Source organism: Kribbella sp. NPDC104218 (genome assembly GCF_055584105.1).
In genome coordinates this window covers 460,760-516,569 of record NZ_JBVJMQ010000002.1, presented here as the reverse complement: position 1 = coordinate 516,569, position 55,810 = coordinate 460,760, and the positions used below count along the sequence as shown (strand labels likewise).

The window sequence follows — 55,810 nt, the reverse complement described above, 5'->3', positions numbered from 1 at the left end:
CTGGAATCCGCTCCTGGTCGCACCTTAAGGCCCGGAGCCGACACGCGGTGGCGACACGGAGGCACACTCGTGCCACGTCGCGGCCCGTGCGGTGGCGGACCATGCTCCCCGCCCCTTCAACGGTCCCCGGGGCCGTCGAGTTACAGATCGGCGCCGGGTCAGCGGCCCTTCATCGCCTGCCGGGCGCCCTTGAGGCTGGTCGGGACCGGCCCCTTCGGCATCGGGACCTGCGGGCGGACGGCGTCCAGCGCCTTCAGCCGCTGCAGCAGGTCGGTGATCTCCGAGGGCTGCAGCGCCTGCGGCAGCTTCATCACGTGCTTGGTCAGCTTGCGGATGTCGATCTCGTCCTCGCCCTGACCGGCGACCAGCGTGATCACCGGCGCGCCGCCGGCCACCCGGGTGTGCTTCTTGCCCTCGGCGGCCAGCAGGTTCTTGACGCGGCTCGGCTGGCCCTCGCCGACCAGGACGATGCCCGGCCGGCCGACGACGCGGTGCACGATGTCGGCGTTCTTGGTGACGGCGACCGCGGGCGTCACGTTCCAGCCGCGGCGCAGCGTCTGCAGCGCGGACGCCGCCGCCCCGGCCTGGCCCTCGATCTGGCTGTACGCCGCCTTCTCGACCTTGCGGCCGAAGACGATCGTGGCGGCCAGGAAGCCGAGCGCCACGCCGAGCGGGATCCAGACCAGCAGCGGACCGACGAAGATCCCGGCCGCGACGAACACGGCCACGATGCCGAGGAAGATCCCGGCGAGCACCAGCCCGACCGTCGGGTCGGACTTCTTGGTCAGCTGGTACGCCGACCGGATCTGCTTGAGCCGGCTGGTCTTCTCGGCGGGCGCGTCGTTCTTGGCCATCTCTACCTTTGTCCTGTTATGCCTGGGAAGCGTTCATACGTGACTCGACGGCCTGACGGTACAGCCGCCCGGCCCGGTAGGACGACCGTACCAGCGGACCGGACATCACACCGGCGAATCCGATCTCGGTCGCCTCCTCCTGCAGCTCGACGAACTCCTCCGGCCGCACCCAGCGCTCGACCGGGTGGTGCCGCACCGACGGGCGCAGGTACTGGGTGATCGTGATGATCTCGCAGCCGGCCGCGTGCAGGTCCTTGAGCGCGACGCTGACCTCGTCGCGGGTCTCGCCCATCCCGAGGATCAGGTTCGACTTGGTCACCAGGCCGTAGTCCCGGGCCTGGGTGATCACGTCGAGCGAGCGCTCGTAGCGGAACCCGGGCCGGATCCGGCGGAAGATCCGCGGCACCGTCTCGACATTGTGCGCGAACACCTCGGGCCGCGAGGAGAAGACCTCGGCCAGCTGCTCCGGGACGGCGTTGAAGTCCGGCGCGAGCATCTCGACGCCGGTTCCCGGGTTCAGCTCGTGGATCTGCCGGATCGTCTCGGCGTACAGCCAGGCGCCGCCGTCCTCGAGGTCGTCGCGGGCGACGCCGGTCACGGTGGCGTAGCGCAGACCCATGGTCCGGACCGATTCGGCCACCCGGCGCGGTTCGTCGCGGTCCAGCGCCTCGGGTTTGCCGGTGTCGATCTGGCAGAAGTCGCAGCGCCGGGTGCACTGGTCGCCGCCGATCAGGAAGGTCGCCTCGCGGTCTTCCCAGCATTCGAAGATGTTCGGGCAGCCGGCTTCCTGACAGACCGTGTGCAGGTCCTCGGATTTCACCAGCTTCTGCAGGGCCTGATACTCCGGTCCCATCTTGGCCCGCGTCTTGATCCACTCGGGTTTGCGCTCGATCGGGGTCTCCGCGTTGCGCACCTCGAGCCTGAGCAGTTTCCGTCCTTCAGGGGCGATCGTCACGACTCCCAGAGTACGCGCCCGCATTCAGGCGTCATTCACCCGTACGCTGATGAGCTATGGCCACCCTTCAACTCGGCAGTACGCCGGCCGCCGCGGAGCCTGGCACACCGCCCGGGATCGGGACGCCGGCCGACGGCTGGACCCGCCCGGGACCGACCCGCGAGGAGCAGCGCAACGACCTGATCCTCGGCGTGGTGCTGGCGGTGCTCGGCGTGTTCGGCACCGAGCTCGCGCGCGGCGGTTATCCCGAAGCGGCCGACCTCGGCCTCGGCGGTGTCGAGGCGTACGTACTGAGCGCCGCGATCGCGCTGCCGCTGTGCCTGCGCCGCCGCTACCCGATCCCGGTGCTGCTCGCGGTCGCCGCGCTGTTCGTCGTCACCGGCGAGCGGACCTTCGTCGCCTTCGGCGGCAACCTGGTCACCCAGGCGGCGATGTTCATGGCGATCTACGGCGCGACGGCGTGGGCGCGCGACCGCCGCCTGATGAAGGCCGCGAACGGCCTCGTCTTCATCGCGATGTTCGGCTGGCTCGCGCTGAACTTCGTCAAGGCGCTGCGGGCGAACGCGATCGAAGGGCCGAACGACGCGCTGCTGTCGCCGTATGTGTCGACCGTGATCCTCGGGGTCGCGCTGAACGCCGTCTACTTCTTCGGCGCCTATTTCTGGGGGCGGACGGCGTGGGGGATCGCCCGGCAGCGGTACGAGCTGGAGCGGCAGGCGGCCGAGCTGGCCGCGCAGCAGGAGGCGAACGCCCGGCGGGCGGTGATCGACGAGCGGCTGCGGATCTCCCGCGAGCTGCACGACGTCGTCGCTCATCACATCAGCAGCATCGGCGTCCAGGCCGGTGGCGCGCGCCGGGTGATGGAGAAGGACCCGGAGGCGGCCAGGAACGCGCTGAGCGTGATCGAGGAGTCCAGCCGGACCGCGGTGAACGAGATGCGTCAGCTGCTCGGCATGCTGCGCGCGGCCGACCCCGATCTGGACGTCGACGCCCCGGAGACCAAAGCGCCGCGTGCGGGCGCGGACCGGCTGCCCGCGCTGATCGCCGAGGTGAACGGCGAGGGGCTGTCGGTCGGCTTCCACCAGATCGGTGCGCCGCTCCAGCTGCCCGAGACCGTGTCGGTATCGGTCTACCGGATCGCGCAGGAGGCGCTGACGAACGTACGCCGGCACTCCACGGCCCGCAGCGCGCACATCACCCTGCGGTACCTGGGCGACGCGGTCGAGCTGGAGGTGCTGGACGACGGGCGGCCCAAGCACGCTCCGGTCGGCAGCCGGCTGGGCCACGTCGGGATTCGTGAGAGGGTCGGTCTGCTCGGTGGTGAGAGCGAGATCGGCCCCCGGCCGGTCGGCGGCTTCCGGGTCCGCGTCCGGATCCCGGTGCAACGAGGAGTCGAAGCATGATGCGCGTCCTGCTGGTCGACGACCAGGACCTGGTCCGGGCCGGTTTCCGGATGATCCTGTCGGTCGAGCCGGAGATCGAGGTCGTCGGTGAGGCGGCGGACGGCGCCACGGCCGTCGAGCTGGCCAAGGAGCTGAAGCCGGACGTCGTCCTGATGGACGTCCAGATGCCCGGGATGGACGGCATCACGGCGACGCAGCTGATCGTCGCGGCGGAGGCGGGCAAGGTGGTGATCCTGACCACGTTCGACCGCGACGACTACCTGTTCGAGTCGCTCGGCGCGGGGGCCAGCGGCTTCCTGCTCAAGAACACCGCCCCGGAGGACCTCGTCGAGGCGATCCAGATCGTGCACTCGGGGCACGCGCTGCTGGCGCCGGAGGTCACCCGGCGCGTCATCAAGCGATTCACCGGCGGGGGAGAGCGGGTCTACCGGCCGGACCTGCTGGAGGGTCTGACGGACCGCGAGCGGGAGGTGCTCGGCCTGATCGCCCGCGGCCTCACCAACACCGAGATCGCGAACCAGCTGTTCGTCGGCGAGGCCACCGTCAAGACGCACGTCTCCCGCGTGCTGCTGAAGCTCGGGCTGCGAGACCGCGTCCAGGCGGTGGTCTTCGCCTATGAGTGCGGCCTGGTCACGCCTGGCGACGATCTTGCCGGCTGAGCACCGCAGCGACGAGCAGTACGACGACAGTCGCGCAGCCGAGCACCACACCGACCGCTGACAGCACCAGCGGCAGCACCAGGACGACGGTCACGCTGGCGAGGACCAGAACGAGCGGTGTGACCGGCGGGCTCACGATCGGCGCGTGAACGAGCCAGAGCATGGTCAGGAAGACGGCTACCGGTAGGGCAACGGCGTACCCGACGGCCTGGCTCGCGTGGGTGGTCTCCTCAACGGCCACCTCCAGACCGCCGCCGAGTGCGGCCAGCGCGGCGAAGAGGAAGTAGTGGCCGTAGCCCCAGCTGTACGAGTGCGCTCGGCGTTCGCTGAGGCCCTCCCCGGAGGGGTGCAGGAAGTAGAGCCACCAGAGGGCGAACAGCAGCACCAGCCCGGCGCCGGCGACCAGAATGAACGCACCGCCGACCTGGTCCGCTTCGACGGCGGCCTGGACGCCGCGGCTCGCCGCCAGGACACTCTCGCCGAGCAGGATGATCGCGAACAGGCCGTACCGTTCAGCGATGTGATGCGGGTGCCAGTTCGTCGTCACGGTTGAGTGCTCGGCCCAGCGCGGGACGGCGAGCTCCAGGACGACGAGGACGATGAACGACGGCAGCGACAGGTCCATGAGGATGAGCGCCAGGGCCCATCCGATCTGGGTGAGTGCGATGCCCCCGGCGTACTTGAGCGCGGTACGCCGGCGTTCGGCGTCCTCGTAGGCGGCACGCAACCACTGGGCGATCAGACCGACCCGCATGAGCAGGTAGCCGGCCAGAACGATCCGGTAGTCGCCGCTGCTCGCGGCCGCGTGGACTCCGGCGGCCAGTACGAGGACTCCGGCCATCTGGACCATGGTGAGCAGCCGGTACAGCACGTCGTCCGTGTCGTACGACGAGGCGAACCAGGTGAAGTTCATCCAGGCCCACCAGATCGCGAAGAACACCTGGAAGAAGCCGAGCACCTCCGGATGGCCGTCGGCGATGCTGTGCGCGAACTCGGCGGTCACGGCCGCGACGGCCACCACGAAGGTGAGGTCGAACAGCAGCTCCAGCGGGCTGGCGGTCCGGTGCGGCTCGTCGATCGGCCGGGCCGTCATCCGGATCCGGAGGCGTGTCGTCGGCACCCAGGTCTCCTCTCATGGGGGGCTCTGCCACTCAAGACAGGCCGTCCGGCAGAAATGTGACGGGCGATGTCACAAACCTCAGGGCTGTCCTGTCGTGACCTGTGAGCGGCGCCGTCCGGGCGCCCCGGGGACAGGAGGCTGTTGTGAAGATCGTCGTGATCGGCGGCACCGGACTGATCGGATCGAAGGTCGTACGGCGGCTGGAAGCGCACGGGCACCACGCTGTCGCCGCGGCGCCCAACACGGGTGTCAACTCGCTCACCGGCGAAGGCCTCGACGAGGCGATGGAGGGCGCGTCGGTCGTCGTCGACCTGTCGAACTCGCCGTCGTTCGAGGAGAACGCCGTCCTGGAGTTCTTCCGGACCTCCACCACCAACCTGCTCGAGGCGGAGCGGAAGGCCGGCGTCGGCCACCACGTCGCGCTGTCGATCGTCGGCACCGAGCGCTCGCCGCAGATCGCCTACTTCCGCGCGAAGGTCGCCCAGGAGGAGCTGATCCGGGCCTCCGGCGTCCCGTTCTCGCTGGTGCACGCGACCCAGTTCTACGAGTTCGTCAAGCCGATCGCCGACAGCTCCGAGGTGGACGGCGTAGTCCGGATCCCGCCGGTGAACTTCCAGCCGATCGCCGGTGACGACGTGGCCGACGCGGTCGCGAAGACCGCCGCGGGCGAGCCGCTGAACCACCGGATCGACGTCGCCGGCCCGGAGCTGAGCCGGATGGACGAGTTCTTCCGCAAGGCGCTGGCCGAGCTCGGCGACCCGCGGGAGGTCGTCACCGACCCGGAGGCGACGTACTACGGCGCGGTGGTCAGCGAGGACGCGCTGGTCCCGGTCGACGACTCCGTCACGCTCGGCCGCATCCACTACTCCGACTGGGACAAGAAGTGACCAGCGAGCGAGACGAGATCCTCCGCGGTCTGCAGGCCGAGGCGGAGGCCGAGCTGGCCGCGCTGCGGTCCGCCGTCCCGGATGCGTCGCTACCGCCCGAGCAGTGGGTCATCGACCCGGCTGAGGAGGCCTTCGAGCAGGCCAGCCTGACCAGCCTGCTCGGTGCGGTGAAGGCGCTCGAAGAGGAGTAGGCGCTGCTCAGCGGGCCAGCGCCGCGTTGGCCCGCTGCAGCTTGTCGGGGTTCATCTGGACGTTCACGCGGTAGATGCCCTCCGGGGACGCACTCACCGAGATGATGTTGCGGACCCGGCCGTCGGCGATGACGACCAGCGCCGGACCGCCGTTCATCTGCGTCCACACCGTCTCGACGTCCACCCAGAACCTGGTGTGGAACGAGCGGAAGAACTTCGCCACCCGCTCGCTGCCGACGACGACGAACTTCGACGCGCGCGCCTTTCCGTCGCCGTCGGACACACTCGTCACATCAGGGGTGAACAAACCCTCCAGCTCCAGCAGGTCACCTGACTGCGCCGCGTGCACGAACGCAGTCAGGAGCCGCTGCTGCTCGGCGGCGTCCACCTCGACACGGCGATCGCCGTCCACGTGCTTGCGGGCGCGGCTGACCAGCTGCCGCACGGCCGGCTCGTTCAGCTGCAGGATGTCGGCGATCTGGCTGTACGGGTAGTCGAACGCCTCCCGCAGCACATACGCCGCCCGCTCGTTGGGCGACAGCCGCTCCATCAGCAGCAGGACGGCGAACTCCAGCGCCTCGCCCCGCTCCGCGCCCAGGTACGGGTCCGCGCTGGTGTCGACCGGCTCGGGCAGCCACGGCCCGATGTACGCCTCGCGGCGGACCCGGGCCGACTGCGTCGCGTTGATCGCCAGCCGCGTGGTCGCCGTCGCCAGGTAGGCCGCCGGGTTGAGCACCACGCTACGGTCGGCCAGCTGCCAGCGCAGCCAGACGTCCTGGACGATGTCCTCGGCCTCGGACGCGCTGCCGAGCATCCGGTAGGCGATGCCGAACAACCGCGGCCGGACCTCGTTGAAAACCGCCGCTGCCTGCTCGAGGTCGTCGTCACTCACGGAAACCATGATCCTCCCTGCTGCTGCCGTCACCAGCCTGGACAACCTGGACACGCCGGATGTGACACCGCCCGGCAGTGGCGTAGGACACTCCTCCGTCGCGCGGATGACGTGGGTGATCAACCGCGCGGCCGACGTCCGGCGGGGCCCGCGGTCACTAACTTTGAGTTACGACGGGGGCCGATGGGACAAAGGATGGGTGGACGGATGCTGAGGGTGGCTGGGCTCACTCGGCGGTTCGGTGAACAGCTCGCGCTGGACGACGTCACGTTCGACGTCGTCCCGGGGCGGATGACCGGGTTCGTCGGGGCCAACGGTGCCGGTAAGACGACGACGATGCGGATCATCCTCGGCGTCCTCGCCGCGAGCTCCGGAGAGGTGTTCTGGCAGGACAAGCCGCTGACGCAGGCCGTCCGGCAGGACTTCGGCTACATGCCGGAGGAGCGCGGGCTGTACCCGAAGATGAAGATCCGCGACCAGCTGATCTTCTTCGGCCGGCTGCACGGGCTGGCGGCGGGCGCCGCGGCCGAGCGGGTCGACAAGCTGATCGGGCGGCTCGGGCTGGCCGAGCGGGCGACCGACGTCCTGGAGAACCTGTCGCTGGGCAACCAGCAGCGGGTGCAGATCGCCGCGGCGCTCGTCCACCAGCCGATCGCGCTGGTTCTGGACGAGCCGTTCAGCGGCCTCGATCCGCTGGCCGTCGACGCGATGGTCGACCTGCTGCGGGAGGAGGTCACGCCTGAGGTGCCGGTGCTGTTCTCCAGCCACCAGCTCGACCTGGTCGAGCGGCTGTGTGACGACCTGGTCGTCCTGTCCCGCGGCAAGGTCGTCGCGGCCGGTCCGGTCTCCGAGCTGGCCGCGAGCCAGACTCCGACGTACCGGCTGGTCATCGACGGCGACGCCGGCTGGCTGCGCGATCTGCCCGGTCTACGGGTGCGCGACGTGGCCGGCGGGACGGCGCTCTTCGACGTCGAGGACGACGCCGTCGCGCAGCAGATCCTTCAGCAGGCCATCGGCCGCGGTCCGGTCCTGGAGTTCGGGCCGGAGCGAGTGGCTCTCAGCGACGTCTTCCGGGAGGCGACCCGATGAACGACCGGACTCTCGATCGGCCGTGGATGCTGATCGCCGAACGTGAGATCACCACCAAACTGCGGGACAAGACCTTCATCGGCTCCACGCTGGTGATGCTGGTCGTCGTCCTGGCCGCGGTCATCCTGCCCGCGCTGCTCTCGGGGAACAGCGGACCGGACAAGATCGCGGTGACCAGCGATGCCGGCGCGGCGATCGTCGCCCAGGCGGACGCCGCCGCGGGCGGGAGCGGGTACGAGGCGGTCCGGGTCGCTGACCGCGCTGAGGCGGAGAAGCGGCTCGACACCGACGCCGAGGCCGCTCTGGTGCCCGCTGCCGACGGCTACGTGCTGATCGGCAAGGAGAAGGTCGACTCCGGCGTCGAGAGCGGGCTGCGGGCCGCTGTCGCCGCGGTCGGGATGGAGCAGAACGCCGCGAAGGTCGGGCTGACGCCCGAGCAGCTCCGCGCGGGGACACAGGTGACTCAGGAGCTGCTGGAGCCGGGCTCGTTGCCGGCCGGCGTGAGCGACTTCGTCAACCTCGGGATGGCGCTGGTGTTCTACATGACCGCGCTCGGCTTCGGGATGATGATCGCGCAGAGCGTCGTCCAGGAGAAGGAGAGCCGGGTGGTCGAGATCCTGGCCGCTTCGGTGCCGATCCGGGCGCTGCTGTGGGGCAAGGTGATCGGCAACGCGACGCTCGCCCTCGGCCAGATCCTGGTGATCGCGATCGGCTCGGTGATCGGTCTGACGGTGACCGACCAGCTCGACATCCTGTCGGTCATCGGTCCGGTGGTCGGCTGGTTCGTGGTCTTCTTCGTCCTCGGGTTCGTGGCGCTGGCCGGGCTCTGGGCGGTGGCCGGCTCACTGGCCACCCGGCAGGAGGATCTCGGCTCGACCACGCTGCCCGGGCAGATGATCCTGATGATCCCGTTCTTCTTCTCGGTCTTCGCGGGGTCGACGGCCAAGACGGTGGCGTCGTTCGTGCCGATCGCGTCGTCCATGTCGATGCCGGGGCGGATGCTGACCGAGGACGTGCCGCTGTGGCAGCCGCTGGCGGCCATCGTGATCCTGATCGCGACGACGGTGCTGATCATCCGGCTGGGCGCTCGGCTCTACGAGCGGACGCTACTGCAGACCGGCCGGCGGCTCGGTTACCGGGAGGCGCTGGCGCTCGAAGCGCGCTGACCTATCGTCACGGCCGGGGCGAGCGTTACAACTTTCGCTCCGGCTGTGACGAAACCGTAATGTAGGATGCCTGTGTGCTGTGTCTCGACCTCGACTACGGTCTCAACGCATGAATGTGGAGCTGCGCCATCTCCGTGTCGTCGTCCTGGTGGCCGAGGCTGGGTCCGTCGGGCGGGCGGCCCGCTGGCTGAAGGTGAGCCAGCCGAGCCTGACCGCGCAGCTCAAACGCATCGAGGCCGCGTTCGGCGGTGAGCTCTTCGAGCGCTCCCGCACCGGCGTCACCCCGACCGCCCTGGGCCGGTACGCCGTCGACCGGGCGCGGGCCATCCTGGTCGACGTCGACCATCTCGCCGCGACCGTCTCCGCGATGACGGCGGTCGAGTCGAGCGCCGTCCGGCTGGGCGGTTTCCCGACCGCGCCGATGTCGGGGATCGCGTCCCGGCTGCGTGACCACGGCGAGATCGAGCAGGTCAGCATCGAGGTCGAGTGGTCGACGAGCGTGCTGCTCCAGCAGCTGGAGACCGGCCGGCTCGATTTCGCCCTGCTCCGCGAGTTCCCCGGGTTCGAGCTCCGGCTGCCGACCGGCGTCGAGGCCGTCACCGTCGTCGAGTCCGAGTCGGCGTACGTCGTCATGTCCGCCGACCACCCGATCGCCCGCAAACCCGCCGCCGAGGTCGACCTCGGCGCCCTCGCCGACGAAGAGTGGATCGGCGAGCCGCCGGACGACAGCGGCTTCCACGTCCTCTTCCGCGCCGCCTGTGAGCAAGCCGGCTTCCAGCCCAAGGTCGAACACCACTCGGTCGACACCTCGGTCCTGATGGGCTTCGTCACCAGCGGCCAAGGCGTAGCCCTGGTCTCACCGACCTCCTACCGCCTGCTCTCCACCGACGTCATCACCCGCCCCCTGCTCGGCGACCCCATCCACCGCCGCCTCCTCCTCGCCTGGAGCACCGAGTCCCCCCGCTCCCAAATGGCCCCCGACGTCCTCCACATGGCCACCGCCGCCTACGAAGAAGCCATCGCCGCCCAAGCCCGCCAAACCCACCCCACCCACCAAATGCACGTCGCCTGACCGGTTGGCGCCTTCGTCCACCCGCGCCCAAGGGTCATCGATCGACCGTCGGCGCTGTCTGGGCGGGGCTGTAGAAGCCGACTTGGTCGGGGCGGCAGCCGGTTCCCCAGGTGGTGACGGCGACCAGTCGCGGCCGGCCGGTGAGGTCGGTGCCGATGACGGGACCGCCGGAGTCGCCGGTGCAGGTGTTGCGGTTCGCTCCTGGGGTGGCGGTCGCGCACAGTTGCGCAGGGTGCCAGCGGGTTGGGTTGGCTGCCTGCGCGGTGCGGCATCGCGTCTGGCTGGCGGGGGTGAGCCCGACGGCGCGTTTGCGGCAGGGCGATGGCCCTGTTCTGCTGTCGCGTCCCCAGCCGACGGCGACCAGATCTCGGGTCTCGGCGACCGTCCCAGTCGCGATCGGAGTGGTGGTGGCGGGTTGCCGGACGGTCAGGATCGCCAGATCCAGACGCCGGTCGGGGTCGATCTTGACCGCCGCGACGCGCAGCCGTTCGCCGGTGATCGGGGCAGTGCTGCACAGGTTGTCGGCGCCGATCACGACGTTCAACGAGGCCGGGCGTCGGGTGCGTACGCAGTGGGCGGCGGTGAGAAGCGTAGTGGGGCCGACGAGGGTCGCAGCGCACGACTGCGCACCGAACAGGCTGTTTGCCGGGGCGGTGTGATTGATGATCACCGCGGTCGCCTTTACCGACAGTGCCACCGAGAGACCTGGGGAAGTAGACGCCGCTGCAGCTGCCGGATCGGAGGTCTGGGTCGCTGACGGCTTTGAGCCACAACCAGCGACCAGGACGACGGCCGCGACGGCGAGAACCCTGGAAGGCATGCCCAGCCTGATCCCGAGGGCGGTCATCAGCATGTTGGTTTGAGCTGGAGGCTGATGGCAGTGCGGGTGCGGTAGTACTTGTCGTCGACGGTGTAATCGACCTCGAGGGCCTCGAGTGAGGCGTCGCGGACTCCGGCGTCGGACACCACGTGGACCAGCAAGTTGTACACGCCGTTCGGCGGATCGGTCGGGATATCGACCTCCGTCACGGGCCGCCGCGCATTCCAGCTTTCTGCATTGCGTGGATTTCGGGCCGAGTCTGGAGGCCACTGCGCGAAGTTGCCGAACAACCCGTCATCGCTGAAAGTGACGTCGATATCAGTCACGCGCAGGCCGCGCGGATTGACCGGTGTCACGGCTGTGACGCGCAGCGGGCGTTCGCCTCTGTTGTTCAGTGACGTCATCGCAAACGTGAAGTCGCGGTTGCCGATTTCCAGTGGGATGCACACGATGATTTCGTCATTGTTCAGTCGCATGGGGCCGTCGCCGGCCGGCCGCTCCGGACTGCGCCCGGAACAGCCTGCCACGACAGTAATCGTCGCTACTGCGATTGCAGCAATTAGGTATCTGGGCACGGTCAGAAGCTTATTGCCGCGACCAGGGTGGTTGGGGCTTCCTCTCCGGGTGCACCGGTGGTTCCGCACAGGCGCCGTCCGGCGGCGTTGAACTTGTACGCGACCGTGGCGGTTCGCGAGTAGCCGGTGACCGCCGACAGTTCGATTCCGATTTCGGCCCCGATGACGACCCCGTTCGAGAAAGTCACCGCACGCGTTCTCGCGATGGTTACGGTGACATTCGCCTGCTGCTTGGCGCAGTTTTTGGTGTAGTCGATCTTGGGTGTTCCTTTGGGCTTGGTCGAGTCCGAGGCGGCGATCCAGGCAGTTGCACGGGCCTGGTAATACGGCACCGGGATCCCGCCGGGCCGGGTGCAGATGACTCTGAACTTGCCGTACCGGAACTGGGTCTTTCGGTAGCGGTCCTGGTAGTCGCCTACCGTGTCGTAGTTGATCGAGCCCGTCGTCGCCCTGGCCAGCGTGCCCGAGGCCTTGAAGGTTCCGTGCTTGCCGCTGGGTGAGAATCCGATCCCGAGCTCGCTGGTCGCTTCACGCACGTACCCGAAGTCGGTGGTTACCTTTGTGGTGTCGTTGTAATGCACCCCGACCGTCGTCCATCGGGCGCCGTAGCTCTCGATCAGCGTCGTAGTGCAATCGACAGCAGCGGCGGCGACTCCGGCTTTCCTTCCGATACCGGATCCGCGACCGCGTTGATCAGCGTCTTCCTCCCGTTGACGGTCGTCACTTTGCGCGGGAGCCCGAACGGGACCGCTGTCTCGCCCTCGCCGGCGACGATCTCGAAGTTCACGATCCCGTCTGGCCCGGTCACGGGTTCCAACGCCGACAGATCGGTCAGCTTCAGCTGGAACGAACCGTCTGCGCCGGACGTCGTTTCCGACAGCTGCTGCAACGTCGCCTCGTCACCGACCTGCATCTTCTCGGTCACGTCGTTACCCGGCCACGCATACAGCACCACCGGCACACTGCCCGCCGCCTTCCCCGCTGCGGTCTTCACCTTGCCGTACGCAATCACCGCCTCGTCCAGCACCGCTGCGGACCTGCTACCAGCAGCACCTGCAGGTCCCATCGTCAACACACCGGCCACCAGCCCCGCAGCCACCGCCGCGCTCGTCAACCTACGCGCCACCATGAGCCCCTATCAGTCGTCTGATACCGACTGTCAGTAGCTCATAAGAATTCGGTTACCGATACCGCGATTGCACCAACCTGCAACTGTGCGCAAACCCCCTAGCCCCACTATCACGCCCACTCTGCGAAGCACTCACCGAATTTCCCGGAGGCGAATCCGTGCAGACGACTCCAGACACCGACAGGTCGGCCGGCGCATCGTCGGGACACCAGCAGGAGGAAAGCAGTGGGCCGCAGGAGAGCGCGGAATACGTTCTGGCCGTCCGAGGACGTTTGAGTCCCGCCCTGGTCTCACAAACCCACGTCGCACGTGCCCACAAACGAGCGTGGCGTGAACCCGAAGGCCCACGCCACGCTCAAATCTCTCAGCCCTCAAGCCCCCGCCGGCCGCACCCCCGCAGCCCCGAACGGCCCCTCAAAAGCCCCCAAATGAAACTCCCCAGTATCCTCCGGATCCTCCATCCGCTCCCGATACTGCTGCCCCACCCGCTCCACCGGCCCAACCCGCCGCCCCGAACCTCCCGAAGAATCCCCCATCGAAGAATCACCCACCGGCGGCTCCTCAACCGGCGAAACCCCCACCGGCGCCGTAGCCACCGGCGAACCACCAACCGGCGGCGTACCAACGGGCGGAGCAACAACCGGCGGCGTAGCAACGGGCCCTCCGCCACCTACCCCCGACGCGCCAGCAGCCGCCATCGGCGCACCCGCCCCCGAACCACCCACCCCACCACCGCGCGGAGGCTCCTCCGACCCCCCACGCTCTTCTTCGGCCGCCGCATCGCCAGCCCGGACAGACTCTCCGGCCGCCTCAGCAGACCCGCCGTCCGCCAAAGGAACATCTGCAGTAGCTCCAGCCGGGGGAGTGGCCACCGGCGCCGCCTGCGTGCCAGCAGCAACCGCCGCACCCGACCCACCTACGAAACCGCCCGCCGTCGGCCCGCCCACGGCACCGTCCGTCGCCTGCCCACCCGCAGCCGACCCGCCTACGGAACCACCAGTTGCGGCCCCCGCCGCACCCTCCTGCTTTTCCTCGGCCGCTGCATCGCCAGCCCCGACAGACTGTCCGGCCGCCTCAGCAGACCCGCCGTCCGCCGAAGGAGCCTCCGCCGTAGGTCCAGCCGGGGGAGTGACCACCGGCACCGCCTGTGTGCCAGCAGCAACCGGCGCACCCGACTCGTCTACGGAACCACCCGCGGCCGACCCGCCTACGGAACCACCGGTCGCGGCTCCCGCCGCACCCTCCTGCTTTTCCTCGGCCGCCGCATCGCCAGTCTGGGCAGAGTCCCCGGCCGCCTCAGCAGACCCAGCGTCCGCCGAAGGAGCAACTGCGGTAGCGACCGGCTGGGTGTCCTCAGGCTCCGAGCTCGGGAAGAGCATCGGCTGAGTGTCTTCCCCCGGCTCTTCGACCGACGACTCCGGGACGACGACGGTCTCGTCGCGGTCACCCGGCACCAACACCGTCTCGTCCCGATCATTGCCACCAGCAACAGTCTCGAACGACGCCGTCCGCTCCGGCACGACCGGCTCAGCGGCGACGGGGAACTGCGCGGTGTGCTCGTCCGCCTGGTTCCGCGGCCGTACCGGCTCTTCGTCGAACAGGTCGTCGTACCGCCCCGACCGGTCGTACGACTCGTACGCCGACCCGCCGTACGCATCCTCCGGATACGCGCTGGCAGCAACCGGGTACACCGCCGCGGCGGCCGCCTCCTGCTGTGCCTGCGCGGCTTCCTGCTCGCGCTGGCGACGCTCGGCGTCCGCGCGCTCGCGCCGCCGGCGCTGCACCCCGCGCACGATCAGCTGAATCGCGTACACCAGCGAGATCACGGTCAGGATCGGGACGACGCCGTTCAGCGTGAACTGCCGCGTCCCCTCGATCATCCCGTTCGTCACCCCGGGGACGTCGTTCAGGAAGTTCGTGGTCCGGTTAGGAATCCACAGCCAGCAGTACACCAGCGTGCCGAAGGCGAGGAACGCCCCGATCGCGCCGGCGCCGGAGAAGTACGACACCACCACCCAGAAGATCAGCGCGCCGATGCCGTAGGCAAGCGCCATCCCCTTCGCATTCAGCTGGATACCGCCCGGCGCCGCGAGAACTCCGAACACCGCCGGCCCGACCAGCGCGACCGCCACTCCGAGCAAGAACCCAAGAAATTTGGACACGCCCCCACCGTAGCGACGTTTCCGGCCCGCACCTGGGAGACACTTCGCAGTCACCCGGACGGGCAACTACTTTCAGTGCCGAAACGTCACACCGTGAGCCCGTACGTGATCCCGCCCGGCGCACCCTGCGCGATATCCGGCGTCCGCTCGTACTCGTCCCACGCCAGCATCCGATCCAGCTCCCGGCGGACGGCGGCGAGCACCTCGGTGACCGGGACGTCGCGCCCGAGCTCCTTGGACAGCGTGGTCACGTCGGCGTCCGAGATCCCGCACGGGACGATCCGGTCGAACCAGGTCAGGTCGTTGTCGCAGTTCAGCGCGAAGCCGTGCATCGTGACGCCCTGCGTGACGCGGATCCCGATCGCCGCGATCTTCCGCTCCCGCCCGCGCTCGTCGGCCGCGACCCAGACCCCGCTGCGCCCCTTGACCCGCCCAGTCGTCACACCCAGCTCGGCGCACACCGCGATGAGCGCCTCCTCGAGCCGGCGAACGTAGTCCACGACGTAGACATGCGAAGCGAGTTTGACGATCGGGTATCCGACCAGCTGGCCCGGACCGTGCCAGGTGATCTTGCCGCCGCGGTCGACATCGACCACCGGCGTGCCGTCGAGCGGACGCTCTTGCGGCTCGGTGCGCTTACCGGCGGTGTAGACCGGCGGGTGCTCGAGCAGGATCACCGTGTCCGAACCGGTGCCCTCGGCAACCTCGGCGTGCAGCCGCCGCTGCTCGGCCCACGCGGTCTCGTAGTCGACGGCGTCGTCGCCGAACCCGGCCTCCACGTACTTGATAGCCCTCACGCCTTCGAGTGTAGGCCGCCGATCCCAGGCGTGGACGGCGGCCTCCACCTGGCCTGTGGATAACTTCCGCGGGGCTGGGCGCAATCGCGGCATTCTCTTGGCATGGACCTCGACGACCTCGCCGGCTACCGCTTGCGCCGCAGGCTCGGGTCCGGGTCGGCCGGCGTTGTCTGGCAGGTCCGCGACCTCGCCTCGGGGCGGAACGCCGTGCTCAAACGCATTCCCGTGACCGCGATCCATCGACAGGAGCAGTTCCGTGCCGATCTCCTCATCCTGCAACGCATCCGGCATCCGCATCTCGCGAACGTGCTGGAGGTCCGCGAGTCCGCCGACGAGTGGCTCGTCTTCAGCCAGCATGTCGCCGCCGGCTCGCTCACCCAGCTGCTCAGCCGCCGCGCCAAGCTGACGCCCGGCGAGCTCGTCACCCTGCTCAGCCCGCTGACCGATGTGCTCTTCCACCTTAACCGCACCGGCCTCGTCCACGGCCGAATCACCCCCGCCAACGTCCTATTCGACGCCGACGGCCGCCCCGTCCTCACGGACGTCGCCCTGCACACCCGCAACCTCCGCCCCCTGACCACCCCAACCTTCCCCGACCCCTCAACCACCAACGACTACCTGGCCCTAGCCGACCTGGCCGCCACCTGCGGCCTCCCAACCCCACTCTTCCCGCCCTCCCTCTTCACCGAGACCCCATCCCAAAAACTCCCCAACTACCTCCTGACCCTCGCCGCCCCCGAGCCCATCAACTTCCCTGCCCCAGACCCAACCTCAACCACCACACCCCACCCACCAACCCCCACCGCCCAGCCAACAACGCCGCTGCCCGCCTCACCCACGCCGACGCCACCCCGAGCCAAGCCCCCACGACGCCTCCCCAACCTCACCCGCCGAACCCCCAGCGACCCCGCCGACCCCCTCTCGCGCCTGACCCGATCCCACGTAATCGCCCCAGCCCAAACCCACCTGATCGGCACCACCCATGTAGAGCCAGCCATCACCTGGTCCACCCCTCACCCGCCAGCCCCCAAGTCACAACCCCCACCCGCCGGCCCAACCCACCCTCCTCCCAGCCCTGCCACCAACCCCACACCCGTCAACCCCACCCCGTCCCGACCCGATTCTCGTGTTCAGGCCTTTCGGGATGCCCCGGCTCGGCTCGTCGAGGCGTGGCGCTTCAGGACCAGCGCGATCCACCCCGCGTACGGCGTACTGGCCGCAGTCGCCCTGGGCGCCATCGTGGTGCTGGCTATCGGCCTGGCAGCCCAAGGCGTCCTCACCAGCACACCCCAACCAAGCCCACAGCCGACCCCAGACGCCTCCGGGCGAGCCTCACCCGACCAACCCCCGAAACCCAGCAGCCCAACCCCGGTCCGGTCGACTGCATCCCCGGCCCCGGACGGCGGCGTTCGGACGGCTGCGGAATGGCTGATCGTTCTTCGCGGGCTCGACGCCCAACGGGCCAAGGCGTTGTGGCGCCTCGACCTCAACGCGCTGGACGACATCTACGTACCCGGCACCCCACCTTGGCGCTCCGACCGAGCGCTGCTGGCCACCTACCGCCGCAAGGGAGTCCGCATCCAGAACCTCACGATCCACATCGACAGCAACACCGTCGTCCATCAATCCCCGACAGCGGTCACCCTTCGCACCACCGACCGCTTCATCCGCGCCCAAGCCGTCACCCGAACCGGCGTGACCACACAGCTCCCGCCGGGCATCCCAACCACCCGCCTCATCACGCTCACCCCAACCGCTGCCCCCAACCCGACCTGGCGGATCAAATCCATCACGCCGGTTTGAGAGCAGGTGGGTCAGGCGTGGAGAGCAGCGGTGATCGCTTCGGGTGCGTTGGGGTGGCGGAAGGTGAAATCGGCGGACTGCAAGCGGGTGGGGAGCGCTCGGCTACTCCCCAGGAGTTCCCAGGCGAACTCGCCGAGGGCGGCTTTCATCAGCGGAGCAGGGACAGGAAGGAGGGCAGGGCGATGCAGGGCTTTGGCCAGTTCGCGGGCGAACTCCGCGTTGGTGACCGGGTTGGGCAGCGTGACGTTGACCGGACCGCTGAGGGTCTCGTGGTCGGCGACGAAGCGGGCAGCGCGGAGCCAGTCGGTCAGCGAGACGACCGGGAAGTACTGCGTGCCGGAGCCGAAACGCCCGCCGAGGCCGAAGCGGAAGGGCAACGTGAGCAGCTGGAAGGCGGGCGCCTTCTGGGCGAGGACGACCCCGGTGCGCAGCGACGCGACGCGGCATCCGGCGTCGCGGGCCGGTTCGAGTGCGCCTTCCCAGACGCGGACGACCTCGGCGAGGAAGCCGTCCCCGAGCGGGGTGTCCTCGGTGAGGACGTCGTCGCCGCAGTCGAGCCCGTAGCCGCCGACGCCGCTCTGGGTGATGACGGCGGGGCGTCGCTCCAGTTTGGCGGCGGCGTTCGCGAGTGTGCTGGTCGTGCTGACGCGGCTCTCCCGGAGGACCGCCCGGTACGTCGGCGTCCACGGCCGGCCGATGTTCGCACCGGCCAGGTTCACCAGGATGTCGGCGTCCGCGATGGCCGCCAGGTCGAGCTCGCCGCGGGCCGGGTCCCAGCGCAGCTGGTCGGGCGCGGACGGCGCCCGGCGGACGAGGCGGACGACGTCCTGCCCGTCGGCGGCCAGGTCACGGGCGAGGGCCTGGCCGAGGAAGCCGGAGGCGCCGGCCAGCACGTACTTCATCGTGTTCGCTCCAAGCTGTCGTCGGTCGCCGACCGGGTACCCAGTGGGCCGGAAACGGTACCGGCGCCGGTCCGTCGGGACGGAACCGGCGCCGGTACGCGCTGTCGTGCGGGTGCGCCCGAGAGCCGGTCCGGCTCCCGGGCAGCGGGATCACACGTCGAACTGGGCCTCTTCGAGGCGCTGCTTGACCGCCGTCAGGTAGCGGGCCGCGTCGGCGCCGTCCACCAGGCGGTGGTCGTAGGTGAGGGCCAGGTACACCATCTGGCGGATGGCGATGGTCTCGCCCAGCTGCGGGTGCGTGATGACGACCGGGCGCTTGACGACCGCGCCGGTGCCGAGCATGCCGACCTGCGGCTGGTTCAGGATCGGGGTGTCGAAGAGCGCACCCCGGCTGCCGGTGTTGGTGATGGTGAAGGTGCCGCCCGCCATCTCGTCCGGCAGCACCTTGTTGTTACGGGTGCGGTCGGCGAGATCGGCGATCTTCTTCGCCAGGCCGGCGATGTTCAGGTCGCCGGCGTTGTGCACGACCGGGACCATCAGGCCGCGCTCGACGTCCACCGCGATACCCAGGTGCTCGGCGGCGTGGTAGGTGATCTCGCCCTTCTCCTCGTCGATCGAGGCGTTGAGCTTCGGGTACTGCTTGAGCGCGTCGACCGCGGCGAGTGCGAAGAACGGCAGGAACGAGAGCTTCACGCCTTCGCGCGCCTCGAACTCGGCCTTCTTCGCGGTACGCAGCTTGGCGATCTCGGTGACGTCGACCTCGACGACCGTGGTCAGCTGGGCCGAGACCTTCAGGCTGTTGACCATGTGGGCCGCGATCGCCTTGCGGATCCGGCTCATCTTCTCGGTCGTACCGCGCAGCGGGCTGATCGTCGCGGCCTTCGCGGGCGCAGCCGCGGCGGCCGCCGGGGCCTGCGGGGCCGGGGCAGCCTTGGCGGCCTCGGCAGCGTCGATCACGTCCTGCTTGCGGATCCGGCCGCCGACGCCGGTGCCCTGGACGGACGCCAGGTCGACCTGGTGCTCGGCCGCGAGCTTGCGGACGAGCGGGGTGACGTAGTTCGGGCCGTCGCCGTTCGCGGACGGCGCGGGAGCGGCCGGAGCAGACGCTGCCGGAGCCGCCTGCGGGGCCGGGGCCTGCGCGGGCGGTGCGGCCTGCGGAGCCGGAGCGGCCGCGGGGGCCTGGGCCGGGGGAGCGGCCTGCGGGGCCGGTGCCGCGGCGGCCGGAGCCTGAGCAGCGGGAGCCTGGGCCGCGGGAGCCGGTGCGGCGGGGGCGGCCGGAGCCGGGGCTGCGGGGGCCTCCTGGGCCGGGGCCGGAGCGGCCGGGGCGGAGGCCGCGGGGGAGCCGGAGCCGACGATGGCCAGCTCGGCGCCGACCTCGACGGTCTCGTCCTCGGCGACCTTGATCTCGAGGAGCTTGCCGGCGACCGGGGATGGGATCTCGGTGTCGACCTTGTCGGTGGAGACCTCGAGGAGCGGCTCGTCGACGGCGACGTCGTCGCCGACCTGCTTGAGCCAGCGGGTGACGGTTCCCTCGGTCACGCTCTCGCCCAGTGCGGGGAGGGTGACTGACGTGCCGGACGCGGGGCTTGCGTTGTCCGCGGCGGCCGGGGCCTCTGCCTGGGCCGAGTTGTCAGCGGCGGCAGAAGGAGCGGGGGTCTCCGCAGGAGCTGCCGGAGCTTCCTGGGCCGGGGCGGCCTGCTCGGCCGGGGCCGACTCGGCGGGGGCCTCGGCGGCCGGGGCTGCTTCGGCGGCGGGCTGCTCGGCGGGGGCCGCGGGAGCGGAGCCGGTGGACTCGCCGGCGTCGCCGATGACGGCCAGTTCGGCGCCGACCTCGACGGTCTCGTCCTCGGCGGCCTTGATCTCCAGGAGAGTGCCGGCGACGGGGGACGGGATCTCGGTGTCGACCTTGTCGGTCGAGACCTCCAGCAGGGGCTCGTCGACGGCAACCGTGTCGCCGACCTGCTTGAGCCAGCGGGTGACGGTTCCTTCGGTGACGCTCTCCCCGAGGGCCGGCAGGGATACAGAGGTCGGCATGACGGTCGTTGCTCCTTCGTCTGATCGGTCGAGTGCCAGCCTACGGTGCGGTCGGCGCGGGCCGGACGCGGGTCGTCCGAGTCACGCGAACTCGTCGACCCGCGTCTCCAACCTACTCCGGCGTACCAGTGCGGCCGGGCAGTTTCAGGCGGGGTCAGTCATGGAAGTGCAGAGGCTTGCCGGCCAGCGCCAGGTGCGCTTCGCCGAGAGCCTCGTTCTGGGTGGGGTGGGCGTGCACGAGCGGGGCGACGTCGGCCGGGTAGGCCTCCCAGTTGTAGATCAGCTGGGCCTCGCCGATCAGCTCGCCGACGCGCGAGCCGACCATGTGCAGGCCGACCACGGCGCCGTCCCGGGCCCGGACCAGCTTCACGAAGCCGGCCGTCTTCAGGATCTGGCTCTTGCCGTTACCGCCGAGGTTGTAATTGAGGATCTCGACGTCGCCGTACTTGTCCCGGGCCTGCTCCTCGGTGAGCCCGACCGAGGCGACCTCCGGCTCGGAGTAGGTGACCCGCGGGATGCCGGCCTCGTCGATCGGGGTCGGCGCCAGCCCGGCCAGCAGCTCGGCGACGAAGATGCCCTGCTGGAAACCGCGGTGCGCGAGCTGCAGCCCGGGCACGATGTCGCCGACCGCGTAGACGCCCGGCACGCTGGTCTGCAGGTTCGCGTCGACGGTGACGAAGCCGCGGTCGAGCGCGACCCCGACCTCCTCGTAGCCGAGGCCGGTGGTGTTCGGCCCGCGGCCGACCGCGACCAGCAGCACCTCGGCCTCGATCACCTCGCCGCCCGCGACCGTCACCTGGACGCCGTTGTCGACGACCTTGACCGACTCGAACGACGTCCCGGTCTTGAAGCCGATCTTGCGCTTGCGGAAGGCCCGCTCCAGGGTCTTGGAGCAGTCGGCGTCCTCGGCCGGGACGAGCCGCGGCAGGGCCTCGACGATGGTCACCTTGGTGCCGAACGACGTCCACGCGGAGGCGAACTCGACGCCGATCACGCCGCCGCCGAGCACCACCGCGGACTCCGGCACCCGGTCCAGCGTCAGGGCGTGCTCGCTGGCGATCACGTGCTGGCCGTCGAGGTCGAGCCCGGGCAGCGACCGCGAGTACGAGCCGGTCGCCAGGATGACGTTGCGCCCGGTGTACGTCGTCTCCCCGACCTGCACCGTGGTGGGGGAGGTGAGCCGCCCCTCGCCCTCGACCACCGTGATGCCGCGCGCCTTGAGCTGGCCCTGCAGCCCCTTGAAGAGCCGGTCGACGACGCCGTCCTTGTACTTGTTCACGCCGCCCATGTCGACGCCCTCGAGCGTCGTCCGGACGCCGAACTGCTCGCCGTGGCGGGCCGAGTCGGCCACCTCGGCGGCGTGCAGCAGCGCCTTGGTGGGGATACAGCCGCGGTGCAGGCAGGTGCCGCCGACCTTGTCCTTCTCGATCAGGACGACCGACTTGCCGAGGGTCGCCGCGCGCAGGCCCGCGGCGTACCCGCCGCTGCCGCCGCCGAGAATCACCAGGTCGTACGTCGTACCGCTGTCTGCCGGGTTCGTCACAGGTTCCTCCGTGGGCGTGTGGTCGGCGGGCCGGCTCCGGATCGCGGGTTCGCGGCCCGGCGTCATCTTCGCACGGCGCCCGCAAACCGTTACCGAGGCTTTCGCACAGTGACTTGCCGTGATGCGCGACACTTGGTCCATGAAGTGGTTCGGTCGCCGGCAGAAGGCCGGAACGATGCGCAAGTCGGACAGTCCCGACCAGGCGCACCTGCGGGAGTTCGCCCTGAGCCGCCAGGGGGTCGAAGGTTTCGTCGAGCCACGCACCGCGGTGACCGAGTACACGCTGCTCCTGGTCGCCATCGACGGCGAGTGGACCAGGCGCCGCGTGCCCTCGGTCCAGTGGGCGCACAACTTCGCCAACAAGCTCGGCATCCCGTCGTACGACGCCGCCGTGGTCGGCTACCCGCCGCGGATGCGCGAGTACAACGCCCGGATGAAGAAGCAGGGCCTGAGCTGAGGGCCCCGCCCGGCGGCGGTCAGCCCGGCGGACGTCGCCCGGCCCTCGCCGCCGGCGTGGCGGCTGCTCACAGGATGGGCACCCGTGCCCGGATCGGTGCGACGACCTCGGTGTCGACGGTCGCGTGCAGGATGCCGGCGGCGTGATCGAGCCGGGCCGCGGTGTGGCCCAGGGGAGTGGTCAGGCTGCTCCGCCCGATACCCAACGGATCCGTTCCACGCGGTGGCGTGTAGGCCTGGTCGCAGGCCAGCAGCCAAGCTTGCGCGTCGGCGGCCCGGGCCCGGGTGAGCAGGTCCCACTGCTCCTCCTTACCCGGCCCGGCACCCCAGGACGCCGGTACGACGATCAGCTCGACTCCGAGCCGCCCGAGCGCCGTGAACTGGTCGGCGAAGCGCAGGTCGTAACAGGTCGCCAGCCCGATCGTCACGCCCCGGTACCCGAAGCTGACCAGCTCGTTGCCCGGGGCAACCGTGTCGGACTCGCGCGACCCGAAGGCGTCGTACAGGTGGATCTTCCGGTACGCCGCCTCGACGCCCGGCCCGGTCGCGAGCAGCGTGTTGTGGACGCGCCCGTCCGCGGCCGGCTCGAAGAGGCCGGCGACGACGACCACGCCGAGCTCGGCCGCGACCTTGCGCAGTCCGGTGGCGAACGGGCCGTCCAGGGGCTCGGCGACGGTGCGCAGGTCGGTGCCGAAGGCGGCCAGAGTCGCCTCGGGCAGGGCGATCAGCTCGGCGCCGCCCGCGGCCGCCCGGCGGACGGCGTCCGTCGCGGCAGCCAGGTTCGGGATCGGGTCGGCTCCGGTGGTGAGCTGGGCCGCGGCCACGCGCAACACTGTCATGAGGACCTCCAAGCCTGTATACATTGGGTATGCAATTGAGTGGGGATTCCGGCCGGGACCGTGCCTATCAGTACCTGCGCGGGACCGTCCTGAGCGACCCGGCCGTGTCGGGGACGTTCATCAACGAGCAGGCGGTGGCGACCGAGGTCGGGATCTCGCGGACGCCGGTCCGCGAGGCGCTGCTGATGCTCGCGGCCGAGGACCTGGTGCAGCTCGTTCCGCACCGCGGCGCCTTCGTCGCGCCGGTGCCCGGCCGTGAGATCGCCGAGATGATGCAGGCGCGCGGCGTGATCGAGACGTGGGCCGCCGCGACCTCGCTGGCTGTCGGCAACGCGCCGGTGGCCGCAATGGCCGCCGTACTGGAGCAGCAGCGCGCGATCGTCGACCAGGGCGATGCCAAGGAGTTCATCGAGCTGGACAGCCAATTCCACGCGCTTCTGGTCGCCGCAGCCGGTAATGCCGTCCTCGGCCGGCTCTACGACAATTTGCGCGCCAAGCACGTGCTGCTCGGCATCGTCGCGCTGCAGCGCAGTGAGACGCGCCGGCAGGACGTGCTGACTGAGCATCAGGCCATTGTCGACGGTCTGGCCACCGGGAAGCCCGAAGCGGCCGAGAAGGCGATTCTCGGCCATCTCGAGACCACCGGCGGCATTCTCATGCACGGTTGAGTGCCAGGTCTTCTTCGTCCACAACGGCGCGGCCGAGTCGCAGGCCGACCAGCGTGACCAGACAGGCCACCACGATGTACAGCGCGATCACGTAGCCGGTGCCGGCCTTGGCCAGGAAGTACGTGAAGGCCAGCGGTGCCAGCGCGCCGCCGATCACCCCGGCGAACGTGTAGGCCAGTGAGCTACCGGTGTAGCGCAGCCGCGCGGTGAACTGTTCTGACACGAACGCCGCCTGCGGTCCGTACATCAGCGAGTGGAACACGAGCCCGATGACCACGCCGAGCACCAGAGTCCCCAGTGAGGAGGCGACGGCGAAGAACGCCACACTCCAGGCCGCGCCGCCGACTGCGCCGATGCCATAGATCAACCGACGTCCGTACCGGTCGGACAGGTACCCGGAGAAGGGGATCAGCGCGACCTGGCAGGCGGAGCCGATCAGTACGGCGGTGACCGCCTGGCCGCGGCTCATGTCGAGCTCGTTGGTCGCGTAGGTCAGCACGAAGACGGCGAACATCGCGTAGAGCACATCCGGCCCGACCCGCGCCAGGATCGCGGCGATCAGCGGACGCCGCTGCGTCCGCAACACCTCGGTCACTGGAGCGGTCGGCCGGTCCCCACGGGCCTCCAGCTCCTTGAACACCGGCGTCTCCTCCAGCTTGGACCGGATGAGCAGACCGAACGCGACCAGCACGGCCGACAGTAGGAAGGCGATCCGCCAACCCCAACTGAGGAACTGGTCCTCGGTGAGCAGCCCGGCGAGTAGCGCCAGTACGCCGTTCGCCATCAAGGTGCCCAGTGGCGGACCTACCTGCGCGGCAGACGCCCAGAATCCGCGCTGCCCGGCCTGACTGAACTCACTGCTCAGCAGAACCGCACCGCCCCACTCGCCGCCCACGCCGACGCCCTGCGCGAAACGCAGCACCACCAGCAGAGTCGGAGCCAGCGCGCCGGCCTGGGCGTGCGTCGGCAGTAGACCGATGAAGAAGGTGGCCACGCCGATCAGCAGCAGGGTTGCGACCAGGACGCGCTTGCGGCCGATCACATCCCCGAGCCGGCCGAAGAAGATGCCGCCGAGCGGTCTGGCGATGTAGCCGACGGCGTACGTCCCGAACGCCTGCAGAGTGCCGGTCAGCGGCTCGCTGCCGGGGAAGAACAGGTCGCCGAAGACGAGCGCGGCTGCGGAGCTGTAGACGGCGAAGTCGTACCACTCCAGCGAGGTGCCGGACAGGCTCGCGGCGAACGCCTTGTAGAGGCCGCGGCGCTCCGTGGGGTCGGTGCTGGGGCTGGACATCGAGGTGGACCTCCTTGGGGGATTGCTCCATACTCGTTGTATACGACGTGTTCACGCAAGCTCCCGGAACAGAAAACCGGAACAGAAACTCGGAGGACCGCCGACGATGAGCCAGACCCTGCAGTTCACCCTGCCCACCGGTAGTGAGCGGCAAGTTACCGTCCGCTACGCCCTGAATGCCGGATATGCCGGCCGCGACACCGAGCAGGTGCAGCATCACGTGGACGAGCTGGCCGAGCTCGGCGTCCCGGCGCCGACCCGGATCCCGACGCTCTACCCGCTGTCGGCGTCCCTGGTCGGTCGACCGGATGTCGTCCAGGTCGCGCACGCGAAGACCTCGGGGGAGGCCGAATGGGCGCTGGTGGTCAGTGACGAGGGCCTGCTGCTCACGGTCGCCTGCGACCACACCGACCGCGCGCTCGAAGTCCACGGTGTGGCCTGGAGCAAGCAGTCCGCGCCGGACGTGCTCGGCGACGTCGCCTGGCCCCTGAAGGACATCGAGCCCGAGCTCGACCAGTTCACGCTCAAGGCGTGGGTCCGGCACGGCGACACCGAACAGCTCATCCAGGACGGCACGCTGGCGCAGCTGCTGCCGCCGTCCTACTGGATCAAGGAGCTGGGCGACCGGCTAGTGCCAGGCACCGTCCTGCTCAGCGGGACGATCCCGATGATCGCCGGTGTCGACCAGTTCGCGGACGCCTGGCGCGTCGAGATGACCGACCCGCGCGGCGTGACGAGCCGCATCACCTACAGCGTCGAGCAGCTCGCCCCGGCCTGGGACTGACGCCTGTGAAGGCCGAGCGCGAGTTCTTCAGCACAAACACGCTGGAATGGAGCATGGACGGCGCTATCGAGCAACGCGTGCTCAGCGTCGACGAGGCGGACGGCACGCTGACCAGACTGGCCCGCTGGCCGGCCGGTACGACGTCCGGCGCCGAAATCATCCGGCACGACTACGTCGAAGAGGTGTACCTGCTCGAGGGTGAGCTCACCGACCTCACCCTCGGGCAGACCTTCTGCCCCGGCGACTACGCCTGCCGGCCGCCGGGGATGCCGCACGGTCCCTACACGACCGTCAACGGCTGTCTGATGCTGGAAATCCGGTACGCCGTCAGGACCAGTAGATCGACTTGACCGGGGCATGCAGGTCGGCGCCGATCTGGAACGCCTTCACCGGCGTCGAGCTGATCGTCACGAAGGCCGCGTCCGGTGCGCCGTCCTTGACCCGGAACCCGTTGACGTCCGACTCCGCGATCCGGTCGCCGTCAAGCTGGAACGCCCCGACGTCCGGTACGGCGAGCACCGGCTCGGCGTCGATCTCGCCCTCGACGACCCAGAGGTCGCCGTCCTTCACGTAACCGATCCGGCCGCTGTCCAGGTAGAACGGGACGGCGTCCAGCGTGTCGTGGAGGACCTGCGCGATGGCGTTCGGTGCGCCCTCCTTGACCCAGAAACCGGTCGCGGCATCCGCGGCGATCCGGTCGTTGGAAAGCTGGAAGAACCGGGTGTGGTTCGTCTGCTTCACGTCGGCCGCGGTGATCGCGCCCGCGCGCACCTGGAGGAACGAGTCGTGATGCGCCGCGTAGACGTAGGCGATCCGGTCGGCGTGCAGCTGGAAGTTCGTGGTCGCGACGGTCGGCGCGATCGACGTCCAGGCGGTGGTGTCATCCTTGACCCACAGTTTGTTGGCGACCAGGACGGCGACGCGGTCGCCTTCGATCTGCCAGCGCGGGACGGCGCCGTCCCACACCTTCGCCGGGGTCTCGTAGAGGTCGGTGGCGACGTACACGCCGTCGGTCTTCTGGTACCCGATCCGGTCGCCGTCCAGCTCGGCCGAGGTGACGCCGGTGTCGACCGTGTGCCAGCCGGGACCGAGGTCGCCCTCCTTGACCAGCAGCTCGCCGGTGGTCTTGAGCGCCATCACCCGGTCGACTTCCAGCTGGAAGCTGGCGACGCCGGACTCCTGCAGCTCACCGCCGGCGGCGAGCGCGCCTTCGCGGACGTACAAGTTGCCGGCCTGGTCGATCCAGCCGACGCGATCGGCGCCGTCCGTCGCATAGGCCGTCGCGGCGGTGGTGGTGAGGGCGCCGACCAGCACGGTCAGCGCCAGTGCGATTCTCCTGAGTTTTGACATGCGGCCCAGGGTGGCGAGTCGCACTGACGCGCCGTTGACTCCGTACTGACCTTTACGACGGCAGGTTCAGCTCGCCGAAGCGGCGAGCTCGACCAGCGTGCGGACGGCGTACCCCGTGCCGCCGGCCGGGGTGTAGCCGGTGGCGCCGCCGTCGTTGAAGGCCGGGCCGGCCACGTCGAGGTGCACCCAGTCGATGCCGTCGGCAACGAAATCGCCGAGGAACGCGGCCGCGGCGAGCGCGCCGCCCCAGGGCTCGCCGGTGATGTTGGCCAGGTCGGCCACCTTCGAGTGCGCCTTCAGCTTGTCCAGCATCTCGGCCGGGATCGGCAGCGGCCACATCGCCTCGCCGGCCGCGACGGCGGCGTCCACGACCCGATCGCGGGCGCTGTCGGTGTTCGCGAACGCGCCGGCCACCTTGGTGCCCAGGGCAACGACGCAGGCGCCGGTCAGGGTGGCCACGTCGACGATCAGATCCGGTGCGTCGGCCGAGGCGCGGACCAGCGCGTCACCCAGGACGAGCCGGCCCTCGGCGTCGGTGTTCAGCACCTCGACCGTCTTGCCGCCGTACATGGTCAGGACGTCGGACGGCCGCGCGGCCGAGCCGGACGGCATGTTCTCGGCCATCGCGGCGTACGTCGTCACCTGGACCGGCAGCCCGAGCCGGGCGATCGCGATCGTCGCGGCGATCACGGCGGCGGCGCCGGCCATGTCGGACTTCATGCTCACCATGCCGTTGGCCGTCTTCAGCGACAGGCCGCCGGAGTCGAAGGTGATGCCCTTGCCGACGAACGACAGGTGCGTGACCGGCTTCTTCGGCGTGTAGCTGAGCCGGACCAGCCGCGGCGGGTTGGCCGACCCCTGGCCGACGCCGAGGATGCCGCCGTACCCGCCCTTGACCAGCGCCTTCTCGTCGAGCACCTCGACCTTCACACCGTGCTCCTTGCCGAGTTTGACCGCGTGCGCGGCGAACTCGACCGGGTGCAGGTCGGACGGCGGGGTGTTCACCCAGTCGCGGACCAGGCGGACCGCGTCGGCGGTCACCTCGGCGCGCTCGAGCGCGAGCTTGGCGTCCTTGTTCCGGGCGAGGTCGGTCAGCACGATGAGCGCGCCCGGCTCCTCGGCGGCGCCGCCGGTGGACTTGTACGCCGTGAAGGCGTACCGGCCGAGCAGCGCGCCCTCGGCCACCGCGCGGACGCACTCGGCGTCCGGCGTGGGCAGCGCGAAGGCGACCGACTGGCCGGTCTTGGCGGCGCGGACGCCGGTGCCGGCGGCGGTGCGCAGGTCCTCGGTCTTCAGCGTGCCGTCGGGGGCGTCGCCGAGCCCGACGGCGATCAGCGTCGCCGAGCGGCCGGGTTTCGGACCCGGAACCTTGGTCACCTCACCCGCCTTGCCGGTGGCGCCGAGGCCGGACAGCACCTCGGTCAGCTTTCCGCCGTACGCGGCGTTCAGCGACTCGGTGCCGGCGGGCAGGGTGACGCCGCCGTCGAGTTTGACCACGCCGATGACGACCGCGTCGGTCTTGACACCGGCCGGATCGGACTTGCTGAGGGTGATGGTGCTCACGAAAATCTTCGGCCTCCTTGACCGGCGGACGGAAAGCCGGTCGTGACGGTACGTGAATACTGCCTTCGCATGCTACGCGTCCGGTAGTTTCCCCTCCATGACCGGATCGCCTGAGTTGAAGAAGTCCCCGTTGCACGAGCGGCATGTCGCGCTCGGCGCCAAGTTCGCCGAGTTCGGCGGCTGGGAGATGCCGCTGGAGTACTCCGGGGTGGTCGCGGAGCACACCGCGGTCCGGACTTCGGTGGGTGTGTTCGACGTCAGCCACCTCGGCAACGCGACGGTCAAGGGTCCCGGCGCGGCGGCGTACGTGAACGCCTGCCTGACCAACGACCTCGGCAAGATCGCTCCGGGCCAGGCGCAGTACACGCTGTGCTGCAACGAGCGCGGGGGAGTGGTCGACGACCTGATCGCCTACCTGCACGCCGACGACGACGTCTTCCTGATTCCGAACGCCGCGAACACCGCCGAGGTCGTCCGCCTGCTGCAGGCGGATGCGCCGGCAGGTGTCGAGGTGACCAACGTCCACGAGGACTACGCCATCCTGGCCGTCCAAGGCACCAACAGCGACGAGGTGGTCGCGGCCATCGGTCTGCCGACCGGCCACGACTACATGTCCTTCGCTGTCGCCGACTTCGCCGGGACGCCGGTTGTCGTCTGCCGGACCGGCTACACCGGCGAGCGCGGCTACGAGCTCGTCGTCCCGAACGCCGCGGCCGTAGCGGTCTTCGACGCGCTGCTCGAGGCCGGCGCGCAGTACAACATCGTCCCCGCCGGTCTGGGCGCCCGGGACACCCTGCGCACAGAGATGGGCTACCCGCTGCACGGCCAGGACATCTCATCGGACATCACCCCGGTGCAGGCACGCTCCGGCTGGGCCGTCGGCTGGAAGAAAGAGCACTTCTGGGGCGACGAAGCGCTCCGCGCCGAGAAAGCAGCCGGCCCCGCCCGCATCCTCCGCGGCCTGCGCGCCGCCGGCCGCGGCATCCCGCGCCCCCACATGACCGTCCTCACCGGCGACACCGCCCTCGGCGAAGTCACCTCCGGCACCTTCTCCCCAACCCTCAAGAAGGGCGTCGCCCTCGCCCTCCTCGACGCCACCGTCAAGGAGGGCGACCAGGTCACCGTCGACATCCGCGGCCGCCAGGAGACCTTCGACGTCGTCAAACCCCCGTTCGTCACCGTCAACGTCCGCGAGAGCTGACCGTCAGCCCCATTCCCAGGCTCGAGCCATCACACCCCCTTTCGCTAGCGGCAGGTGCGGCTCGATCCTGGGCTCAGGTTGTTACCAGGCGCTTACCATGTGCCGATGAAGTTCCGCCTGCTCGGCCCGGTCGAGATCTGGTCCGCCGGGCAGCTCATAGCGCTGAAACGCCGCCAGGAGCGGCTGGTGCTCGCAGTACTGCTCCTTGAGCCGGGCAAGCCGGTGACCACAGACCGGCTTATGGCGCTGCTCTGGCCCGAGGCAATCCCCAGCAACCCACGCCGGGCACTGCAGGTCTACATCTCCCGCCTGCGTACGGCCCTCGATGTGGACCTCACCAGCGGTCCCGAGGGCTATGCCATCCAGGCAGAGCCCAACAGCACCGACATCGAGCACTTCCGGACCCTCGTCGTCCAGGCGCACCGCGAAGCGGACCTGGCTCAGCGCACGAAGCTCGTGACCGCCGCCCTAGCTTTCTGGCGCGGACCAGCGCTGGCCGACGTCACTACTGAGGACGTACGCCGCCGCCTGTGCGCAGGTCTCGAGGAAGAGCGCTGTGCCGCCGAAGAGCTGCAGATCACCACCGAGCTCGCTCTCGGCCGCCACCAGGACCTCCTCCCACGCCTGGCCGAGCTGGCCGCTGCTGAGCCGACCCGGGAGTCGTTCGCCTCAGCGCTGATGCTCGCCCTGTACCGCTCCGGCCGCCAAACCGACGCTCTGAACGTCTACACGGACCTGGTGCGCCATCTCGACGAGGAGCTCGGAGTAGAACCAGGTAGCGAAGTACGAGACCGCCAGGTCGCGATTCTGCGCCAGGATCCGTCGCTGGACCTCCTCACCCAGGCAGACGTTCCCCGCGAACTGCCCGCGGATGTGAGCTTGCTGATCGGGCGGGACGACGTACTGACCGAGCTGTCCGCAGCACTGAAGAGCGGCGGCCGCAACGGCGTACCGACCGTAGTCTGCCTCTACGGAGCAGCGGGCACCGGCAAATCAACAGCTGCCGTCCGCCTCGGCCACCTCCTCGCTGACTCCTTCCCTGACGGACAGCTCTTCGCGCGCCTACAGGACGTCAATGGTCACGCCCTACCCCCTCGCGCCGTCCTAGGTCAGCTCCTGCGTTCCCTGGGCGTCGACGGCTCAGAACTACCCGACGCACTGGAAGAGCGCTCCGCCCTCCTCCGCAGCCGCCTCGCCAACAGATCCACCCTCCTGCTCTTCGACGACGCCGTAGACGCCGGCCAGCTCCGCCCCCTCCTCCCCGCCGCCGGCGCCGTCATCACCACCTCCCGAAAGCCCCTCCTGGGCCTCGAAGACGCCACCCACCGCGAACTCCACCCCCTCGACGACACCACCAGCGCCCAACTCCTCGGCGCCCTCTCCGGCCTACCCACCACCCACCTCACCGAAGTCGTCCCGCACTGCGCCGGCCTCCCGCTGGCCCTCCGCATCGTCGGCGCCCGCCTCGCCCTCATCCGCGAACCGGTCAGCCACGTAGTCCAATCCCTAGCCGACGAATCCCACCGCCTCGACTACCTCGTCGCCGGCGACCGAGCCGTCCGAGCCAGCCTCGACCTCACCCTCGCCATCGCCACCCCCGAAGCCCAGGCCCTCTTCGCTCGCCTCGCCATCGTCGCCGCCGACGAGTTCGGCCCGTGGGTTGCCGCCGCCCTCCTCGACACCGACGAAATCTCCGTTGCCGGCGTCCTCGAATCCCTCACCGCCCTCGGCCTGCTCCAGCTCCGCCGACTCGACCCGCCGCGTTACGGCTTGCACGGCCTGCTCCGCGCCCGCACGAGCGAGCTCTACGCCGATCTCGAGCGCCCGGACCGCGAAGTCCACGAAGTCCGCTATCTCGACACAGTTCTCAGCCTGCTCACGATCGCCGATGCCGCCATCGACCACTCCCTGCTCAGCCAGATCGAGGTCGACCCTGGCGGCGGCCCGGACCTGCCTGCCACGGAGGCAGCTGCCGCTGCCGGCGCCGAATGGCTGGATGCCGAGGTGTCGGTGATCCGGGCAGCAGTGGAACGCGCGGCCGGCCCGTGGCCGCGCCGAGCCGGAATGCTGGCGCTGCGCTTCCGCGGCTATCTGCTGGTCCGAGACTCTCGTGATGACCGGATGGCGGTTCTGCAGACCGCCCGGGACGCCGTCGCCGGTGCGGCCGAAGTCGGTCTGGAAGCGGAGCTGGACCGCTCGCTGTTCGGCGTGTTCGCCCAGGCCGACGCTGCGCCGGAGCTGTTGGCCGAGCTGGCCGACCGTGCCGTCGACTCAGCCCGTCGCGCGGGTTCGGTGCCGCTTCTGCTCGGTGCGCTCAATCAGGTCTGCTGGGCGGCCGGCGCTCGTGCGGACTACGAGCGCATGCTCGCTGTGGCCGAAGAGATGTACGACCTAGCTGCACAGGATCCCGCGGCGGACCAGTCCTGGGCGCTGGACCAGCGGTACAGCGCCTTGTACGGCTTGGGCCGGGTCGCCGAGGCGCAAGAGGTTGGACGGGCGATTTGTCAGGTCGACGACAAGCACGGCCGAATCCGGGCAATCCGGCTGGTGATGCTCGCCGAGGCCTTGCTGGCCGAGCCGGATCTGGGTGCCCAGCATGCAGTGGAGCTGCAGACGGTCGTGCATGAGGCGCAGCAGATTGTCGAACGGCTGGGCGATGAGCTGGGAGCGGCGCACGTCATGGCGATGACAGCTCAGGTGCTCGCCGCCACCGGCGACCTGCGCGGAGCAAGCGAGTTGCTGATCCGCGCTGAGGAGATTCTGGACCGGCGCCCGAACGCCGGCGGTCGAGTGCGGGTGGCCATTGGGTGGTCTCGTGTGCACTTTGTCGCCGGGCGGGTCGACGAGGCGCGCCGGACCCTCGAAGACGCGATGCCGGGAGCGACGGTCGAGGGTGCTCATGAGCTCCGGCGCCAGTTGGAGTTACTCGGTGTGAGGTGAGCTCGGTGCGTTCTGCGGGGCCGATTTCGGGCATTTTCGGGGAAGGCCGCAGCATCGCCGATTGTTACATTCTGTTATTTTTGTGGCACCAATTGGCCACTGTCGGTGCTGTGCCGACGCATTTTGCGCAGGTTTGACTGCGCAGAGTGAATAAATGGGGTAAAAATTCGGGTCTAGTACGCCTTCCGGTAACGATTTGCGCACTGGTCTGGAACACGGCTGGTTTGGTGCCGGAGTGTCGGGCAGGCTAGCGCGCGGCGTGGAGGAATCCGGGCTGTCAAGCGAATTTGGAGCGCGCATGAGCATTGGGGCCCCTGACTCGAGTGTGGGGATCGAGGAGCACCCGGCATCGGCCGAGCCGGTCCGTGCGAGCGGTGTCGCGCACGGTAAGTCTCCGACCCGGATCGCGATCGATCGGCTCCGCAAGGACAAGGTCGCGATCGTCTGCGCGTGCATCGTGCTGTTCTTCGTGCTGGTCGCGGTGTTCGCGCCGCTGCTGGCCAAACTCGAGGGTGGCGACATCTCCACCTTCAACGTGAACCTGGTCGACGAGTTCGGCTTCCCGACGATCGGCTTCACGTCCGACCACTGGTTCGGCGTCGAGCCGCGGACCGGCCGGGATCTGTTCGCCCGCTGGGTGTACGGCGCTCGCCCGTCGCTGATCGTGGCCTCGGTGGCGACCGTGTTCGGGACGACGGTCGGCGTCGTGATGGGCCTGATGGCGGGCTTCCTCGGCGGCTGGGTCGACCGGGTCATCTCCTGGGTGATCGACTTCGTGCTGAGCCTGCCGTACCTGCTGTTCGCGATCGCGATGGTGCCGATCGTCGAGTCCTGGCGCGGCGGGGCGTTCACGCTGAGCCCCGAGGAGCAGGCCAGTACCCGGTTCTTCGTGCTGATCTTCGTGCTCTCGTTCTTCGGCTGGGCCGGTCTGGCGCGCATCATCCGCGGTGAGGTGCTCTCGCTGCGCGAGCGCGAGTTCGTCCTGGCCGCCAAGGCGATCGGCGTCTCCACGCAGCGGATCCTGTTCAAGGAGCTGCTGCCCAACCTGGTCGCCCCGATCGTCATCTCGGCCTCGCTGGCCCTGCCGGCGTACGTCACGGCGGAGGCCGGACTGTCCTTCCTCGGTGTCGGTCTGATCGAGCCGGTTCCCTCGTGGGGCCAGACGATCGCGACCGCCACCAACTGGTTCAAGGCCGACCCGGCGTACCTGTGGCTGCCGGTGATCGCGATCACCATCCTGGTGCTCGCCCTCGCCCTCCTCGGTGACGCGATCCGGGACGCCTTCGACCCCAAGACTCGCCGGTAGTGCGGCGATTGCCCGAGCGGCAGAAAAGGAGAAACCCGACCATGCAGTGGAAACGGATCACCGCGGTTGCGGCGACGGTCATGCTGGCCGCCGTAGCCTGTGGCAGCCCGTCCTCGAACAATGGGGGCACCGGCGGTTCCGACGGGCCGGCCAACAAGACCCAGGTGAAGGTCACGGATCCGGCCGCCAAGGGCCCCGCACCCGAGGTCGACGGCTTCAAGAAGGGCGGGACCGCGACGGTCCTGTCCGACGTCACCCCGTCGACGTTCGACCCTACGGACACGTACTACGTGGACGGCTTCCAGATCCAGAAGCTGTACTTCCGGGCGCTGACCCAGTACCGGCTGGACGGACCGGACCACACTCCGGTGCTGGTCCCCGACCTGGCCGAGGACCTGGGCACGGTGTCGGACGACAAGCTGACCTGGACCTTCAAGCTGAAGAAGGGCATCAAGTACTCCGACGGCACCGACGTCAAGGCCGAGGACTTCGCGTACTCGATCAAGCGCTCCTTCGCCCGGGACCTGTTCACCAACGGGCCGACGTACCAGAAGCAGTTCTTCAAGGACGGCGACAAGTACAAGGGCCCGTGGACCAGCGGTGACAACTTCGCCGGTGTCTCGACGCCGGACGACAGCACCCTGCAGATCCACCTGGCGAAGCCGTTCGCGGACATGCCGTTCTTCGCGGCCTTCACGATGTTCACGCCGATCCCGAAGGCGAAGGACACCAAGGACACCTACCAGAGCAAGCCGCTGGCGACCGGTCCTTACATGGTGCAGTCGCTGAACCCGGGCGCCGAGCTCAAGCTGGTCAAGAACCCGAACTGGGATCCGGCCACCGACGCGGTCCGGCACCAGTACGTCGACGGCTTCACCTTCAAGTTCGGTCTGGACACGCTGAAGATCCAGAACCAGATCCTCGCCAGCACCGGTCCGGACGCCAGCGCCCTGACCTACAGCAACATCGACGCGACGCTGGTCCCGGAGCTGAACAACGGCAACAAGAAGGACCAGCTGGTCCAGGGGCCGACGCCGTGCAACCGGATGTTCCCGATGGACACCCGCAAGATCCCGCTGCCGGTCCGCAAGGCCATCGCGGCCGCGTACCCGTACGACACCGAGCGCAAGGTCGCCGGTTGGACGTCGCTGGCCGAGCCGGCCACGTCGACCTACCTGTCGCCGTCGGTGCCGGGCTGGGAGAACTACGAGGTTCCGGGCCTGAACGGTAAGGGCGACGGCGACCCGGCCAAGGCCAAGCAGATGCTGGAAGAGGCCAACGCGGTCGGCTTCGAGCTGTCCTGGTACTACTCCAACGACCAGAAGATCGCGACCACGCGCAGCCAGGTCCGCGAGCAGGCGCTGGTCAAGGCCGGCTTCAAGGTGAAGGCGATCGGCGTCCCGACCGCGAAGATCCGCGAGGTCACCGGTGACCAGAACGCTCCGGTCAACACGCTGAAGTCGCCGACCGGTTGGTGCTCCGACTGGCCGAGCGGTTCGTCCTGGGCGCCGGTGCTGTTCCGCTCCGACGCGATCGAGCTGGGCAACTCCGTCGGTCAGCTCGAGGACAAGGCGCTGGACGCGGAGATCGACAAGGTCAACAACATGGACCCCGAAGAGGCCCTGAAGACCAAGGCCTGGATCAACCTGGACAAGAAGATCATGCAGGACTACCTGCCGGCTCTTCCGATCTACCAGTCGCGGTCCGCGTTCCTGGTCGGCACCAACATCGGCCACGCGATCAACGACCCGACACAGGGTATGCCCGAGTTCACCTCGCTGTTCCTGAAGCAGCCCTGATCGCCACCACTGATCGGGTAGCCGTGCGCTACTCGTTCTGATCGCGAAGCGGGTGGCCAGGCGGTATCACCGCCTGGCCGCCCGTGGCGATCGGTGAGGAGAATCCTGTGTTGTACTTCCTGGGGCGCCGCATCATCAGCGCTCTGTCCGTCGTCCTCGTCACGCTGGTGGCGACGTTCGCACTGTTCTTCATCGCGCCCACGGACCCCGCGGGTGCGATCTGCGGAGCGCGGAACTGCCCGCCCGAGCGGCTGGCGGAGATCCGGGCCGGCCTGGGCCTCAACGAGCCGAAGGTGAAGCAGTTCACCACCTACCTCGAGGGCATCGTCGCCGGCCGGACCTACGTGAACGGCGGCGTCGAGCGCGAGTGCGCGGCACCGTGCCTCGGGTACTCGTTCAAGAACGACCGGCCGGTGCTGGACATGCTCAAGGAGCGGCTCCCGGTCACCATCTCGCTGGTCGCGGGCGCTGCCGTCATCATGCTGACCGTCGGCGTCACGATCGGGTCGATGGCGGCCAAACGCCGCGGCACCGCCGGTGACCGCGCCCTGGTCACCAGCACGCTGATCGTCAGCTCCATCCCGTACTACATCGTCGCGCTGATGATCTCGCTGTATCTGACGATCTTCTACCCGATATTGCCGCGGGGGCAGTGGACGTCCCCGTTCGACAGTCCCGGGAAGTGGATCGCCGGGTTCGTGACGCCGTGGCTCGTCCTCGGTCTCGTCAACACGACGCAGTACGTCCGGTACTCGCGCGGTTCGATGGTGGAGTCGCTCAGCGAGGACTACATCCGCACCGCCCGGGCCAAGGGTCTGTCCGACCGGGTCGTGACCTACAAACACGCCCTGCGGACGGCGCTCATCCCGGTCATCACGATCTTCGGTCTGGACGTCGCCGGTATGCTCGCCGGCGCGATCTTCACCGAGCGCATCTTCGACCTGCCCGGGCTCGGCCAGCTGGTGCTGCAGAGCCTGGTGAACTACGACCTGCCCGTGATCATGGGCACGGTGCTGATCTCGTCGATCTTCCTGGTCGCGGCGAACCTGGTCGTCGACGTCGTCTACAGCCTGATCGACCCGCGGGTGAGGCTGTCGTGACCGAGCCCACCCAAGACGACCGGAAGGACGCCATGTCCGAGACCGCAGCCGAGCAGCCGGCGCAGGCCAAGCGCGGCCCGGAGGTCGCCACCCGGGAGCGCCGGCAGGGCGCGCTCAGCCCGAGCGGCGAGACGCCGTACCTGGTGGTCGAGGACCTGACGGTCAAGTTCCCGACCGCGGACGGCGTGGTCAGCGCGGTGAACGGGCTGAGCTACTCGGTGCCGCTCGGCCGGACGCTGGCGATCGTCGGCGAGTCCGGCTCCGGCAAGTCGGTGTCGAGTATGGCCGTGATGGGTCTGCACGACCCGCGGCGGAGCAAGATCACCGGGTCCATCCGGCTCGGCGGCGACGAGCTCGTCGGGATGCCGGAGGCCGACCTGATGAAGGTCCGCGGCGACGCGGTCTCGATGGTCTTCCAGGACCCGCAGTCCTCGCTGCACCCGCTGTACACGGTCGGCAAGCAGATCGCCGAGGCCTACCTGGTGCACCACAAGGTGTCCAAGGAGGTCGCCAAGAAGCGCACCCTGGAGATGCTCGACCTGGTCGGCATCCCGAACCCGGCGCGCCGGTTCAACCAGTACCCGCACGAGTTCTCCGGCGGCATGCGGCAGCGCGCGATGATCGCGATGGGCCTCGTCAACGACCCGAAGCTCGTCATCGCCGACGAGCCGACCACCGCGCTCGACGTCACCGTGCAGGCGCAGATCCTGGACCTGCTGAACAACCTGCAGAAGGAGTTCGGCTCCGCGATCGTGCTGATCACGCACGACCTGGGCGTGGTGGCCGAGATGGCCGACGACGTCCTGGTCATGTACGCCGGTCGCTGCGTCGAGTACGGCACCGCCGAGGACGTGCTGGCCAACCCGCGGATGCCCTACACCTGGGGCCTGCTGGAGTCGATCCCGACGGTCTCGGCGGCCAGCGAGCGGCTGCGCCCGATCAAGGGGCTGCCGCCGTCCCTGCTGAACCTGCCGAGCGGCTGCTCGTTCAACCCGCGCTGCCCGTACAAGGACCGCGTCAAGGGCGAGCGCTGTACGACGGATCTGCCCGAGCTGCTGCCGGTGGACGGCGCCGGCCTGCACACGTCGCGCTGTCATCTGCCGGACAAGGCCTCGATCTACGAGACCGAAGTCCTGCCGAGACTGGGCTGACGAGGGGACTGAGGAGAGAGATGAGCGACACGGTACGCCCGATCGACCAGGCGCCCTCGAACGCCGAGACGCTGCTGCAGATCCGCGATCTGACGATGCACTTCCCGATCAAGGAAGCGGCGGGCCTGGCCCGGACCAAGAAGGTCGTGCAGGCCGTCGACGGCGTCAGCTTCGACCTGAAGGCCGGCGCGAGCCTCGGCCTGGTCGGCGAGTCCGGCTGCGGCAAGTCGACCACCGGGCGGATGATCACCCGGCTGCTGACCCCGACCTCGGGGCAGATCCTGTTCAAGGGCACGGATATCGCGCGCCTGAAGGAGAAGGACCTGCGCCCGTTCCGGCGTCAGCTGCAGATCGTCTTCCAGGACCCCTACAGCTCGCTGAACCCGCGGCAGACGGTCAGCAACATCATCAGTACGCCGTTGCGGGTGCACAACCTGGTCAAGAAGGGCAAGGAGCTGGCCCGGGTCCAGGAGCTGCTGGAGCGGGTCGGCCTGAACCCCGAGCACCACAACCGCTACCCCAACGAGTTCTCCGGCGGTCAGCGGCAGCGGATCGGGATCGCCCGCGCACTCGCGGTCGAGCCCGAGGTGATCATCGCCGACGAGCCGGTCTCCGCGCTGGACGTGTCCATCCAGGCCCAGGTGATGAACCTGCTGGAGGATCTGCGGCGCGATCTCGGCATCGCGTTCGTGTTCATCGCACACGACCTGGGCGTCGTCCGCCACTTCTGTGACACGGTCGCCGTGATGTACCTGGGCAAGATCGTCGAGCAGGGGCCGCGCGAGCAGATCTACGGCGCTCCGCAGCACCCGTACACACAGGCGCTGCTGTCGGCCGCGCCCGACCTCGGCACGATCCGCGGCGTCCCGCCGAAGGAGCGGATCCGGCTGATCGGCGACGTCCCGTCACCCATCGACCCGCCGAGCGGCTGCCGCTTCCGCACCCGCTGCTGGAAGGCCGAGGACATCTGCGCGACCCAGGAGCCGCTGCTCGAGGGCAAACCGCAGTCGACCCCAGGCCACGCCGCGGCCTGCCACTTCGCCGAGCCGAAGCTGGACCTGACCGCCGCAACCGCCTGACCGGCCCGCAACGAAAGCCGCCCCGACCAGCTCGGTCGGGGCGGCTCGCGTTTCTGTTCCTGATTACTTGGTGGTCCAGACGTAGCCCATGGGGCCGTCGACGCGCCAGCCGGCCTTCTTGTGGGCGTTGACGGCGGAGGCGCGGACGACGCGCCAGCCGCCGCCGGTGCCGGCCTTGGAGACGCGGAAGACCTGGACGCGGTCCTTGGCGGCGGCGACCGGGACGCGGCCGACGATGCCTTCGTACTTCCACTGCTTGGAGGCGCTCAGCTTGTCGCGCTCGGCGGCGGACAGCGTCAGCAGGTAGGTCGACTTCTTCAGGTTGCGCAGCCGGTAGACGGCGACCGTGCCGCGGATCGCCTTGGTGGAGACGTAGCCGGGCGGCGTGCCGGTGTTGGTGAACTTGAGCCCGCGGGCGCGGTTGTACTCGGCCTGGCTGGCGGTGTAGAAGTAGCCGGCGTTCCCGACGGTCTTCATCTCGATCAGCGTGGCCCGGTACGACGTCGCCGCCGGACCGCTCTGCGCCGCGCCGGCCTGGTTGGCGACGACGATCCCGCCGGTCGCCAGCGCCGCGGTCGTGACGGCGGCGCCGACGATCTTCCATTTCTTAGACATGGCCCGAACGGTAGCGGCGGGCGGGGCCACGGAGCGGTCAAACGGTCAGTGCGAGCGCCAGAAGGCTGATTGGCAAGGCCAATTCGACGGTTGCACCCAGTACGTCTCCGGTTACGCCGCCCAGCGTCGTCCGGGCTCGTCGGACGACGGCCAGCGCTGTACCCACGCTCAACAGCACCGCCAGGCCCGCCGCCCAGCCCAGCGCGAACCATGTGCCCGCGGCAACAGCCGCAGTCACCGCGACGGCCGCCCAGGTCGGCACTGTCTCCGCAACGGTGCCTCCAAGCCCACCTGGCCGCGCTGACGGGACGCCGACCCGGCACGTCCACACCAGCGTCAGCCGACTGGCCACGGCGGCGACCAGGATCGCCTGCCAACCGAAGCCGGCGTCCACACACGCAGCCAGCGTGGCCACGTCGACAAGCAGGACGCCGACGATGCTGAGCACTCCGAACGGCCCGATGTCGCTCTGCTTCATGATGCGCAGCATCGTCTCGCGGTCCCGCCGGCTGCCCAGCGCGTCCGCGAAATCGGCCAGCCCGTCCAGATGCAGCCCACCGGACAGCACAGCCAGCACCAGCACCCCCAGCACGCTCGCCAGCAACCCAGCCTCCGGCCGCACCACGAGCACGACCGCAACCAGCCCCGCCGCCAACGCCCCGACCAGAGCCCCGACAATCGGTGCCAAGAGCATCGCTCGCCGTCCGACCCGCCCGTCCACAACCCGAGGCATTCCCGCCGGCAGAACCGTCAGCAATCCCACACCCAGCCGGACGCCGTCCGCCCACGCGCTCATGTGAGGGGGAGGGTGCGGCCGGCGATGGTGTAGAGGGCCTGGGTGGAGCTGAGTGAGATGGCGGTGTTGAGGCGGCCCATGAGGTCGCGGAAGAGCCGGGTGCCGGGGTCGGCGGGGACCACGCCGGCGCCGATGTCGTTGCTGACAGCAACTGCGCGGCGCGGGGTGGTCGACCAGGCCTCGGCGAGGGTGGCGATGCGGTCCTCGACCGCTGCGGCGCGGGCGAGGTCGGACCAGACGTCGACGGCGTCCATCGTGCGGGAGAGCCAGAGGGTGAGGCAGTCGATCAGGAGCGGTGGGCCCGGGACGGACAGCAGGGGGACCAGGTCGATGGTTTCGGCCAGGCCCCAGGACGCCGGACGGCGGGCCTGGTGCTTGGCGACGCGGTCGGCCCACTCGGCGCTGCCGGCGTCGTCTCCGCCGGTGGCGACGTACAGGACGTCCGGTACGTCGGCCAGCAGGCGCTCGGCCGCGACGGACTTGCCGGAGCGGGCGCCGCCGAGGATGAGAACGCGGTCAGGCATGTGGACTCCTTGGATCGAACACCACCGGCGCGTCGAAGGCCGCTTTGCGGGCGGTACGCCGAAACGCGTTCAGAACGGGCCGGCCGAGGAGGAGGACGAGGACGGCGCAGAGGACGCCGCGGGGGATGTCCCAGCCGAGGGAGGTGGCGACGACGAAGAGCAGATAGCGATGCAGGTTCTCGACCAAGGCGTCACCGGGGATGAAGGAGAAGTCGCTCCCGAAGGTCGCGTACGGCCAGAACCACAGGTTCATCACGAAGCCGTACACCACCCCAGCCACCAGCGAGTACGCCGCCAGCAGCAACAGCTCGATCCGGCCACCGATCCGCGGCAGCAGGCCCGCGAAACACCCCACCCACGCACAGGCGAACATTTGGAACGGCATCCACGGCCCGACCCCGCCGCTGATCAGCGCGCCGCCCAGCAACGAGATCGACCCCAGCACGAAGCCGAACCCGGCGCCGAACGCCCGTCCGGCCAGCACCAGCAGGAAGAAGCCCGGCTCCAGCCCCGCAGTCCCTGGTCCGAGCGCCCGCAGCGCCGCTCCGACCGCCGCCAGCATCCCGAGCAGTGACACCACCTTGGCGTCGATGCCGGACTCAGACAGCTCCGCCAGGACGACGGCCACCAGCAACGGCAGCAGCAACACGAACAACCACGGCGCGTCCGTCGTGTGCCCGATCGCCGACTCACCGGCCTGCGTCGTCTGCCAGAACAACGGCCAGGCGAACGCCACCACGCCAACCAGCGACGCCAACAGCAACGCAGCCGTACTACGCGGTCGCAGCCGGATCAGATTCACGATGCGCGCTCCAGCGCGGTCGCTACCTCGCCGACCGTCAAGAACGGCAGTGGCGCGAGGATCTTCGCCACCTGCGGTGCGAACGCCGGTGAACCCGCGACAACCGTCGCAGTCTCGCCGTCACTCACCAGCTCGCCATCAGCGAGCACCATCACCCGAGTGGCGACCTCAGCCACCATCTCGACGTCGTGCGTCGACAACACCACCGCGTGCCCGGCGACGGCCAGTTCACGCAGGATCTCGACCAGCCGCCGCTTGGCGCCGTAGTCCAGCCCGCGGGTCGGCTCATCGAGCAGCAACAGCGGGGGAGCCCCACACAGGACTACGGCCAGCGCCAGACACAACCGCTGTCCCTCGGACAGATCCCGCGGATGCAGCTCGTCGGAGACATCCGGCGCCAGCCGTGCCAGCAGCGCCCGGCACGTCCCCGCGGCCACCTTGAAGTCGGCATCCGCTCCGGCGCACTCGTCCGCGACAGTTGCCGCATACAACAGATCGGCCGGCTCCTGCGGGACCAGCCCGACCGCCTTCACCAGCCGCGCCGGTCTGGTCCGGCGCGGATCCGCACCGGACGCCGTGACCGTGCCCGACCGCGGTGGGACGATTCCGACCAGCGCGTTGAGCAGCGTCGACTTTCCAGCGCCGTTCCGGCCCATCAGCGCCACGATCTCGCCTGCCCGGATGCTCGTCGAGACTCCGCGCAGCGCGGTCACTGACCCGTATCCGACGACCAGATCGCTACACCGCGCCAGCTCCGCCCCGATGGTCGCCGTACGCCGAAGCGGCACCGCCCCGGTCAGCCGCGTCCGCAGCGCGCCGGCTGACCGCCGAGCGTCCCGCACCGACAGCGGCAGCGGCGACCAGCCAGCAAGTCGCCCAAGCTCCACAACCGGCGGCGCTACCGGCGCAGTCACCATCTGGTCAGCGGGCAGCCCAGTAGTCACCAGCCCAACCCCACCAGGCACTTCGATCACCCGATCGGCGTACTGCACCACCCGCTCCAGCCGATGCTCGGCCAGCACGACAGTCACCCCAAGGTCGTGCACGAGCCGCTGCAGCGCGGCCAGCACCTCCTCAGCTGCCTGCGGGTCCAGAGCGGACGTCGGTTCGTCCAGCACCAGCACAGCCGGATGCGACGTCAGCGCGGCACCGATCGCGGTTCGTTGCCGCTGGCCACCAGACAGTGACGTCAAGGCCCGATCCCGGACGTCGGCCAGCCCCAGCAGATCCAGCGTCTCCTCGACCCGCCGCCGCATCACGTCCGGCGGCGTACCGAGCGACTCCATGCTGTACGCCAGCTCGTCCTCAACAGTGTCGGTGACGAACCCGGTCAGCGGATCCTGACCGACGAACCCGACCACATCAGCCAGATCCCGCGGCCGGTACTCCCGGGTGTCCCGTCCGTTCACCAGCACCCGGCCGGTCAGCGTCCCGCCGGTGAAGTGCGGCACCAGCCCGTTGATCGTCCGCAGCAGGGTCGACTTCCCCGAGCCGGTACGGCCGATCACCAGCGCCAGCTCGCCCTCCGGCACGGTGAAACTCACTTCCCGGACGGCGGGCTCGGCTGCGCCGTCGTAGGTCACGCTCACCCGCTCGAACTCGATCACGCCGCCACCCGCCGTCCCTGCGGCGGTGCGGCGAGCGCCGGCACCAGCCCGACCAGTACGCCGAGCACCGGCAGCACCGGCACCGGCGGAACCACGAGCGGCCCGGCCAGCAGCAGCCCGTGCACACCACGCACCGCAGCGACCACCATGACGGCCGCTGCGACCGCACCGGCCGCAACCACCAGCCACTCCGGTAGCGCCCAGGGGTCAGGCCGGTAACGGGTTCGAGTGACCCGCTGGCGACCGATTGCGAGCGCACTGACCGCTAGGAGCAGCCCAACAGCCAGCGTCAGCAGGGCGAACGGAAAGCTCATCGCATCCGTCAGCAGTGCGTAGACCCCGAGCAGAATGCCCAGAAGCCCCAGCAACACGCAGAGCCCAGTGATCCGCCGCTGTCGCCGCGGCACTTGCGCAGTCCGCCCGTACCCGCGTGAATCCATCGCTGCGGCCAGCTCGACCGACCTGTCCAATGCGCCCTCCAGAACCGGCATAGCCGTCGTCCGGAACGAGCCACGCGTCCGCCCGCGCAGCCGCCGGGCCGCGCGAATCCGGCGCGCATCGGTCACCAACTGCGGTGCGAACGTCAGTGCGACCACGCAGGCGACACCCATCTCGTAGAGGGCCCCTGGCAACGACTTCAGCAGCCGCCGGGGGCTGGCCAGCGCGTTCGCCGCGCCGATACAACACAACATCACCGCCAGCTGACCGCCGTCGTACAGGGCGGTCACGACGGCCTCGGCAGACACCTCACCGCCGAGCTTCACCCCGGCGGCCCAGTCGGGTAGCGCGAGCTGCGGCAGTGTGAACAGCACTGTCGGACCCTGCGAGCGCGTCGACAGCAGCGCCTGCAGCACGACGCGGATCCCGATCACGACCAGCCCGAGCTTCAGGAACGCGGCGTAGCTGTTCGCCCAGGGCGCATCCGTCCGCCGGGCCGCGACCACGAATCCGGTCACCGCGAGGATCATCAGCAGCAGCACGGGATTCCGCGTCCGGCTCGCCGCGACGGCCATCCCGAGCGCCCACAACCACCAGGCCCCCGGGTGCAGCGCCCGGGGGAGCGTCAGGCGATGGACAGCACGCACTACTCGCTCGAGCGCCGACGGCGGACCAGAGCGAATCCACCGACCACCAGAAGGGCGATGATCCCGGCGCCGACCGCCAGCGACCACCAGACCGTGTTGTCCTGGGAGTCGTCCGGCACGGACGGCGAGGGCGCGCTCGACCCGACGGCCGCGCCGATCTCCAGCTGGACCGGGGCGTCGGTGGCCGGGACGTTGATGTTCTTCACCTGGTCGCCGCACCCCTTGCTCGGGTAGCCGTCGATCCCGCAGGTGAGGCCCTTCTCGATCCGGGTCGGAGCGATCGCCGCCAGGATCTTCGCGCCGTTGGACGCCGAATCGGTCACCACGCACGTCCCGGTCGCGGCCGCGGGCCGTTCGCCGGGCAGCGCATCCGCTTCGGTGCCTCCGTCGACCACAACGGCCACCCGCTTCTTCCCGGCCTCAGCCGGGGTGCTGCCGCAGATCTTGGCGAAATCGCCGTCCGCCCGCGGAACGCGCGGCTTCATGCCGCCCACGGCGTACCGCCAGCCCTCCACGGACCCGTCGGCCGGGACGACGACGTCCGCGCCCTTCTGCGCGAACGCCCACTGCCCGCCGCTCCACTGGTAGTAGCCCCAGAAGCGATACCCGTCCTCGGCATGCGCCTGCGTCGCACCGGCCCCCGCAAGCACCAGCCCGGCCAGCACACTGAACAGCACCCGTCGTAGCGTCACGGCCGCAGCTTAACAAGCAGTAACCGGTACGACGCCGCGTAACGGCGTCGCACCGGTCACAGGGAATTCAGTCGGTCGTCTCGGCCAGGCTCATCGGGCCGTAGACCTCACGGCCGTCCTCGAGCAGGAAGACCTGGCCGACGCCCTTCTCGGCCAGCTCGCGCCAGACCTCGCCGAGCCAGCTCTCCGCGTCGCCCTGGGCGGAGAACTCCGTGCCGCCGACCTCACTGGGGTCGACGACGGCGCCGCTCGCGGTCTCGAACCGCCACACCCAGCTCATCGGCCCGGCCGGGTCTGCGGGGAGTTCTGCGCGGTCTTGGCCGGGTCGCGCTCGACGATCCCGCCGAGCACCTCGTCGATCCGCTTGAGCACGGTCTCCTCCAGCCGGACGCCGGCCGCCTTGACGTTCTCGGCGACCTGCTCGGGCCGGGAGGCGCCGATGATCGCGGAGGCGACGTTCGGGTTCTGCAGGACCCAGGCGACGGCCAGCTGGGACAGCTCCAGCCCGGCCTCGGCCGCGACCGGCTTCAGCTCCTGGACGCGGGACAGGACGTCGTCGTTCAGGAACCGCTTGATCATGTTCGCGCCGTTGGCGTCGGTGGCCCGGGAGCCCTCCGGCGGCTGCGCGCCCGGCAGGTACTTACCGGTCAGCACGCCCTGCGCGATCGGGGAGAAGACGATCTGGCTGATCCCGAGCTCCTCGGACGCCGGGACCACCTCGGCCTCGATCGTGCGCCACAGCATGCTGTACTGCGGCTGGTTCGAGACGAACGGGATCCGCAGCTCGCGGGCCAGCCGGTGGCCCTCGCGCAGCTGCTCGGCCGTCCACTCGGAGACGCCGATGTAGAGCGCCTTGCCCTGGCGGACCACGTCGGCGAACGCCTCCATGGTCTCCTCGAGCGGCGTCTCGGTGTCGAACCGGTGCGCCTGGTAGAGGTCGACGTAGTCGGTCTTCAGCCGCTTCAGCGAGGCGTTGACCGACTCGTGGATGTGCTTGCGGGACAGGCCGACGTCGTTCGGGCCGCCGGGGCCGGTCGGCCAGTAGACCTTGGTGAAGATCTCCAGCGACTCGCGCCGCTCACCGGCCAGCGCGTCGCCGAGCACGCTCTCCGCCTTGGTGTTGGCGTAGGTGTCGGCGGTGTCGAACGTGGTGATGCCGGCCTCCAGGGCCGCCCGCACACACGCCGCCGCCTGCTCGTTCTCCACCTGGGAACCGTGCGTCAGCCAGTTCCCGTAGGAGATCTCACTGACCTTCAAACCACTGTTGCCGAGATAGCGGAAGTCCATACCCCGACCCTACGTCAGGACGGCTTCTCGCCGCGCTTGACGAGCGGCTTGGGCAGCCGCCAGCGGCGCATCTGCATGGTCCGCCGGACCGCGTAGAAGCCGATCCCCTTGGCCGACTCGTTCGGGAACTTCGTCCCGACGGCCTTCTTCAGCCCGGCCGAGAGCAGGAACCAGTCGCCCGCGATCAGCAGGATCATGCCGAGGAAGAACAGGTTCACCACGCCGGCCAGCCAGATGAACTGCTGGGAGAACACGACGCCGACCAGCGAGACCACCAGCAGCACCGGCAGCGCGAACTCCATCACCGAGTAGCGGGCGTCGACGTAGTCGCGGGCGAACCGGCGGATCGGGCCCTTGTCGCCGGCCGGCAGGTACCGGTCGTCGCCGGTCTGCATCGCGGCCTGCATCTTGGCGCGCTCGGCGCGGACCTTGTCCCGGCGCAGCGCCGCGGCCTCTTTCCGGTTGCGGGGCTTCTTGAAGGTCGCCTTGCGGGCGGCCTCGGCCTCCTTGCGCGACGGCGTCGGCCGTCCCTTGCCGCCCGCCTTGCCCTGGGGCTCGGCGGGTACGGTGTCAGTAGTTGTATCGGACTTGGTACGACGGAACACGGGGTCTGAACCTCATTCGGCAGGGCAGTCGCGACTCGGGGTGGTCCCCGGAACTAAACACCACTTTATCCGGGCCGGTCCTGATGGTGTGGGGACCCATAGGGACATAGGGTGGATGACACGCACGCCGGGTCGACGGGCCGGCGCAGAAGGGGTACGGATATCGATGAGCATCTTCAGGCGAGTGTCGACGATCTTCAAGGCCAAGGCGAACTCCGCCCTGGACAAGGCCGAGGATCCTCGCGAAACCCTTGACTACTCCTACCAGAAGCAGCTGGAGCTGCTGCAGAAGGTGCGCCGCGGCGTCGCCGATGTGGCCACCAGCCGCAAGCGGGTGGAGCTCCAGGCGTCCCAGCTGCAGTCGCAGTCGGCCAAGCTGCAGGACCAGGCGCAGAAGGCGCTCGGGATGGGTCGTGAGGACCTGGCCCGGGAGGCCCTGACCCGCAAGTCCGCGCTGCAGGGGCAGATCGACGACCTGACCACGCAGCACGCGCAGCTGCAGGGCGAGGAGGAGAAGCTCACGCTGGCCTCCCAGCGGCTGCAGGCCAAGGTCGAGTCCTTCCGGACCCGTAAGGAGACCATCAAGGCCACCTACACCGCGGCCGAGGCGCAGACCCGGATCAACGAGGCCTTCTCCGGTATCTCCGAGGAGATGAGCGACGTCGGCCTGGCCGTGCAGCGCGCCGAGGACAAGACCCAGCAGATGCAGGCCCGGGCCGGCGCGATCGACGAGCTGCTCGCCTCCGGCGCGCTCGACGACGCCTCCGGCACGCAGAAGGACAGCATCACCCTGGAGCTGGAGCGGATGTCGTCCACTTCCGGCGTCGACGACGAGCTGGCCGCGATGAAGGCCCAGCTCGCCGGGGGCAGCACCCCCAAGCAGTTGTCCGGTGAGGCCGCGACACCCGCTCAGCAGCCAGTGCAGCAGCCGGCCGCGGAACCGGCCCGACCGCAGGACGGAGACGTTCGATGATCGTTCGCATCATGGGTGAGGGCCAGTGGCAGCTCGCCGACGAGAAGCTCGACGACCTGAACGCGGTCGACGGCGACCTGGAGAAGGCCGTCTCGGCCGGTGACGAGGAAGGCTTCCGGACGGCGTTCGCCGCCCTGCTCGACTTCGTCCGCTCGGGTGAGAAGGTGCCGGACGAGGTGCTGCACGACTCCGACGCGATCCTGCCGCCGAGTGACAGCTCGCTGTCGGAGATGCGCGAGCTGATCAGCGGCGACGGCCTGATCGCCGGCTGATTCGGCACCGACCCCTGCGCGAGCGCCCGTTCGGGTGATTTGCGAGACCCCCGGGACCGGAAACGGTTCTCCCGGGGGTCTTGTCGTTTCCTTCGGGGCCCGGCCGATGACGCGCGGGTAAACACTCGCGATCAATACTGTCGGTGGCGGGATCGACGTAGTACTCTCGTGCCCACGCCGTTGTGGGGGCGGCGTTTGGACGAAGTCCGTGACGGGGAGTGGGTTGGTCGCGGGGTTCGCTGTTCACCTGTGGGGGGTGACTGTGCGTGACTGAAATTGTCATGTCCGAAGGTTTGGCCGAACCGGCCGATCTTCGGCCGGCGACTTCGGGGGAACGTCGTCGGCCGGTCTGGGTAGTTCCGGACGAGGTACCGGCGGTCGTGCCGAGGTCGGCGCGTTTCACCGAGGCGCGCTGGGTGGCGAAGTACCGGTGGGCCGCGCTCGCCGGGGACCTCGCGGCCGCGCTGATCGGGGTGTCGCTGGCGCTCGTCGGCCGGTTCGGGGCCCAGATCAACCTCGGCTACGTCGTCCTCGGGGCGATCCTGCCGATCGCGTGGCTGGGCTGTGTGGCGCTGGCGCGCGGCTACGAGAGCCGCTACTTCGGCACCGGGCCGGAGGAGTTCCGGTCCATCATCCGGGCGGCCGTCGGGCTGACCGCGGCCGTCGCGATCACGTCGTACGCGACCAAGAGCGAGGTCGCGCGCGGCTTCGTGCTGCTGGCGGTGCCGATGACGTGTCTGGCGGCGATGTTCGGCCGCTGGCTGCTGCACCGGCAGATCTCCTGGCGGCGGTTCGCCGGGCGCTGTATGCGCCGGGTACTCGTCGTCGGGCGCAACGAGCAGGTGACCACCTTGCGGCGGCATCTGGAGGAGCGGCCGGCCGACGGGTATGTCGTGGTGGCGACCTGCCTGCCGCGCGGTGACGCGTTCGAGGAGCCGGAGCCCGAGCGGCTGGGCCGGACCGAGATGGACATCCTGGCTGGTGTCGACCAGTACGACGTGGACGTCGTCGCGGTCGCCGCCGACCCCGAGCTCACCGGCCATTCGCTGCGCAAACTGTCCTGGGCGCTCGAGCAGCGGGGGGTCGAGCTGATCGTCTCCCCAGGGATCGTCGAGGTCGCCGGTCCGCGGATCTCGATCCGGCCGGTGGCCGGGTTGTCGCTGCTGCACCTGGAGCGGCCGTCGGTCAGCGGCGGTCCGCACCTGCTGAAGAGCATCTTCGACCGGGTGGTCGGCGGTCTGCTGCTGATCGCCGTCGCGCCGATCCTGCTCGTCGCGGGTCTGCTGGTGAAGCTGACCAGCCGGGGGCCGGTGCTGTTCAAGCAGACCCGGGTCGGCCGCGGCGGGGCGCAGTTCCCGATGCTGAAGTTCCGCACGATGGTCGCGGACGCCGAAGCCCGCAAGGCCGAGCTGGTCGCGCTGAACGAGGGCAACGGGATCCTCTTCAAACTCCGCGACGACCCGCGGGTGACCAAGGTCGGCCGGTACCTGCGGCGGTTCTCGATCGACGAGCTGCCGCAGCTGATCAACGTCCTGCGCGGCGAGATGTCCCTGGTCGGCCCGCGGCCGCCGCTACCCGCCGAGGTCGCGCAGTACGCGATCGACGACGCCCGCCGGATGCTGGTGAAACCGGGTCTGACCGGGTTGTGGCAGGTCAGCGGACGCAGCGACCTGACCTGGGAGGAGTCGATGCGGCTCGACCTGCGGTACGCCGACAACTGGTCGATCGCGCTGGATCTGCTGATCCTCTGGAAGACCGCCCGCGCCGTCCTGGGTAGTGACGGCGCCTACTGACAACCCTCCGCGCGGCCGATGGGGGTCGGCCGATGCGGATCAGCAAGCACGCACGGGCGTGCGACGACACTTTGCGGTGCATTCCCGAGGGGGGAATTCATGGTGCAACACCTCAGTGCCGAGTCCGGTACTGATTCCGAATCGACGACGGCTGCCATGCGGTCCGAGGCCGCGACCCTGGTGATCCAGGCCGCGTCCGGGGACCAGGGGGCGTGGAGCCGGCTGGTCGACCACTATGCGCGGCTGGTCTGGGCCGTCACGCGCAGCTTCCGGCTCAGCGACAGCGATGCCGCGGACGTCTCGCAGGTGGTCTGGCTGCGGCTGCTCGAGCACATCCACCGCGTCGACCCCGAGCGGGTCGGCGCCTGGCTGGTCGTCACCACGCGGCGCGAATGCCTGCGGGTGCTGGCGTTCCGCAAGCGGGTGCTGCTCACCTACGAGTCGGCGGCCTTCGAGGAGGTCTCCGGTGACCAGCCCGAGCTGGACGCCGACCTGATCGCGCTCGAGCGGGCGGCCGACGTCCGCGAGGCCCTGCAGCAGCTACCGGATCGCTGGCAGCAGCTGCTCGGCATGCTGATGGCCGACCCGCCCGCGCCGTACGCCGAGATCTCCAAGCAGATCGGGATCCCGATCGGCAGTATCGGCCCGATCCGCGGCCGCTGTCTGGACAAACTCAGACTGCTGCTTGCCTCCTGAGGCAGCAGAACTACGAGGCGCCCGGCGCCGCACCGTCAGAGCATGATCCAGGCGGTGCGGACCGGGCGCCGAGTGCTGTTCGGCCAGCTGAGCAGGAAGCTGACCAGCCGCGCCGTCCCGGCGTCGCTGCCGCGGGACTCCACCGCCACCGGCCCGGCCGGCGACACCCGGAGCTCCACGGTCAGATCGGCCTGCCCGTGGACGTCGACGTCCAGCGTGATGCCGTGGCCGACGAACCGCAGCCGCCGCTCGTCGCAGCGGCTGTCCGGCGCGTCGACCAGGCTGTCGTAGATGACGTCGAGGACGTCGAGACCCTGCTCGTGCCGGCCGAACGCGGCATAGCCGACCGAGCGCAGCAGAGCGATCTGCGTACCGGTCGGGCCGAGCTCGGGGGGCGGCAGGGTCATCGAGGGCTCAGCGCTCCCCGGCGATCTTGATGACGCTGTCCTCGTCCTGCCCGTACGGCGCACCCTGCCAGGCCGCCCAGTTCACCGAGTTGCCCTGCTCGTGCACGTTGAAGTTCCACGGGCCGCTGTAGGTGTTGGCGTAGAACTTGTTGGCCTGCTTGAAGGTGATCGCGTCCTCGATCGTCCGCGCCTGGTACGGCGACCAGTCCGGGAACGTGCCCCAGTTCGAGAAGATGCCGTTGTAGCCGCAGCCGCTGCTGGACGAGCACTTGTCGCCGAGTTTGTCCGGGTTCAGGTTGAAGGTGTTGCCGTGCACGCGAACGTTCTGCGTCTTCCAGCGGCAGTCGCCGAGGTAGGGCTGCTTGGAGATGTTCTGCGCGTTGCATGACTTGATCGTGACCACCGACGGGTTCACCAGCGTGCCGGAGCCGGTGCTGGTGTTGGCCGGTGAGCCGGCGAACCGGTCGGCGTTCTCCCACAGGATCACCCCGGACCAGTTGTCGGTGAAGACGTTCTCGGTCACCTCGAACGCGTCGCCGTACAGCCCGGCGACCCGCTTGTCGGCGCCGGACTCGGAGATGTAGACCGCCGGGGCCGGGAAGCCCTCGTTCAGCGGGCCCTTGCCGAGGCCGTTGCGGATGAACGCGTTGCGCCGGATCATCGCGTTGTAGCTGGTCTCGTAGATCAGCCCCTCGGCGTAGTTGCCGGAGATGTAGTTGTCCTCGATCGTGAACGCCGAGTTGTTGGTGTCGGCCCAGATCCCGGCGCCGTGGTTGTCGTGGATCCAGTTGCCGCGCACGTTCGCCCCGGCCACCGCCCAGAACTTCCCGCCGCCGGTGCAGCCGCAGCCGGCCCGCAGGTTCTCCCAGTCGTCGGTGTTGTTCCCGGTGATCTCGTTGCGCTCGACCGTGACGGTCTGGACGCGGTCGGGGTGGTAGGCGTTGAAGCCGTACTGGCCGTTGTCGCGCAGGCAGTTGCCGCGGATGGTGTTGTTGCTGCCGATCATCAGCCCCGCACCCGCGTTGCGCTGGATGGTGTTCGCCTCGAGCGTCCAGCCGGGAGCGGAGTTGTGGTTGACGACGCCCTCGTCGTTGTTGCCGCGCGCCTTGCCGAAGTTCTGGATGGTCAGGTGGCTGATACTCACCTTGGCCGCGTAGCCGGTGAAGGCGTACTTGTTCTTGTTACCGCCGTCCAGGATCGCGCCGGGCGCGCCGATGTACCGGTTGCCCTCCTTCGGGATCACCTGGACGAACTCGCCGTCGCCGAGCCGGTGCGTGCCGGGGGCGAGCCAGAACGTCGTCCCGGCCGGGCGGGCGGCGGTCAGGTCCTGCAGGTTCTGCGCGGTGGTCACCGAGACGGCGCCCGGGGGCGGGGTGGCCGGGCCGCTGAGGGCCTGCAGGTTCCCGCAGATCGTCACCGGCGGTTTGGTCGGAGCGGTCTGGGCCTTGGCCGGCGTGGTCGTCGTCCCGCCGGCCCCGCCGCCGACGCGGAGCGTGTCGCCGCCGGTCAGCAAGGCGGCGGTCGAGACCAGCGCGACCAGGGCGACCGCGCTCCCGCCGACGAGGAGGCGTCGGGAGCGGTACCACCGGGATGTGCGCTGTTCCATGATTCTTCCTTCGGGGCCTGGCGGGCTGGTCTGGCTAGCTCGGTACCGGATGCGCGATCGCGAACCGGTAGACGTCGAGCAGTTGCTGGAGATTGCTGGTCGGGTCGTGCCGGGTCTCGTACGTCGTCCGGGCGTTCCGGCCCAGTTCGGCGTACTTGTCGGGGGCGGTGTCCACGTCGAGCAGGAGTTTGGCCAGCTCGGCCGGACGGCCCGGATCGAACAACTCTCCGTCGACGCCCTCGGTTACGAGCTCGGTGAAGGAACCGTGTGCGGAGGCGAGCAGCGGGACGCCGACCGCCATCGCCTCGACCACGACGAGCCCGAACGTCTCCTCCCACTCCGACGGCAGCACGACCGCGCGGGACTGGCCGATCAGCTCGAAGATGTCGGGTTTGGCGAGCATCCCGCGCAGCTCGACCGACGGCCGGTCGGCCGCCCAGGCGGTCACCTCGTCGAGCATCGGCCCGCCGCCGGCGATCACCAGCCGCAGCGCGTCGTCCCCGGCGATCTCGCGGTACGCGTCCCAGCCCTTCATCAGCAGCGGCGCGCCCTTGGCCGCGTCCAGCCGGCCGACGTACGCCACCTGCCGCTGGGCCTCGGTCGCGAGCGGACCGTCGTACGGGACGTAGTTGTGCCGGACGAAGCTGCGGTCGGCGTCGAAGTCCATTCCGGCGAGCAGCTGGCGCTGCGAGTCGGAGATGAACAGGTACGCCGACACCAGGTTCCGCCAGCTGCGCCGATGTGAGCGCGTGTTCAGGACGGTCGTCGCCGTGGCCAGCTTGGAGCCGCGGTAACAGCTGTTCCGGACGGCGGGCAGCGGGTTGCCGCCCGCGCAGTCGTGGCAGACCGAGCCTTCGCGGTAGAAGTCGCCACTTGCGCAGAGCAACTTGTAGTTGTGCAGCGTGATGACAACCGGCACCTTCGCGGCGCGGCACGCGTAGAGCACCGACGGGCTGAGCACCGGGAAGGTGTTGTGGACGTGCACCACATCAGGCCGGAAGTCCTGCAGCTCCGCAGCCAGGTCGCGTTTGCTGGTCGGGTTCCAGACGACGCGCGCCGGCAGCGTGGCCTTCTTCCAGACCGGCCACTCCTCGATCTCGTCGCTCTGCCGCTCGAACAGCCGGACGTCGTGGCCGAGCTCGGCCAGCGCCGCCTGCTCCTGGTCGACGACGCGGTTCTCGCCGCTCGGAGCGGTCGACCGGTACCTGTTGTGCACCAGCAGGATCTTCATCAGGCGCCTTCCCGGGACGGTCTCGGATACACCAGCGACGCGGCCAGTGTCAGCTCCAGCAGGTACGGCGACGCCTCGCTCAGCCCGGTCTCGGTGAACGACGCGACGACGCAGTACGCGACCAGGAACAGCGCGAGCGCCCGCCGCGGCCCCTGCGGGGTGAACCAGGCGCCGACCAGCACGAACAGCACCATGGCGATGTTGAACGCGACACCGAGCAAGCCGACGTCGTAGTAGGTGCCGAGCCAGTTGCTGTCGATCGGCAGCCCGGTGAACGATTTGTTGGACAGCCCGAAGCCGAAGAACGTCTCGAACGTCGATCGCGGCTGCGCGAGGATCGCCTCCCACACCGCACGGCGTCCGGTCAGTGCGCCGACCTCATCCGGATCCTGGCCGCGGGCCAGCCAGGTGGTCACGACGGAGCCGAGCGTCAGCGCACCGACCGAGAAGACACCGATCCCGATCGCGAACGACCGCCGGACCCGGCGTCGTGCCGTGAACAGACTGAGGCCCGCGATCAGCACACCTGCCAGCAGCGCGACCAGCGCCGTCCGGGTGTGCGTCAGCAGCAGTACTGGCACTGCGACCAGCACACTGAGCAGTGCGAGTTCCTTGCGGAGCAGCCCGGCCAGCCACAGGACGGCGGTCAGCCCGGTGGCGACAGCGGCGTAGTGACCGGCCTGGGTCGGCGGGATCGGCCAGATGACGCCGGCGAGCCGCTCGTCGGACATCGCGATGCCGGGTGCGATGACCAGACCGAGGACGACGGAGCCGATGATTGCCCACAGCACCATCAGGTGCGTTCTGATCAGGAGGAGGTCGCGGCGGGTCCACCACGGCGACAGCAACCAGAGGACCAGGACGAACAGGCTCAGCCGCCCGGACCGGTAGAGCGCGCCGAGCAGGAACTCTGCGCGCAGGCTGGAGACGATCGCCTCAGTCACCAGCAGCGTGGCCAGAAAGATGTAGACGCTCGGCCGGACCCGGAGCGGCCGATTGACTGTCAGTACCAGCAGTGCCGCGACCAGCAGCGAGCCCTGGGCGATCAGCTTGCCGACCGGACCGGGGATCGGGATGAGCAGGTCGAAGTCCGGGAAGAACGTGAGTACGTTCAGCACCAGCAGCGCCCACACCAGCTGGACCCGCCGGCGCCGCCGGCGTTCCGGTGGCACCGGCCGGAAGCCGGGTTTGGGCAACCGCGCCGCGAGCGCGGTGAGTGTGGTCATCGGGAGAACATCT

Annotated in this window: 55 protein-coding genes (1 of these 55 only partly in view); 23 read left to right on the top strand and 32 right to left on the bottom strand. The window is 69.5% G+C overall.

Annotated elements, in window-relative coordinates; translation table 11 throughout:
• Nucleotides 1-158: 158 nt before the first annotated feature.
• Together ACZ6ZD_RS18390 and lipA are read right to left on the bottom strand one after the other, a co-directional pair.
• The gene (locus ACZ6ZD_RS18390; protein ID WP_465673554.1) at nt 159-854 is read right to left on the bottom strand and encodes a DUF4191 domain-containing protein; all 696 of its coding nucleotides are present in this window, start codon (nt 852-854) and stop codon (nt 159-161) included.
• 16 nt (nt 855-870) lie between these two features.
• Nucleotides 871-1,809, bottom strand: coding sequence for a lipoyl synthase (gene lipA / locus ACZ6ZD_RS18385; protein ID WP_465673552.1), 939 nt, complete (start codon nt 1,807-1,809; stop codon nt 871-873).
• A gap of 56 nt (nt 1,810-1,865) precedes the next feature.
• Between lipA and ACZ6ZD_RS18380 the strand changes: the two genes are divergently transcribed.
• Nucleotides 1,866-3,212 (top strand): sensor histidine kinase, encoded by a 1,347-nt coding sequence (locus ACZ6ZD_RS18380; protein WP_465673550.1) that lies wholly within the window; start codon nt 1,866-1,868, stop codon nt 3,210-3,212.
• Nucleotides 3,209-3,871: a response regulator gene (locus tag ACZ6ZD_RS18375; RefSeq protein WP_465673548.1), complete on the top strand. Its 663-nt coding sequence runs from the start codon at nt 3,209-3,211 to the stop codon at nt 3,869-3,871. Before ACZ6ZD_RS18380 ends, ACZ6ZD_RS18375 begins: the two co-directional genes overlap by 4 nt.
• Here the strand turns inward: ACZ6ZD_RS18375 and ACZ6ZD_RS18370 are convergent.
• Nucleotides 3,843-4,991, bottom strand: a complete 1,149-nt coding sequence (locus tag ACZ6ZD_RS18370; RefSeq protein WP_465673546.1) for a low temperature requirement protein A — start codon at nt 4,989-4,991, stop codon at nt 3,843-3,845. The two genes, ACZ6ZD_RS18375 and ACZ6ZD_RS18370, sit on opposite strands and share 29 nt — an antisense overlap.
• A 143-nt stretch (nt 4,992-5,134) precedes the next feature.
• Here ACZ6ZD_RS18370 and ACZ6ZD_RS18365 point away from each other — a divergent pair, with 143 nt between their 5' ends.
• Together ACZ6ZD_RS18365 and ACZ6ZD_RS18360 are read left to right on the top strand one after the other, a co-directional pair.
• A complete protein-coding gene (locus tag ACZ6ZD_RS18365) occupies nt 5,135-5,878 on the top strand; it encodes an SDR family oxidoreductase (protein WP_465673544.1) in 744 nt (247 codons plus the stop codon).
• Nucleotides 5,875-6,069 carry a hypothetical protein gene (locus ACZ6ZD_RS18360; RefSeq protein ID WP_465673542.1) on the top strand — a complete coding sequence of 65 codons (195 nt, stop codon included), beginning with the start codon at nt 5,875-5,877 and terminating at the stop codon, nt 6,067-6,069. The genes ACZ6ZD_RS18365 and ACZ6ZD_RS18360 overlap by 4 nt, the downstream gene beginning before the upstream one ends.
• Nucleotides 6,070-6,076: 7 nt before the next feature.
• Here ACZ6ZD_RS18360 and ACZ6ZD_RS18355 read toward each other — a convergent pair whose 3' ends face one another.
• Nucleotides 6,077-6,961 (bottom strand): RNA polymerase sigma-70 factor, encoded by an 885-nt coding sequence (locus tag ACZ6ZD_RS18355; RefSeq protein ID WP_465673540.1) that lies wholly within the window; start codon nt 6,959-6,961, stop codon nt 6,077-6,079.
• Between the two features lie 207 nt (nt 6,962-7,168).
• Here ACZ6ZD_RS18355 and ACZ6ZD_RS18350 point away from each other — a divergent pair, with 207 nt between their 5' ends.
• From ACZ6ZD_RS18350 to ACZ6ZD_RS18340, 3 genes are all read left to right on the top strand, one after another.
• Nucleotides 7,169-8,050: an ABC transporter ATP-binding protein gene (locus ACZ6ZD_RS18350; protein WP_465673538.1), complete on the top strand. Its 882-nt coding sequence runs from the start codon at nt 7,169-7,171 to the stop codon at nt 8,048-8,050.
• The gene (locus tag ACZ6ZD_RS18345) at nt 8,047-9,216 is read left to right on the top strand and encodes an ABC transporter permease (RefSeq protein ID WP_465673536.1); all 1,170 of its coding nucleotides are present in this window, start codon (nt 8,047-8,049) and stop codon (nt 9,214-9,216) included. Before ACZ6ZD_RS18350 ends, ACZ6ZD_RS18345 begins: the two co-directional genes overlap by 4 nt.
• 109 nt (nt 9,217-9,325) lie before the next feature.
• Entirely contained in the window at nt 9,326-10,288 is a 963-nt protein-coding gene (locus tag ACZ6ZD_RS18340; protein ID WP_465673534.1) for a LysR family transcriptional regulator, read from the top strand.
• Nucleotides 10,289-10,322: 34 nt separating this feature from the next.
• Here the strand turns inward: ACZ6ZD_RS18340 and ACZ6ZD_RS18335 are convergent, their stop codons facing one another.
• The 6 genes from ACZ6ZD_RS18335 to lipB all read right to left on the bottom strand — a co-directional run bounded on the left by ACZ6ZD_RS18335 (nt 10,323) and on the right by lipB (nt 15,771).
• Nucleotides 10,323-10,985 carry a trypsin-like serine protease gene (locus ACZ6ZD_RS18335; protein WP_465673532.1) on the bottom strand — a complete coding sequence of 221 codons (663 nt, stop codon included), beginning with the start codon at nt 10,983-10,985 and terminating at the stop codon, nt 10,323-10,325.
• 149 nt (nt 10,986-11,134) lie between these two features.
• Complete coding sequence (locus tag ACZ6ZD_RS18330) at nt 11,135-11,584, bottom strand: hypothetical protein (protein ID WP_465673530.1); 450 nt, start codon at nt 11,582-11,584, stop codon at nt 11,135-11,137.
• 101 nt (nt 11,585-11,685) lie between these two features.
• The gene (locus ACZ6ZD_RS18325; RefSeq protein ID WP_465673528.1) at nt 11,686-12,264 is read right to left on the bottom strand and encodes a hypothetical protein; all 579 of its coding nucleotides are present in this window, start codon (nt 12,262-12,264) and stop codon (nt 11,686-11,688) included.
• 35 nt (nt 12,265-12,299) lie between these two features.
• On the bottom strand, nt 12,300-12,809 hold the full coding sequence (locus ACZ6ZD_RS18320) for a hypothetical protein (protein WP_465673526.1): 510 nt from the start codon (nt 12,807-12,809) through the stop codon (nt 12,300-12,302).
• A 374-nt stretch (nt 12,810-13,183) separates the two neighbouring features.
• Nucleotides 13,184-14,974: an MFS transporter gene (locus tag ACZ6ZD_RS18315; RefSeq protein WP_465673525.1), complete on the bottom strand. Its 1,791-nt coding sequence runs from the start codon at nt 14,972-14,974 to the stop codon at nt 13,184-13,186.
• A gap of 86 nt (nt 14,975-15,060) precedes the next feature.
• Complete coding sequence (lipB, locus tag ACZ6ZD_RS18310) at nt 15,061-15,771, bottom strand: lipoyl(octanoyl) transferase LipB (protein ID WP_465673524.1); 711 nt, start codon at nt 15,769-15,771, stop codon at nt 15,061-15,063.
• A gap of 102 nt (nt 15,772-15,873) precedes the next feature.
• Here lipB and ACZ6ZD_RS18305 point away from each other — a divergent pair, with 102 nt between their 5' ends.
• Nucleotides 15,874-17,574 carry a protein kinase domain-containing protein gene (locus ACZ6ZD_RS18305; protein WP_465673522.1) on the top strand — a complete coding sequence of 567 codons (1,701 nt, stop codon included), beginning with the start codon at nt 15,874-15,876 and terminating at the stop codon, nt 17,572-17,574.
• Nucleotides 17,575-17,585: 11 nt separating this feature from the next.
• Here the strand turns inward: ACZ6ZD_RS18305 and ACZ6ZD_RS18300 are convergent, their stop codons facing one another.
• From ACZ6ZD_RS18300 to lpdA, 3 genes are all read right to left on the bottom strand, one after another.
• Entirely contained in the window at nt 17,586-18,476 is an 891-nt protein-coding gene (locus tag ACZ6ZD_RS18300; protein ID WP_465673520.1) for a TIGR01777 family oxidoreductase, read from the bottom strand.
• Between the two features lie 150 nt (nt 18,477-18,626).
• Nucleotides 18,627-20,510 (bottom strand): 2-oxoglutarate dehydrogenase, E2 component, dihydrolipoamide succinyltransferase, encoded by a 1,884-nt coding sequence (gene sucB / locus ACZ6ZD_RS18295; RefSeq protein WP_465673518.1) that lies wholly within the window; start codon nt 20,508-20,510, stop codon nt 18,627-18,629.
• A 154-nt stretch (nt 20,511-20,664) separates the two neighbouring features.
• Nucleotides 20,665-22,053 carry a dihydrolipoyl dehydrogenase gene (lpdA, locus tag ACZ6ZD_RS18290; protein WP_465673516.1) on the bottom strand — a complete coding sequence of 463 codons (1,389 nt, stop codon included), beginning with the start codon at nt 22,051-22,053 and terminating at the stop codon, nt 20,665-20,667.
• A 139-nt stretch (nt 22,054-22,192) separates the two neighbouring features.
• Here lpdA and ACZ6ZD_RS18285 point away from each other — a divergent pair, with 139 nt between their 5' ends.
• Complete coding sequence (locus ACZ6ZD_RS18285) at nt 22,193-22,510, top strand: hypothetical protein (protein ID WP_465673514.1); 318 nt, start codon at nt 22,193-22,195, stop codon at nt 22,508-22,510.
• A gap of 67 nt (nt 22,511-22,577) precedes the next feature.
• Here the strand turns inward: ACZ6ZD_RS18285 and ACZ6ZD_RS18280 are convergent, their stop codons facing one another.
• Nucleotides 22,578-23,348, bottom strand: a complete 771-nt coding sequence (locus ACZ6ZD_RS18280) for a nitrilase-related carbon-nitrogen hydrolase (RefSeq protein ID WP_465673512.1) — start codon at nt 23,346-23,348, stop codon at nt 22,578-22,580.
• Nucleotides 23,349-23,377: 29 nt separating this feature from the next.
• Between ACZ6ZD_RS18280 and ACZ6ZD_RS18275 the strand changes: the two genes are divergently transcribed.
• Nucleotides 23,378-24,016, top strand: a complete 639-nt coding sequence (locus tag ACZ6ZD_RS18275) for a GntR family transcriptional regulator (RefSeq protein ID WP_465673510.1) — start codon at nt 23,378-23,380, stop codon at nt 24,014-24,016.
• On the opposite strand, the gene ACZ6ZD_RS18270 is transcribed toward ACZ6ZD_RS18275, so the two are convergent.
• Nucleotides 24,003-25,307 (bottom strand): MFS transporter, encoded by a 1,305-nt coding sequence (locus ACZ6ZD_RS18270; RefSeq protein WP_465673508.1) that lies wholly within the window; start codon nt 25,305-25,307, stop codon nt 24,003-24,005. The genes ACZ6ZD_RS18275 and ACZ6ZD_RS18270 overlap by 14 nt on opposite strands.
• Before the next feature lie 106 nt (nt 25,308-25,413).
• On the opposite strand from ACZ6ZD_RS18270, the gene ACZ6ZD_RS18265 reads away from it, so the two are divergent.
• Both ACZ6ZD_RS18265 and ACZ6ZD_RS18260 read left to right on the top strand, forming a co-directional pair.
• Complete coding sequence (locus tag ACZ6ZD_RS18265) at nt 25,414-26,091, top strand: DUF2848 domain-containing protein (RefSeq protein ID WP_465673506.1); 678 nt, start codon at nt 25,414-25,416, stop codon at nt 26,089-26,091.
• 5 nt (nt 26,092-26,096) lie between these two features.
• Complete coding sequence (locus ACZ6ZD_RS18260; RefSeq protein ID WP_465673504.1) at nt 26,097-26,441, top strand: cupin domain-containing protein; 345 nt, start codon at nt 26,097-26,099, stop codon at nt 26,439-26,441.
• On the opposite strand, the gene ACZ6ZD_RS18255 is transcribed toward ACZ6ZD_RS18260, so the two are convergent.
• Nucleotides 26,419-27,441, bottom strand: a complete 1,023-nt coding sequence (locus tag ACZ6ZD_RS18255; protein WP_465673502.1) for a hypothetical protein — start codon at nt 27,439-27,441, stop codon at nt 26,419-26,421. The two genes, ACZ6ZD_RS18260 and ACZ6ZD_RS18255, sit on opposite strands and share 23 nt — an antisense overlap.
• 66 nt (nt 27,442-27,507) lie before the next feature.
• Nucleotides 27,508-29,004, bottom strand: a complete 1,497-nt coding sequence (locus tag ACZ6ZD_RS18250; RefSeq protein WP_465673500.1) for a leucyl aminopeptidase — start codon at nt 29,002-29,004, stop codon at nt 27,508-27,510.
• Between the two features lie 97 nt (nt 29,005-29,101).
• Here ACZ6ZD_RS18250 and gcvT point away from each other — a divergent pair, with 97 nt between their 5' ends.
• From gcvT to ACZ6ZD_RS18215, 7 genes are all read left to right on the top strand, one after another.
• The gene (gcvT, locus tag ACZ6ZD_RS18245; protein WP_465673498.1) at nt 29,102-30,205 is read left to right on the top strand and encodes a glycine cleavage system aminomethyltransferase GcvT; all 1,104 of its coding nucleotides are present in this window, start codon (nt 29,102-29,104) and stop codon (nt 30,203-30,205) included.
• A gap of 105 nt (nt 30,206-30,310) precedes the next feature.
• Nucleotides 30,311-33,145: an AfsR/SARP family transcriptional regulator gene (locus tag ACZ6ZD_RS18240; protein WP_465673496.1), complete on the top strand. Its 2,835-nt coding sequence runs from the start codon at nt 30,311-30,313 to the stop codon at nt 33,143-33,145.
• 298 nt (nt 33,146-33,443) lie between these two features.
• Nucleotides 33,444-34,451 carry an ABC transporter permease gene (locus tag ACZ6ZD_RS18235; RefSeq protein WP_465673494.1) on the top strand — a complete coding sequence of 336 codons (1,008 nt, stop codon included), beginning with the start codon at nt 33,444-33,446 and terminating at the stop codon, nt 34,449-34,451.
• A gap of 41 nt (nt 34,452-34,492) precedes the next feature.
• Entirely contained in the window at nt 34,493-36,250 is a 1,758-nt protein-coding gene (locus ACZ6ZD_RS18230) for an ABC transporter substrate-binding protein (protein WP_465673492.1), read from the top strand.
• A gap of 107 nt (nt 36,251-36,357) precedes the next feature.
• Nucleotides 36,358-37,350: an ABC transporter permease gene (locus ACZ6ZD_RS18225; protein ID WP_465673491.1), complete on the top strand. Its 993-nt coding sequence runs from the start codon at nt 36,358-36,360 to the stop codon at nt 37,348-37,350.
• Nucleotides 37,347-38,501 (top strand): ABC transporter ATP-binding protein, encoded by a 1,155-nt coding sequence (locus ACZ6ZD_RS18220; RefSeq protein WP_465673489.1) that lies wholly within the window; start codon nt 37,347-37,349, stop codon nt 38,499-38,501. Before ACZ6ZD_RS18225 ends, ACZ6ZD_RS18220 begins: the two co-directional genes overlap by 4 nt.
• Nucleotides 38,502-38,521: 20 nt before the next feature.
• On the top strand, nt 38,522-39,580 hold the full coding sequence (locus ACZ6ZD_RS18215) for an ABC transporter ATP-binding protein (protein WP_465673487.1): 1,059 nt from the start codon (nt 38,522-38,524) through the stop codon (nt 39,578-39,580).
• Nucleotides 39,581-39,643: 63 nt separating this feature from the next.
• Here the strand turns inward: ACZ6ZD_RS18215 and ACZ6ZD_RS18210 are convergent, their stop codons facing one another.
• From ACZ6ZD_RS18210 to ACZ6ZD_RS18165, 10 genes are all read right to left on the bottom strand, one after another.
• Entirely contained in the window at nt 39,644-40,195 is a 552-nt protein-coding gene (locus ACZ6ZD_RS18210) for a hypothetical protein (protein WP_465673485.1), read from the bottom strand.
• Nucleotides 40,196-40,232: 37 nt separating this feature from the next.
• A complete protein-coding gene (locus ACZ6ZD_RS18205) occupies nt 40,233-40,991 on the bottom strand; it encodes an adenosylcobinamide-GDP ribazoletransferase (protein ID WP_465673483.1) in 759 nt (252 codons plus the stop codon).
• A complete protein-coding gene (locus tag ACZ6ZD_RS18200; protein WP_465673481.1) occupies nt 40,988-41,515 on the bottom strand; it encodes a bifunctional adenosylcobinamide kinase/adenosylcobinamide-phosphate guanylyltransferase in 528 nt (175 codons plus the stop codon). The genes ACZ6ZD_RS18205 and ACZ6ZD_RS18200 overlap by 4 nt, the downstream gene beginning before the upstream one ends.
• Nucleotides 41,508-42,317 carry an ECF transporter S component gene (locus ACZ6ZD_RS18195; RefSeq protein WP_465673479.1) on the bottom strand — a complete coding sequence of 270 codons (810 nt, stop codon included), beginning with the start codon at nt 42,315-42,317 and terminating at the stop codon, nt 41,508-41,510. The genes ACZ6ZD_RS18200 and ACZ6ZD_RS18195 overlap by 8 nt, the downstream gene beginning before the upstream one ends.
• Nucleotides 42,314-43,924 carry an ABC transporter ATP-binding protein gene (locus ACZ6ZD_RS18190; RefSeq protein WP_465673477.1) on the bottom strand — a complete coding sequence of 537 codons (1,611 nt, stop codon included), beginning with the start codon at nt 43,922-43,924 and terminating at the stop codon, nt 42,314-42,316. Before ACZ6ZD_RS18190 ends, ACZ6ZD_RS18195 begins: the two co-directional genes overlap by 4 nt.
• Nucleotides 43,921-45,009, bottom strand: coding sequence for a CbiQ family ECF transporter T component (locus tag ACZ6ZD_RS18185; protein WP_465673475.1), 1,089 nt, complete (start codon nt 45,007-45,009; stop codon nt 43,921-43,923). Before ACZ6ZD_RS18185 ends, ACZ6ZD_RS18190 begins: the two co-directional genes overlap by 4 nt.
• Complete coding sequence (locus tag ACZ6ZD_RS18180; protein WP_465673473.1) at nt 45,009-45,701, bottom strand: SCO2322 family protein; 693 nt, start codon at nt 45,699-45,701, stop codon at nt 45,009-45,011. Before ACZ6ZD_RS18180 ends, ACZ6ZD_RS18185 begins: the two co-directional genes overlap by 1 nt.
• Before the next feature lie 67 nt (nt 45,702-45,768).
• Nucleotides 45,769-45,981, bottom strand: coding sequence for a hypothetical protein (locus ACZ6ZD_RS18175; RefSeq protein WP_171670497.1), 213 nt, complete (start codon nt 45,979-45,981; stop codon nt 45,769-45,771).
• Nucleotides 45,978-46,988, bottom strand: coding sequence for an aldo/keto reductase family protein (locus ACZ6ZD_RS18170; RefSeq protein WP_465673471.1), 1,011 nt, complete (start codon nt 46,986-46,988; stop codon nt 45,978-45,980). Before ACZ6ZD_RS18170 ends, ACZ6ZD_RS18175 begins: the two co-directional genes overlap by 4 nt.
• Before the next feature lie 14 nt (nt 46,989-47,002).
• On the bottom strand, nt 47,003-47,593 hold the full coding sequence (locus ACZ6ZD_RS18165) for a DUF3043 domain-containing protein (protein WP_465673469.1): 591 nt from the start codon (nt 47,591-47,593) through the stop codon (nt 47,003-47,005).
• Nucleotides 47,594-47,759: 166 nt separating this feature from the next.
• Between ACZ6ZD_RS18165 and ACZ6ZD_RS18160 the strand changes: the two genes are divergently transcribed.
• From ACZ6ZD_RS18160 to ACZ6ZD_RS18145, 4 genes are all read left to right on the top strand, one after another.
• Nucleotides 47,760-48,566 carry a PspA/IM30 family protein gene (locus ACZ6ZD_RS18160; protein WP_465673467.1) on the top strand — a complete coding sequence of 269 codons (807 nt, stop codon included), beginning with the start codon at nt 47,760-47,762 and terminating at the stop codon, nt 48,564-48,566.
• Nucleotides 48,563-48,838 carry a PspA-associated protein PspAA gene (gene pspAA / locus ACZ6ZD_RS18155; RefSeq protein ID WP_465673465.1) on the top strand — a complete coding sequence of 92 codons (276 nt, stop codon included), beginning with the start codon at nt 48,563-48,565 and terminating at the stop codon, nt 48,836-48,838. Before ACZ6ZD_RS18160 ends, pspAA begins: the two co-directional genes overlap by 4 nt.
• A gap of 266 nt (nt 48,839-49,104) precedes the next feature.
• Complete coding sequence (locus ACZ6ZD_RS18150) at nt 49,105-50,631, top strand: sugar transferase (protein ID WP_465673463.1); 1,527 nt, start codon at nt 49,105-49,107, stop codon at nt 50,629-50,631.
• A gap of 99 nt (nt 50,632-50,730) precedes the next feature.
• Nucleotides 50,731-51,327: an RNA polymerase sigma factor gene (locus tag ACZ6ZD_RS18145; RefSeq protein WP_465673461.1), complete on the top strand. Its 597-nt coding sequence runs from the start codon at nt 50,731-50,733 to the stop codon at nt 51,325-51,327.
• Nucleotides 51,328-51,362: 35 nt separating this feature from the next.
• On the opposite strand, the gene ACZ6ZD_RS18140 is transcribed toward ACZ6ZD_RS18145, so the two are convergent.
• The 5 genes in view from ACZ6ZD_RS18140 to ACZ6ZD_RS18120 are tightly spaced (at most 34 nt apart) and all read right to left on the bottom strand, a layout consistent with a single transcriptional unit that may run on beyond the window.
• Entirely contained in the window at nt 51,363-51,734 is a 372-nt protein-coding gene (locus ACZ6ZD_RS18140; RefSeq protein ID WP_465673459.1) for a hypothetical protein, read from the bottom strand.
• A 7-nt stretch (nt 51,735-51,741) separates the two neighbouring features.
• Entirely contained in the window at nt 51,742-53,340 is a 1,599-nt protein-coding gene (locus ACZ6ZD_RS18135) for a right-handed parallel beta-helix repeat-containing protein (RefSeq protein WP_465673457.1), read from the bottom strand.
• A gap of 34 nt (nt 53,341-53,374) precedes the next feature.
• Nucleotides 53,375-54,571 (bottom strand): glycosyltransferase, encoded by a 1,197-nt coding sequence (locus ACZ6ZD_RS18130; RefSeq protein ID WP_465673455.1) that lies wholly within the window; start codon nt 54,569-54,571, stop codon nt 53,375-53,377.
• Nucleotides 54,571-55,797 (bottom strand): hypothetical protein, encoded by a 1,227-nt coding sequence (locus tag ACZ6ZD_RS18125; protein WP_465673453.1) that lies wholly within the window; start codon nt 55,795-55,797, stop codon nt 54,571-54,573. Before ACZ6ZD_RS18125 ends, ACZ6ZD_RS18130 begins: the two co-directional genes overlap by 1 nt.
• On the bottom strand, nt 55,794-55,810 hold the end of the coding sequence (locus tag ACZ6ZD_RS18120) for a YveK family protein (protein WP_465673451.1). It continues 1,609 nt past the right edge of the window; only the last 17 of its 1,626 coding nucleotides appear in the window; its start codon lies beyond the right edge, outside the window; it ends in the stop codon at nt 55,794-55,796. The genes ACZ6ZD_RS18125 and ACZ6ZD_RS18120 overlap by 4 nt, the downstream gene beginning before the upstream one ends.

Excerpts from the sequence above, each read along its gene's own strand:
- ACZ6ZD_RS18390 (WP_465673554.1), bottom strand. The coding sequence starts at position 854 with ATGGCCAAGAACGACGCGCCCGCCGAGAAGACCAGCCGGCTCAAGCAG.
- ACZ6ZD_RS18380 (WP_465673550.1), top strand. The coding sequence starts at position 1,866 with ATGGCCACCCTTCAACTCGGCAGTACGCCGGCCGCCGCGGAGCCTGGC.
- ACZ6ZD_RS18375 (WP_465673548.1), top strand. The coding sequence starts at position 3,209 with ATGATGCGCGTCCTGCTGGTCGACGACCAGGACCTGGTCCGGGCCGGT.
- ACZ6ZD_RS18350 (WP_465673538.1), top strand. The coding sequence starts at position 7,169 with ATGCTGAGGGTGGCTGGGCTCACTCGGCGGTTCGGTGAACAGCTCGCG.
- ACZ6ZD_RS18345 (WP_465673536.1), top strand. The coding sequence starts at position 8,047 with ATGAACGACCGGACTCTCGATCGGCCGTGGATGCTGATCGCCGAACGT.
- ACZ6ZD_RS18340 (WP_465673534.1), top strand. The coding sequence starts at position 9,326 with ATGAATGTGGAGCTGCGCCATCTCCGTGTCGTCGTCCTGGTGGCCGAG.
- ACZ6ZD_RS18330 (WP_465673530.1), bottom strand. The coding sequence starts at position 11,584 with ATGCGACTGAACAATGACGAAATCATCGTGTGCATCCCACTGGAAATC.
- ACZ6ZD_RS18305 (WP_465673522.1), top strand. The coding sequence starts at position 15,874 with ATGGACCTCGACGACCTCGCCGGCTACCGCTTGCGCCGCAGGCTCGGG.
- ACZ6ZD_RS18300 (WP_465673520.1), bottom strand. The coding sequence starts at position 18,476 with ATGAAGTACGTGCTGGCCGGCGCCTCCGGCTTCCTCGGCCAGGCCCTC.
- sucB (WP_465673518.1), bottom strand. The coding sequence starts at position 20,510 with ATGCCGACCTCTGTATCCCTGCCGGCCCTCGGGGAGAGCGTCACCGAA.
- ACZ6ZD_RS18285 (WP_465673514.1), top strand. The coding sequence starts at position 22,193 with ATGAAGTGGTTCGGTCGCCGGCAGAAGGCCGGAACGATGCGCAAGTCG.
- ACZ6ZD_RS18280 (WP_465673512.1), bottom strand. The coding sequence starts at position 23,348 with ATGACAGTGTTGCGCGTGGCCGCGGCCCAGCTCACCACCGGAGCCGAC.
- ACZ6ZD_RS18275 (WP_465673510.1), top strand. The coding sequence starts at position 23,378 with ATGCAATTGAGTGGGGATTCCGGCCGGGACCGTGCCTATCAGTACCTG.
- ACZ6ZD_RS18270 (WP_465673508.1), bottom strand. The coding sequence starts at position 25,307 with ATGTCCAGCCCCAGCACCGACCCCACGGAGCGCCGCGGCCTCTACAAG.
- ACZ6ZD_RS18265 (WP_465673506.1), top strand. The coding sequence starts at position 25,414 with ATGAGCCAGACCCTGCAGTTCACCCTGCCCACCGGTAGTGAGCGGCAA.
- ACZ6ZD_RS18255 (WP_465673502.1), bottom strand. The coding sequence starts at position 27,441 with ATGTCAAAACTCAGGAGAATCGCACTGGCGCTGACCGTGCTGGTCGGC.
- gcvT (WP_465673498.1), top strand. The coding sequence starts at position 29,102 with ATGACCGGATCGCCTGAGTTGAAGAAGTCCCCGTTGCACGAGCGGCAT.
- ACZ6ZD_RS18240 (WP_465673496.1), top strand. The coding sequence starts at position 30,311 with ATGAAGTTCCGCCTGCTCGGCCCGGTCGAGATCTGGTCCGCCGGGCAG.
- ACZ6ZD_RS18235 (WP_465673494.1), top strand. The coding sequence starts at position 33,444 with ATGAGCATTGGGGCCCCTGACTCGAGTGTGGGGATCGAGGAGCACCCG.
- ACZ6ZD_RS18230 (WP_465673492.1), top strand. The coding sequence starts at position 34,493 with ATGCAGTGGAAACGGATCACCGCGGTTGCGGCGACGGTCATGCTGGCC.
- ACZ6ZD_RS18215 (WP_465673487.1), top strand. The coding sequence starts at position 38,522 with ATGAGCGACACGGTACGCCCGATCGACCAGGCGCCCTCGAACGCCGAG.
- ACZ6ZD_RS18210 (WP_465673485.1), bottom strand. The coding sequence starts at position 40,195 with ATGTCTAAGAAATGGAAGATCGTCGGCGCCGCCGTCACGACCGCGGCG.
- ACZ6ZD_RS18205 (WP_465673483.1), bottom strand. The coding sequence starts at position 40,991 with ATGAGCGCGTGGGCGGACGGCGTCCGGCTGGGTGTGGGATTGCTGACG.
- ACZ6ZD_RS18200 (WP_465673481.1), bottom strand. The coding sequence starts at position 41,515 with ATGCCTGACCGCGTTCTCATCCTCGGCGGCGCCCGCTCCGGCAAGTCC.
- ACZ6ZD_RS18175 (WP_171670497.1), bottom strand. The coding sequence starts at position 45,981 with ATGAGCTGGGTGTGGCGGTTCGAGACCGCGAGCGGCGCCGTCGTCGAC.
- ACZ6ZD_RS18170 (WP_465673471.1), bottom strand. The coding sequence starts at position 46,988 with ATGGACTTCCGCTATCTCGGCAACAGTGGTTTGAAGGTCAGTGAGATC.
- ACZ6ZD_RS18160 (WP_465673467.1), top strand. The coding sequence starts at position 47,760 with ATGAGCATCTTCAGGCGAGTGTCGACGATCTTCAAGGCCAAGGCGAAC.
- pspAA (WP_465673465.1), top strand. The coding sequence starts at position 48,563 with ATGATCGTTCGCATCATGGGTGAGGGCCAGTGGCAGCTCGCCGACGAG.
- ACZ6ZD_RS18145 (WP_465673461.1), top strand. The coding sequence starts at position 50,731 with ATGGTGCAACACCTCAGTGCCGAGTCCGGTACTGATTCCGAATCGACG.
- ACZ6ZD_RS18140 (WP_465673459.1), bottom strand. The coding sequence starts at position 51,734 with ATGACCCTGCCGCCCCCCGAGCTCGGCCCGACCGGTACGCAGATCGCT.
- ACZ6ZD_RS18135 (WP_465673457.1), bottom strand. The coding sequence starts at position 53,340 with ATGGAACAGCGCACATCCCGGTGGTACCGCTCCCGACGCCTCCTCGTC.
- ACZ6ZD_RS18130 (WP_465673455.1), bottom strand. The coding sequence starts at position 54,571 with ATGAAGATCCTGCTGGTGCACAACAGGTACCGGTCGACCGCTCCGAGC.
- ACZ6ZD_RS18125 (WP_465673453.1), bottom strand. The coding sequence starts at position 55,797 with ATGACCACACTCACCGCGCTCGCGGCGCGGTTGCCCAAACCCGGCTTC.